The organism is Arthrobacter oryzae (assembly GCF_030812315.1).
In the GTDB taxonomy this organism is placed as follows: Bacteria; Actinomycetota; Actinomycetes; order Actinomycetales; family Micrococcaceae; genus Arthrobacter; species Arthrobacter oryzae_B.
On sequence record NZ_JAUSSM010000012.1, the window covers coordinates 57,672 to 109,914 of the forward strand.

57 protein-coding genes and 1 riboswitch (1 of these 58 running past the window's edge) are annotated in these 52,243 nt (G+C 66.0%); of the genes, 36 read left to right on the top strand and 21 right to left on the bottom strand.

All coding sequences use genetic code 11. The features are described from left to right. The 3 genes from J2S97_RS20085 to J2S97_RS20095 form a co-directional block, all read left to right on the top strand. On the top strand, positions 1-168 hold the final stretch of the coding sequence (locus J2S97_RS20085) for a glutamate--cysteine ligase 2 (RefSeq protein WP_307051702.1). It extends 1,095 nt beyond the left edge of the window; 168 of the gene's 1,263 nt are visible here — the last part of the coding sequence; the start codon falls outside the window, past its left edge; it ends in the stop codon at positions 166-168. 28 nt (positions 169-196) lie between these two features. Beyond that, positions 197-520, top strand: a complete 324-nt coding sequence (locus J2S97_RS20090; protein WP_307051703.1) for a hypothetical protein — start codon at positions 197-199, stop codon at positions 518-520. A gap of 99 nt (positions 521-619) precedes the next feature. Beyond that, on the top strand, positions 620-1,012 hold the full coding sequence (locus tag J2S97_RS20095) for a nuclear transport factor 2 family protein (protein ID WP_307051704.1): 393 nt from the start codon (positions 620-622) through the stop codon (positions 1,010-1,012). A gap of 102 nt (positions 1,013-1,114) precedes the next feature. Here the strand turns inward: J2S97_RS20095 and J2S97_RS20100 are convergent, their stop codons facing one another. Both J2S97_RS20100 and J2S97_RS20105 read right to left on the bottom strand, forming a co-directional pair. After that, positions 1,115-1,513 carry a hypothetical protein gene (locus J2S97_RS20100; protein WP_307051705.1) on the bottom strand — a complete coding sequence of 133 codons (399 nt, stop codon included), beginning with the start codon at positions 1,511-1,513 and terminating at the stop codon, positions 1,115-1,117. A gap of 5 nt (positions 1,514-1,518) precedes the next feature. Continuing rightward, positions 1,519-2,142 carry a hypothetical protein gene (locus J2S97_RS20105; protein WP_307051706.1) on the bottom strand — a complete coding sequence of 208 codons (624 nt, stop codon included), beginning with the start codon at positions 2,140-2,142 and terminating at the stop codon, positions 1,519-1,521. 393 nt (positions 2,143-2,535) lie between these two features. Here J2S97_RS20105 and J2S97_RS20110 point away from each other — a divergent pair, with 393 nt between their 5' ends. Continuing rightward, entirely contained in the window at positions 2,536-3,252 is a 717-nt protein-coding gene (locus J2S97_RS20110; protein ID WP_307051707.1) for a hypothetical protein, read from the top strand. Here J2S97_RS20110 and J2S97_RS24075 read toward each other — a convergent pair. Genes J2S97_RS24075 through J2S97_RS20125 form a run of 4 tightly spaced genes read right to left on the bottom strand, consistent with a single transcriptional unit; the run spans position 3,191 to position 5,608 of the window. Beyond that, complete coding sequence (locus J2S97_RS24075; RefSeq protein ID WP_373460602.1) at positions 3,191-3,763, bottom strand: methyltransferase family protein; 573 nt, start codon at positions 3,761-3,763, stop codon at positions 3,191-3,193. The genes J2S97_RS20110 and J2S97_RS24075 overlap by 62 nt on opposite strands. Beyond that, complete coding sequence (locus J2S97_RS20115; RefSeq protein ID WP_307051708.1) at positions 3,714-4,922, bottom strand: O-succinylhomoserine sulfhydrylase; 1,209 nt, start codon at positions 4,920-4,922, stop codon at positions 3,714-3,716. Before J2S97_RS20115 ends, J2S97_RS24075 begins: the two co-directional genes overlap by 50 nt. Continuing rightward, positions 4,923-5,333 carry a rhodanese-like domain-containing protein gene (locus tag J2S97_RS20120; protein ID WP_307051709.1) on the bottom strand — a complete coding sequence of 137 codons (411 nt, stop codon included), beginning with the start codon at positions 5,331-5,333 and terminating at the stop codon, positions 4,923-4,925. Beyond that, the gene (locus J2S97_RS20125) at positions 5,330-5,608 is read right to left on the bottom strand and encodes a DUF1737 domain-containing protein (protein ID WP_307051756.1); all 279 of its coding nucleotides are present in this window, start codon (positions 5,606-5,608) and stop codon (positions 5,330-5,332) included. Before J2S97_RS20125 ends, J2S97_RS20120 begins: the two co-directional genes overlap by 4 nt. Before the next feature lie 58 nt (positions 5,609-5,666). Beyond that, a riboswitch (SAM riboswitch) is annotated at positions 5,667-5,782 on the bottom strand. 243 nt (positions 5,783-6,025) lie between these two features. Here J2S97_RS20125 and J2S97_RS20130 point away from each other — a divergent pair. The 4 genes from J2S97_RS20130 (at position 6,026) to J2S97_RS20145 (ending at position 11,215) form a co-directional block, all read left to right on the top strand. Further along, entirely contained in the window at positions 6,026-7,321 is a 1,296-nt protein-coding gene (locus J2S97_RS20130; protein ID WP_373460603.1) for an NtaA/DmoA family FMN-dependent monooxygenase, read from the top strand. A 4-nt stretch (positions 7,322-7,325) separates the two neighbouring features. Further along, a complete protein-coding gene (locus J2S97_RS20135) occupies positions 7,326-8,876 on the top strand; it encodes an aromatic amino acid ammonia-lyase (RefSeq protein ID WP_307051711.1) in 1,551 nt (516 codons plus the stop codon). A gap of 11 nt (positions 8,877-8,887) precedes the next feature. Continuing rightward, entirely contained in the window at positions 8,888-9,913 is a 1,026-nt protein-coding gene (locus J2S97_RS20140) for a PLP-dependent cysteine synthase family protein (protein WP_373460605.1), read from the top strand. Positions 9,914-10,165: 252 nt separating this feature from the next. Then, positions 10,166-11,215 (top strand): EAL domain-containing protein, encoded by a 1,050-nt coding sequence (locus tag J2S97_RS20145; RefSeq protein WP_307051713.1) that lies wholly within the window; start codon positions 10,166-10,168, stop codon positions 11,213-11,215. A gap of 96 nt (positions 11,216-11,311) precedes the next feature. Here the strand turns inward: J2S97_RS20145 and J2S97_RS20150 are convergent, their stop codons facing one another. Continuing rightward, positions 11,312-11,827 carry a GNAT family N-acetyltransferase gene (locus tag J2S97_RS20150; protein ID WP_307051714.1) on the bottom strand — a complete coding sequence of 172 codons (516 nt, stop codon included), beginning with the start codon at positions 11,825-11,827 and terminating at the stop codon, positions 11,312-11,314. A gap of 61 nt (positions 11,828-11,888) precedes the next feature. Between J2S97_RS20150 and J2S97_RS20155 the strand changes: the two genes are divergently transcribed. Beyond that, positions 11,889-12,473 carry a DinB family protein gene (locus tag J2S97_RS20155; protein ID WP_307051715.1) on the top strand — a complete coding sequence of 195 codons (585 nt, stop codon included), beginning with the start codon at positions 11,889-11,891 and terminating at the stop codon, positions 12,471-12,473. Between the two features lie 87 nt (positions 12,474-12,560). On the opposite strand, the gene J2S97_RS20160 is transcribed toward J2S97_RS20155, so the two are convergent. Further along, positions 12,561-13,505, bottom strand: a complete 945-nt coding sequence (locus J2S97_RS20160) for an aminodeoxychorismate lyase (RefSeq protein WP_307051716.1) — start codon at positions 13,503-13,505, stop codon at positions 12,561-12,563. Between the two features lie 149 nt (positions 13,506-13,654). Between J2S97_RS20160 and cls the strand changes: the two genes are divergently transcribed. Continuing rightward, positions 13,655-15,130: a cardiolipin synthase gene (cls, locus tag J2S97_RS20165; protein ID WP_307051717.1), complete on the top strand. Its 1,476-nt coding sequence runs from the start codon at positions 13,655-13,657 to the stop codon at positions 15,128-15,130. Between the two features lie 7 nt (positions 15,131-15,137). Here cls and pabB read toward each other — a convergent pair whose 3' ends face one another. Both pabB and J2S97_RS20175 read right to left on the bottom strand, forming a co-directional pair. After that, on the bottom strand, positions 15,138-17,219 hold the full coding sequence (gene pabB, locus J2S97_RS20170; RefSeq protein ID WP_307051718.1) for an aminodeoxychorismate synthase component I: 2,082 nt from the start codon (positions 17,217-17,219) through the stop codon (positions 15,138-15,140). Beyond that, on the bottom strand, positions 17,216-17,764 hold the full coding sequence (locus J2S97_RS20175) for a low molecular weight protein-tyrosine-phosphatase (RefSeq protein ID WP_307051719.1): 549 nt from the start codon (positions 17,762-17,764) through the stop codon (positions 17,216-17,218). The genes pabB and J2S97_RS20175 overlap by 4 nt, the downstream gene beginning before the upstream one ends. Positions 17,765-18,019: 255 nt before the next feature. Here J2S97_RS20175 and J2S97_RS20180 point away from each other — a divergent pair, with 255 nt between their 5' ends. The 3 genes from J2S97_RS20180 to J2S97_RS20190 all read left to right on the top strand — a co-directional run bounded on the left by J2S97_RS20180 (position 18,020) and on the right by J2S97_RS20190 (position 19,599). Beyond that, positions 18,020-18,196 carry a hypothetical protein gene (locus J2S97_RS20180; protein ID WP_307051720.1) on the top strand — a complete coding sequence of 59 codons (177 nt, stop codon included), beginning with the start codon at positions 18,020-18,022 and terminating at the stop codon, positions 18,194-18,196. 241 nt (positions 18,197-18,437) lie between these two features. Further along, positions 18,438-19,139, top strand: a complete 702-nt coding sequence (locus J2S97_RS20185) for a GntR family transcriptional regulator (protein ID WP_307051721.1) — start codon at positions 18,438-18,440, stop codon at positions 19,137-19,139. A 109-nt stretch (positions 19,140-19,248) separates the two neighbouring features. Continuing rightward, on the top strand, positions 19,249-19,599 hold the full coding sequence (locus tag J2S97_RS20190) for a DUF3846 domain-containing protein (protein WP_307051722.1): 351 nt from the start codon (positions 19,249-19,251) through the stop codon (positions 19,597-19,599). 29 nt (positions 19,600-19,628) lie between these two features. On the opposite strand, the gene J2S97_RS20195 is transcribed toward J2S97_RS20190, so the two are convergent. Beyond that, positions 19,629-20,927 (bottom strand): Y-family DNA polymerase, encoded by a 1,299-nt coding sequence (locus tag J2S97_RS20195; RefSeq protein WP_307051723.1) that lies wholly within the window; start codon positions 20,925-20,927, stop codon positions 19,629-19,631. Further along, positions 20,920-21,351: a LexA family protein gene (locus J2S97_RS20200; RefSeq protein ID WP_307051724.1), complete on the bottom strand. Its 432-nt coding sequence runs from the start codon at positions 21,349-21,351 to the stop codon at positions 20,920-20,922. The genes J2S97_RS20195 and J2S97_RS20200 overlap by 8 nt, the downstream gene beginning before the upstream one ends. 175 nt (positions 21,352-21,526) lie before the next feature. On the opposite strand from J2S97_RS20200, the gene J2S97_RS20205 reads away from it, so the two are divergent. Together J2S97_RS20205 and J2S97_RS20210 are read left to right on the top strand one after the other, a co-directional pair. Then, on the top strand, positions 21,527-22,093 hold the full coding sequence (locus tag J2S97_RS20205; protein WP_307051725.1) for a dihydrofolate reductase family protein: 567 nt from the start codon (positions 21,527-21,529) through the stop codon (positions 22,091-22,093). 31 nt (positions 22,094-22,124) lie between these two features. Then, a complete protein-coding gene (locus J2S97_RS20210; RefSeq protein ID WP_307051726.1) occupies positions 22,125-22,628 on the top strand; it encodes a GNAT family N-acetyltransferase in 504 nt (167 codons plus the stop codon). 59 nt (positions 22,629-22,687) lie between these two features. On the opposite strand, the gene J2S97_RS20215 is transcribed toward J2S97_RS20210, so the two are convergent. Both J2S97_RS20215 and J2S97_RS20220 read right to left on the bottom strand, forming a co-directional pair. Next, complete coding sequence (locus J2S97_RS20215; RefSeq protein ID WP_307051727.1) at positions 22,688-23,206, bottom strand: putative immunity protein; 519 nt, start codon at positions 23,204-23,206, stop codon at positions 22,688-22,690. A gap of 56 nt (positions 23,207-23,262) precedes the next feature. Further along, complete coding sequence (locus J2S97_RS20220; protein ID WP_307051728.1) at positions 23,263-23,859, bottom strand: dihydrofolate reductase family protein; 597 nt, start codon at positions 23,857-23,859, stop codon at positions 23,263-23,265. 214 nt (positions 23,860-24,073) lie between these two features. Between J2S97_RS20220 and J2S97_RS20225 the strand changes: the two genes are divergently transcribed. Both J2S97_RS20225 and J2S97_RS20230 read left to right on the top strand, forming a co-directional pair. Beyond that, entirely contained in the window at positions 24,074-24,346 is a 273-nt protein-coding gene (locus tag J2S97_RS20225) for a hypothetical protein (protein WP_307051729.1), read from the top strand. Between the two features lie 379 nt (positions 24,347-24,725). Beyond that, positions 24,726-24,968: a hypothetical protein gene (locus J2S97_RS20230; protein ID WP_307051730.1), complete on the top strand. Its 243-nt coding sequence runs from the start codon at positions 24,726-24,728 to the stop codon at positions 24,966-24,968. 40 nt (positions 24,969-25,008) lie between these two features. Here J2S97_RS20230 and J2S97_RS20235 read toward each other — a convergent pair whose 3' ends face one another. Beyond that, the gene (locus J2S97_RS20235; protein WP_307051731.1) at positions 25,009-25,494 is read right to left on the bottom strand and encodes a MarR family winged helix-turn-helix transcriptional regulator; all 486 of its coding nucleotides are present in this window, start codon (positions 25,492-25,494) and stop codon (positions 25,009-25,011) included. A 125-nt stretch (positions 25,495-25,619) separates the two neighbouring features. Here J2S97_RS20235 and J2S97_RS20240 point away from each other — a divergent pair, with 125 nt between their 5' ends. The 6 genes from J2S97_RS20240 to J2S97_RS20265 all read left to right on the top strand — a co-directional run bounded on the left by J2S97_RS20240 (position 25,620) and on the right by J2S97_RS20265 (position 32,464). Beyond that, positions 25,620-26,576, top strand: a complete 957-nt coding sequence (locus J2S97_RS20240) for an SDR family NAD(P)-dependent oxidoreductase (protein WP_307051732.1) — start codon at positions 25,620-25,622, stop codon at positions 26,574-26,576. A 59-nt stretch (positions 26,577-26,635) separates the two neighbouring features. Further along, positions 26,636-27,472, top strand: a complete 837-nt coding sequence (locus J2S97_RS20245) for an amidohydrolase family protein (protein WP_307051757.1) — start codon at positions 26,636-26,638, stop codon at positions 27,470-27,472. A 1-nt stretch (position 27,473) separates the two neighbouring features. Continuing rightward, positions 27,474-28,706 (top strand): acyl-CoA dehydrogenase family protein, encoded by a 1,233-nt coding sequence (locus J2S97_RS20250; RefSeq protein ID WP_307051733.1) that lies wholly within the window; start codon positions 27,474-27,476, stop codon positions 28,704-28,706. A gap of 156 nt (positions 28,707-28,862) precedes the next feature. Then, on the top strand, positions 28,863-29,318 hold the full coding sequence (locus tag J2S97_RS20255; protein WP_028270914.1) for a MaoC family dehydratase: 456 nt from the start codon (positions 28,863-28,865) through the stop codon (positions 29,316-29,318). Between the two features lie 87 nt (positions 29,319-29,405). Continuing rightward, entirely contained in the window at positions 29,406-30,800 is a 1,395-nt protein-coding gene (locus tag J2S97_RS20260) for an MFS transporter (RefSeq protein ID WP_307051734.1), read from the top strand. 53 nt (positions 30,801-30,853) lie between these two features. Beyond that, positions 30,854-32,464: an acyl-CoA synthetase gene (locus J2S97_RS20265; RefSeq protein ID WP_307051735.1), complete on the top strand. Its 1,611-nt coding sequence runs from the start codon at positions 30,854-30,856 to the stop codon at positions 32,462-32,464. Positions 32,465-32,593: 129 nt separating this feature from the next. Here the strand turns inward: J2S97_RS20265 and J2S97_RS20270 are convergent, their stop codons facing one another. From J2S97_RS20270 to J2S97_RS20280, 3 genes are all read right to left on the bottom strand, one after another. Next, positions 32,594-33,217: a LysE family transporter gene (locus J2S97_RS20270; protein ID WP_307051736.1), complete on the bottom strand. Its 624-nt coding sequence runs from the start codon at positions 33,215-33,217 to the stop codon at positions 32,594-32,596. Positions 33,218-33,268: 51 nt separating this feature from the next. Then, the gene (locus J2S97_RS20275) at positions 33,269-33,820 is read right to left on the bottom strand and encodes a dihydrofolate reductase family protein (RefSeq protein WP_307051737.1); all 552 of its coding nucleotides are present in this window, start codon (positions 33,818-33,820) and stop codon (positions 33,269-33,271) included. A 78-nt stretch (positions 33,821-33,898) separates the two neighbouring features. Further along, positions 33,899-34,714 carry a class I SAM-dependent methyltransferase gene (locus J2S97_RS20280; RefSeq protein ID WP_307051738.1) on the bottom strand — a complete coding sequence of 272 codons (816 nt, stop codon included), beginning with the start codon at positions 34,712-34,714 and terminating at the stop codon, positions 33,899-33,901. 127 nt (positions 34,715-34,841) lie between these two features. On the opposite strand from J2S97_RS20280, the gene J2S97_RS20285 reads away from it, so the two are divergent. Then, positions 34,842-36,131: an APC family permease gene (locus J2S97_RS20285; RefSeq protein WP_307051739.1), complete on the top strand. Its 1,290-nt coding sequence runs from the start codon at positions 34,842-34,844 to the stop codon at positions 36,129-36,131. Here the strand turns inward: J2S97_RS20285 and J2S97_RS20290 are convergent. After that, on the bottom strand, positions 36,022-36,585 hold the full coding sequence (locus J2S97_RS20290; protein ID WP_307051740.1) for a MarR family winged helix-turn-helix transcriptional regulator: 564 nt from the start codon (positions 36,583-36,585) through the stop codon (positions 36,022-36,024). The genes J2S97_RS20285 and J2S97_RS20290 overlap by 110 nt on opposite strands. A gap of 171 nt (positions 36,586-36,756) precedes the next feature. Here J2S97_RS20290 and J2S97_RS20295 point away from each other — a divergent pair, with 171 nt between their 5' ends. Next, positions 36,757-38,973: an MMPL family transporter gene (locus J2S97_RS20295; RefSeq protein ID WP_307051741.1), complete on the top strand. Its 2,217-nt coding sequence runs from the start codon at positions 36,757-36,759 to the stop codon at positions 38,971-38,973. 22 nt (positions 38,974-38,995) lie between these two features. On the opposite strand, the gene J2S97_RS20300 is transcribed toward J2S97_RS20295, so the two are convergent. After that, positions 38,996-39,928, bottom strand: coding sequence for an NAD-dependent epimerase/dehydratase family protein (locus J2S97_RS20300; RefSeq protein ID WP_307051742.1), 933 nt, complete (start codon positions 39,926-39,928; stop codon positions 38,996-38,998). A 175-nt stretch (positions 39,929-40,103) separates the two neighbouring features. Here J2S97_RS20300 and J2S97_RS20305 point away from each other — a divergent pair, with 175 nt between their 5' ends. From J2S97_RS20305 to J2S97_RS20355, 11 genes are all read left to right on the top strand, one after another. Continuing rightward, positions 40,104-40,889, top strand: coding sequence for a TetR/AcrR family transcriptional regulator (locus tag J2S97_RS20305; RefSeq protein ID WP_307051743.1), 786 nt, complete (start codon positions 40,104-40,106; stop codon positions 40,887-40,889). 178 nt (positions 40,890-41,067) lie between these two features. Continuing rightward, positions 41,068-42,399: an extracellular solute-binding protein gene (locus J2S97_RS20310; protein ID WP_307051744.1), complete on the top strand. Its 1,332-nt coding sequence runs from the start codon at positions 41,068-41,070 to the stop codon at positions 42,397-42,399. 67 nt (positions 42,400-42,466) lie between these two features. Next, positions 42,467-43,420, top strand: coding sequence for a carbohydrate ABC transporter permease (locus J2S97_RS20315; protein ID WP_307051745.1), 954 nt, complete (start codon positions 42,467-42,469; stop codon positions 43,418-43,420). Between the two features lie 2 nt (positions 43,421-43,422). Then, a complete protein-coding gene (locus tag J2S97_RS20320; protein ID WP_307051746.1) occupies positions 43,423-44,322 on the top strand; it encodes a carbohydrate ABC transporter permease in 900 nt (299 codons plus the stop codon). 65 nt (positions 44,323-44,387) lie between these two features. Further along, positions 44,388-45,923, top strand: a complete 1,536-nt coding sequence (gene arfA / locus J2S97_RS20325) for an arabinosylfuranosidase ArfA (protein ID WP_307051747.1) — start codon at positions 44,388-44,390, stop codon at positions 45,921-45,923. Between the two features lie 128 nt (positions 45,924-46,051). Beyond that, positions 46,052-46,489: a hypothetical protein gene (locus J2S97_RS20330; RefSeq protein ID WP_307051748.1), complete on the top strand. Its 438-nt coding sequence runs from the start codon at positions 46,052-46,054 to the stop codon at positions 46,487-46,489. 351 nt (positions 46,490-46,840) lie between these two features. Next, positions 46,841-48,715 carry a molecular chaperone DnaK gene (gene dnaK, locus J2S97_RS20335; protein WP_307051749.1) on the top strand — a complete coding sequence of 625 codons (1,875 nt, stop codon included), beginning with the start codon at positions 46,841-46,843 and terminating at the stop codon, positions 48,713-48,715. A 2-nt stretch (positions 48,716-48,717) separates the two neighbouring features. Next, a complete protein-coding gene (locus J2S97_RS20340; protein ID WP_307051750.1) occupies positions 48,718-49,416 on the top strand; it encodes a nucleotide exchange factor GrpE in 699 nt (232 codons plus the stop codon). 96 nt (positions 49,417-49,512) lie between these two features. After that, positions 49,513-50,499, top strand: coding sequence for a DnaJ C-terminal domain-containing protein (locus J2S97_RS20345; protein WP_307051751.1), 987 nt, complete (start codon positions 49,513-49,515; stop codon positions 50,497-50,499). A 58-nt stretch (positions 50,500-50,557) separates the two neighbouring features. Beyond that, the gene (locus J2S97_RS20350) at positions 50,558-50,980 is read left to right on the top strand and encodes a heat shock protein transcriptional repressor HspR (RefSeq protein WP_307051752.1); all 423 of its coding nucleotides are present in this window, start codon (positions 50,558-50,560) and stop codon (positions 50,978-50,980) included. Between the two features lie 131 nt (positions 50,981-51,111). Beyond that, entirely contained in the window at positions 51,112-51,945 is an 834-nt protein-coding gene (locus J2S97_RS20355) for an alpha/beta fold hydrolase (RefSeq protein ID WP_307051753.1), read from the top strand. A 47-nt stretch (positions 51,946-51,992) separates the two neighbouring features. Here J2S97_RS20355 and J2S97_RS20360 read toward each other — a convergent pair. Then, a partial coding sequence (locus J2S97_RS20360) for an integrase core domain-containing protein (protein WP_307051754.1) occupies positions 51,993-52,243 on the bottom strand: 251 nt, incomplete at its 5' end.

Here is a 52,243-nt window from a genome sequence, read left to right on the forward strand (position 1 = left end):
TCGGAACAGCAGCGCCGTGCCATGCAGGAGGGACTCGTCGGCGCCCCTGATGCCGCCGCCGGGCTGGCCGCCGTCGTGGCGCACGCGGTGGAAGTCACCATGCGCCGGGCCGAAGACATCAACGCGCGCGAGCCGGCGCCGGTGCTGTTGCGCGTTCGGCAGTCCTGATCAGTTCCTACAACCCCCGGAGCGCGCCATGGAAACCGAATTCGCCCAAGTCACCGGCCATGATGTCACCACCATCACCTGCGTCTGCGGAAACACGGTGGGCGATGAGGGGCTGATCCAGGCCAACTCCGAAGGCATGCCTGTCCACCTCGGCGGGGCCACGCCCGTGCCTGCCGGTCTGGCCGCATGGCCGTCGGACGAGGACCTCTACACGCTCTGCCCCGCCTGCGGCCGTGTCTACCACGACACCGTTATCGAAGAGACAGGAACCGCGCCGGTGGCCTTCACAGTGGATGTCGCCGCCGCGCCCGTAGCCGACGCCATCCGCATCCACTGGGAGCTCGATACCTAGGCCCTGCTGTAACCGGGATCCATCGACAAGCAAATTGGCCGGGAATAGCCTTAACCCGTCCGAGAATTACCCGGCGACGATGACGGAAAGGTGCCCGAAATGGGAACCAAGGAGAATGCTGAACTGGTCCGGCGCGGATACGAGGCCTTCAGCGCGGGTGACATGGGAACCCTCGGCGAATTGTTCGCTGAGGATGCAATCTGGCACGCCTCCGGAGACGGTGTGCTCTCGGGAACGAAGGAGGGCCGCGATGCGATCCTGGCCTACTTCGGTGAACTGGGAACGCGTTCCGGAGGGAACCTGAAGGTGACCGTTGAGGAGATCATCGCGGGGGAAACAAACACCGTCGCGGTGCAGCACAATCATGCGGAGAACGGCGGCAGGGCCCTGGACCAGGACGGAGCACTCGCGTTCCGGGTCCGTGACGGCAAGATCGCCGAGGTGCGGGAGTTCTTCCAGGACACCGCCAAGGGCGACGCGTTCTGGGCGTAGCCGAGGGGACGGGCAAGGAGGGCGCCGGTTGGCGCCCTCCTTGGTAACCCTGGACTTCTGCTCTACAAATCCACTGGGAGCCCGATACCTGGCTGCGGCGATTCAGTCCGTCTGTCCGACCTGCCAGACATCCGTAGCACGGCAGGATTCCGGCATGGACACGCCCTGCAGTGAATTGCCCGTGCCGCCCCCCAGAGCGATCTCATCCCCCGAAACGTAGGTGGATCCCTGGTAGTTGAGCTTGCCGTCCCCCCACTCGACTTCGTCCACCGGAAATGCGGGAACCCAGTTGACACCGTCCGGCGCTTCCACATAGAGGCACCCAGCGTTGAGGACCAGTGTCCCTTTGAGCAGGGCAGTATCGCTTCCGCTCCCGTACGTCACATATGTCGCAAGCGGCGACGAAGGCGAGGACCCGGCCGCCGGGTCCGCAGTCGGTACCAACCCGCAACCGGATACCGCCAGGATGGCGGCAGCCAGCAGGATCAGGCGCCTTAGCACGGAAATCACCTCCCAGCCCAGTACTTTTGCACCTTTGGAGCCGCCGCGGTGAGTTGCTCTCCGCTGATCAGAACGGACACCTCGGCCATACCGAGGTCGTCCCATTGCGCCACCACCCGGGTGTCGCCGCCGAGGGGGAGCGGCCACAGCCAGAACCTGCTGGAGGCGAAGAGCTCATCGTCGTTGGCCGAGCCCCCGCCGCCGCCCGCCATCATCAGGACCGGCCCCGCCACGGTCCCTGACCCATCAAACATGCCCGGGTGCAGGTGGGAAGCGGTGGTCTTCCGCCCGTCAGGCAGGGCGACGCCGAAACGGAGGGCGCCCCCGCGTCCGCCCTCCGCATCCAGCCTGTAGCCGCCGCGGTTGAAGCACTGATCGGCAATAAGGCTCCATTCGCTGTCCTTCTCGCCGGACCGGCGGACTGCCCACACCACTTCGAACAGGCACCCGGTGGAAAAGACCTCGACGCTTTTCGCGGCCATGACCATCCCTTCAGACCGGTGAAGGAACTGCCCCACTGCAATGACCGCAGGAAGCTCGTCCGACGGCGGTCCGGCCCAAACCGGCGGCACGTGCCTGGGCGGGCGGGGTCGCTGCGGCGGTTCGGGAATGTCGTCAAAGAAGGACATGCCATCATCCTTGCACTGCCGTCCGGGCCGGCGTCAGGCCGGCCGTCAGGGCCGCCGTCAGGACAGCCGTCAGGGCCCTCCGTCAGGACGGCCGTCAGGGCCGGGGCGGATGCCGGCGGGCCGATGGAAACAGGTAGTGAACACTCTGTTTGCGCGGGGACTCGGTGCAGTAGTTTAGGCGCTATCGCGTCAGTCAGCGGTGCTCGAGGGGGATCGTGGCACCGGCGGACGACCCTAATCGGCCGTCGCCAGACCCGATCCCCTTCACCACTTTCGCGCGCAGCAGCACGCCGTATCCGCCTGACGCCCCATCACTGTGCCCGGCGGGTCCGGTTCCGGAACGCGCCCCCGAAAACCCCGGGGCGGACCGGTTCATTGAACGGGGATCAGTCCATGCAAAGGCGCATTACACCAGCAGCCATCCTCCTGACGGCGTTCCTGGCCCTCGCCGGGTGCGGAACAAATAGCGGAACCGGAACCGCAACCTCCTCGCCACCTTCCCCCAGCCCCACGCCAAGCCCGGCAAAGACGTACACCGATGCCGACCTGAGCGCCCTCCTCGCCACCCTGAAGGATGCCCAGGGGCGCCCGCTGACCGTGGTTCCCGCGGCGCAGATCGACCAGGGCATCATCAAGGCCAAAGAGGTGCTGAAAAGTGCGGTCTTCACGCCGCCGGAGTGCAATGTCTTTGCCGACAGCAACTCCCAGATCCCCGAGGACAGCACCTATGCGGCCGGAACCACAGTGTCGGCCGCTGAGAAGACGGCGATCGTGGTCACCGTCATCGCCCTCAAAGACGCCAAGGAGCTGACGGACCATCTGGAGGCTTCGCGGAATGCCTCAGCCGCGTGCAGCAATTTCACCGTAGAACTGGCCGGACAGAAGATCACTACCGAGGTCCAGCCGGTGGACGCCAAAACGAAGGGTGACCAGTCCTTCGCCGCGCTGGCTAAGCAGAGCCTATCCACCGGCGAAAAGCAGACAGCGCTGACCATGACAGGCATCAAGGGAAACCTGGCCGCGACTGCCGTGAAGGCAGGACCGGAAGTCACCCCGAACGATGCACCCGAGCTGGCCCAGCTGATTGACACCATCCTTGCCCACGGCTGAGTGCCGGAGGAACGTACCGCGGCACTGCGTGCCTGTAGTGCCTGAACTCGTCGCCGAATTTGTTCTCCAGCTGCGACTCCTCCCGGAGTACCTGCCGGTGGACGGACGCGGCCGAAAACGGGAGGGCGGCCGTAGTCCACGCGTCACCCTGCACCACGCCAATCCCCAGGTGCAGGAGCGACCAGCCGACGTACATCGGGTTGCGGCACAATGCATAGGGGCCGGAGGTGATCAGGACGCCGGGCTCCGCCAGGCGTGTGCCGCGGGCGGCCGCCCAAGCCCAGCCGATCAGGGTGCACCCCGCTACCATGGCCGCGAGGCCAATGCCCCGTTGCCAGGCAAAGCGCCGCCCGCCGCCCAGGGGCAACGGAAGCACGCGCTGCAGCAGGAGGCCGGCGCCTATGCCCAGCAGGTTCGGCTCCGGCAGCGGGAAATTCGAGGCCAGCGCCCGCCGGGGCGCGCTAGATCTGCTTGAGCGCCTGTTCCAGGTCCCGGATGAGGTCGTCAACATCCTCGAGTCCTACCGAAAGCCGCACCACACCGTCGCTCAGCCCGATGGCCGCACGGCCTTCCGGGCCCATGGCGCGGTGCGTGGTTGTGGCGGGGTGGGTGATAAGTGACTTCGCATCGCCAAGGTTGTTGGAGATGTCGATGACCCGCAGTGAGTCCAGCAGTGCAAACGCGGCCTCTTTAGCGGTGCGGCCCCCCGACGGCGAAAGCTCCAGCGTGAGCACGGTCCCGCCGGCTTTCATCTGCTTTGCGGCCAGCTCGTACTGGGGGTGGGACTTCAGCAGCGGGTACTTCACCCAGCTGACGGCGGGCTGCTCCTCAAGCCATTCGGCCAGGCGAAGCGCGGAGGCCGAGGAGTGGTTGACACGCAGCGCCATGGTTTCCAGGCCCTTGGTCAGGACCCAGGCGTTGAAGGCGGAAAGCGCCGGTCCGGTGTGGCGCATGAGCTGCTTGACCGGGCCGTCGATGAACTCCTTGGTGCCCAGGATGGCGCCGCCGAGGACCCGGCCCTGGCCGTCAATGTGTTTGGTGCCGGAGTATACGACCACGTCGGCGCCCAGGTCGCCGCAGCGCTGGAGCAGGGGAGTGGCAAACACGTTGTCGACCACCACCGTGGCTCCCGCCGCGTGCGCCAGTTCGCTGACCGCGGCAATGTCCACAATCTCCTGCATGGGGTTCGACGGCGACTCGAAGAATACGGCCGTCGTCGGCTCCGCCAAGGCGGTGCGCCACTGCTCCAGGTCCGGCCCGTCCACGAACACCGTTTCAACGCCCCAGCGCGGCAGGATCTCATTCAGGATGACGAAACACGAGCCGAACAGCGAGCGTGCAGCCACCACCCGGTCGCCGGCCGCGAGCAGCGCACCCAGTGCCGTGAACACGGCGGACATGCCGGACGCCGTCGCAAAGCACGCCTCGGTGCCCTCGAGCAGCCGGAGGCGCTCCTGGAAGGTGGCCACCGACGGATTGCCGTAGCGGGAGTACACGAACCGTTCGTCCTCGCCCGTGAAGGCGCGTTCGGCGGCTGCCGCGGATTCGTACACGAAGCCGGAGTTCAGGAAGATCGGCTCGGCGGTCTCCTGGAAATTGGTACGGTCAAGGCCGCCGCGGACAGCCTGCGTGTCGGGGCTCCAGCCGGCGGCGTCGGGATTGAAGGTCACTTAGTTCTTTCCGAGGTTGGTGGGCAGGCCGCGGTTCTTCCAGCCGTTGACGGTGCGCTCGCCCCAACGGTCCGGTTCGCCCTCGAAGCCTTCAAGGACGTTGTACGCGGTGAAGCCGGCCTGCGTGGCCGCGATTGCGGCGGCGACCGAGCGGACGCCGGAACGGCAAAGGAACACCAGTTCGATGCCGGTGTCCTCCGGGGCCTGCTGCTTCAGCTGGTCGATGAATTCCGGGTTGGGGATTCCGCCCGGGAAAGTCCACTGGATGAAGAGGGGATCGTTCTCCGTGGCCTTGGTGTCGGGGATGCCGATATGCGCCCACTCACCCTCGGTGCGGACATCCACCAGGACCGCGCCCTGTTCCAGCTTGGCCCAGGCATCCTGCGGGCTCAGGTCTCCGGCGTAGCTCACGCGTGCCCCTCGAAGGCCTCGCCGGGGAAGTCGACGTCGAAGTCCAGCTCGTCCACCGCGGTTGCCACGGCGGCGTCTGCGGTGGCGACTGCCGCGGGCAGGATCACGGCCTGCGCCACGATCACGCTGTTGCCGTTGAACGTGGCCGCCGGGCTCCCGTGCAGGACGTACCCTTCGGACAGTGCCGCGGAGATGCGCTCGCAGAAGGTTCGGTCATCGGGGCCGGTGATGAGCCGGTAGGCCAGCTTTTCCTGGGGCAGGTCCTGGCTGGCGATGGCCGGCTCGGCGGCCGGGGCCAGTGGGGCGGGTGCGTCAGACACGACGGATCTCCTTCTCTCACGCTTGCAGCTCGAATGGGTCGATATGCCGAGTATTCACCTGAGGCACCCCGCCGCGAAAGGGAGGGTTGCCGACCGGCCAGTCAGGGCTTGGCGCCGGTTCTCATTACTCCCCAAAAACGTAACACTTACGACGCCGGCCCGCACCGCCGCCGTCGTCATCTTCCGTAACGGGACCACGCGCAATGCGCAGTTAGCTGGGAGCCATTTGTGGGCCGCTTGGGGGCCGTACGTAACTCAGTGTTGCAGTTACAAATGCCGGTGCCGGGAGGATAATGACGGGAGATGAACCGCTGTAACGCCGGATGAAATCAGGCAGCCGTGAACGGATCCAACGGGAATACAGTCAGTCCCATGCTGCACTTCGGTTGGTTTGTGGGTCACGGATTTGGCGTCCAGGGCTGGGGCACTCCCGGCTACGGCATCGGTTACGACTGGAAAAAGCCGGCGCTCTACCAGCACGCCGTGCGGGAATTCGAGCGGGCGGGGCTGGACCTGTTCATCATCGAGGACTCCCTCACCGTGCCCGACACGTACGGCGGAAGTGCCCAGGTGTCGCTGGCGCAGGCGTCCTTCGCGCCCAAGCACGATCCGCTGGCCCTGGTTCCGTACCTGCTCTCCGCCACGGAACACCTCGGCATCGTTCCCACGGTGAGCGCGTCCTTTTATCCGCCGTTCACGGCTGCGCGGCTGCTGGCGACCCTGCAGCACTTCTCCAGCGGGCAGCTGGGCTGGAACGTGGTGACCTCCGGCAGCGACCTTGCGGCCCAGAACTACGGCCTGGACCAGCAGATCGAGCACGACCTCCGCTACGAGAAGGCGGAGGAATTCGTGGACGTGGTGCGCAAGCTCTGGCGCAGCTGGGAGCCGGACGCCATCGTGGAGGACGCGGCGGCGGGCATCTTTGCGGACCACACGAAGGTCCACCCCATCAACCACGACGGCGACTTCTTCAAGGTCCGCGGGCCGCTGAACACGGCGCCGCTGCCCGAGGAGCCGGTGCTGGTCCAGGCCGGTGCGTCTCCGCGGGGCAAGGCGTTCGCTGGCGGCAACGCGGACGTCGCCATTGCCCTGGCGAGAGGTGTGGACGGCATGAAGGCCTACCGCGATTCGATCCGCGCCGAGGCAACCGCGGCCGGGCGGAACGCCGACGACGTCAAGGTGCTGTACGTCTTCAAGCCCACCGTGGTGGGCTCGCGCGCTGAGGCTGATGAACTCCGGGAGCAGCGCCGGCAGCTCACCCAGCGCGACATCGACAGCCAGCTCAACTCCATCTCGTACCTTTCGGTGATCGACTTCAAGCAGTTCGACCTCGACGCCCCGCTCCCCGAACTCACCACCAACAGCAACCAGGGCACCCTGGACCATTTCGCCAAGGCCGGTCCGCCCGGGTCCACGCTGCGCCAGCTCCTGCAGGCACGCAGCGGCGGCGCCGGGGACAGCATCATCGGCACTGCCGAGGACATTGCGGACTACCTCGAGGAGACCGGGGCGGAGGTGGGCGGGGACGGCTTCCTGTTCTCCGGATTCGTGGACCCGGCCACGGTTCACGGGGTGCTGGACCGCCTGGCGCCGGTGCTGCGGCGCCGCGGGCTGCTCCGTACAAGCTATGGCGACGGCGGCTTCCGCCGGAACCTGCTGGACTTCTAGTCCCATGGGCAACGGCAGCGGCAACTTCCTGATCGGCACGGCACACCTGCGCGCCAAGGACGTCGCGGAAGCAGCGGCAGATCCGGCCGTGAAGTTCATCCTGAGCACGGATGCCCTGGAACTGATCGGGCTCTCGCGGGAGGTGGTGCAGCAGGCCATCGATTCGGGCCACCGCGTCTATGGCCTCAACACTTTGCTGGGCTCCGGACGTGACACCGCTGTCGAGGAGAAGTCGATCCTGGCCTACCAGGTGCAGGTGGTGCGCTACCACAACAGCGGAGTGGGCGAGCCCCTGGACCGGGACGAGGTCCGGGCCGTCATGCTGGCACGGCTCGTGGGCTTCAGCCGCGGCGGGTCCGGGGTCCGGCCGGAAACGGCCCGCTTCTATGCTGAAATGCTGAACCGGGGAGTGGTCCCCGCCATCCCGCGCGAAGGATCCGTGGGCTCGGCCGATCTGACCCATCTCGCCGCCGTGGCGGCCGTCGCCGTCGGGGAAGGCCAGGCGGTGGCAGCGGACGGGCAGCTGGTGCCCGGCGGACAGGCCCTCGCAGACGCCGGCCTGGAGCCGCTGGAACTGGCGCCCGGCGAAGCCCTGGCACTGGTCAGCTCCAATTCCTATTCGATTGGCGTCGGCGCACTGGTGCTGCACCGGATCCTGCGGCTCGCCGATCTCGCGGACACCGCGCTCGCGCTGTCGCTTGAGGCGACGGCAAGGCACGACGGCGGAGGCAACCTCAGCCCGTTTTCGCCGGCGGTGCAGGCGGCCAAAGCCGTGGCCGGGCAGGCAGTAACGGCAGGCAACGTCCGGCGGCTGCTCCAGGGCGGATGGCTGGAGGACCCAACGCGGGAAGTGTCAGTGCAGGACGCGCTGTCGTTCCGCGCCGCACCCCAGACCCACGGGGCTTTCCGGTGGCAGGTGACCGCATTGGAGGACGCCCTGGAGGTGGAACTCAACGGCCGCGGCGACAACCCGCTCACCGATCTCGACTCGGGGCGGATGGTCTCCGGCGGGAACTTCCAGCCCATGCAGCTTGCGCTGGCGTTCGAAGGCCTCCGCCTCGGGCTGGCCCATCTGGGAATCAGCAGCGAACGGCGGATCGCCAAGCTCTACCCGCCGCAGCGGCGAATCCGTCAGCGGCACCTCGACGCCGCCAGGAACGGAGCCCCGCTGGAAACGGAAGAGCTGCCCGGACTGCTCTGGTATTCGGCAGCCGGCCTGCTGTCCGAGCTCAAGTTCCTCGCGGCGCCGGCGACCCTTGGCGCGCCCACGCTGTCCGCGGATGTCGAAGACCACTCAACGCTTGCGCCGCTGGCCCTCCAACTCTTGGAGCGCTCCGTGGACGCGGCCGAAAAGCTTCTCGCCATCGAGGCGCTCACGGCCGCGTATCTGCTGGGCTGGGCGGAAGCGCGGGCGGTGCGGCCGCTCGGAAAGGGGACAGGCGCCGTCGTCGAGCGACTTTCCGGCGTGCTGGCCAGGCACCTGCCGGCAGCCGCGCTGGTGGAGGAAGCCCGCGTCGAACTGAACGGCGCCCACGACGGCGCGACGGAAAGGTAGCCATGGGCACAATGACAGGCAGGCACGCGGTTCAGGAAGGTGATGTAGCGGCGGACGCCGCCGCCGTCCTGGCGCAGGTGGGAAACACGCCGCTGGTGCCGCTGAACATCCTCAGCAGGGGCCTGGGCAGCACCGTCTACGTCAAACTCGAATCCGACAATCCGGGCGGCTCCATCAAGGACCGGACGGCCCTGAGCATGGTCCGCGCCGCTGAGCGCAGCGGCGAGCTCCGGCCGGGGGCAACCATCGTGGAGAGCACGTCGGGGAACACCGGGATCGGGCTGGCACTGATCGGCGCGCTGACCGGGCATCCCGTCGTCGTGGTCACGGGGGACACCATCTCATCCGAAAAGCTCGCGGCGCTGTACCGCTATGGCGCCAAAGTGGTGGTGACAGACTGGACCGCACCGTCAGAGTCACCCGAGAATGCGCGGGCGGTCGCGGCCCGGATCACGGCGGACCTTCCCGGGGCCTGGCGGCCGCAGCAGTTCGACAACCCCGCCAACCCCCTGGCCCACTACGAAGGGACGGCACCGGAGATCTGGCGGCAGACGTCCGGCAAAATAACGCATTTCGTGGCAGGAATCGGCACCGGCGGAACCATCAGCGGAAACGGCCGCTACCTGAAGGAGAAAACGGGAGGCCATGTTGAGGTGATCGCCGCCGATCCCGTTGGCTCCGTGTACAGCGGCGGGCACCCCGGCGAAATCCTGGTGGACGGTGTGGGAAATTCCTGGCCGGAAGCAGAGTGGCCCAAGATCTTCGACCGCAGCATCGTGGACCGCTTCCTGCGCGTTCCCAACAATGAGGTGTACACCATGGAGCACCGGCTGCTAAACGAGGAGGGACTGTCCCTCGGCCCCTCGTCCGGGCTTGCCGTTGCGGCCGCCCTCAGGGTTGCGCTCGCCGCACCGCACGGCTCGGTGGTGGTGGCTATCGCCCCCGACGCCGGCGGCAACTACCTGAGCAAGGCCTTCAACCCCGTGTGGCTGGCCGATAACAACATCCATCTGGCCGCGGAGTTCGCAGAGGAATAGCGCGCATGCTTGTATTACGAGTCGGATACAGCTAGAGACAGGCGGACCCGTCTCGTTGTACTCTTTTGAAACGTTCGCGGTTCCCGCATCCTTGAATAAGTATGCGGTGTGGTCATGGACGGGTCCCGGGCTCAGCCGGGACCAGCACTTATAAAGGAATAGCCAATGTCAATGGATGAGACTTCTTTTCCAGCATTGACCGATGGAGAAACGACTGCGTTCAGGGGACCGCAGCCGATCCCGCTCTCGGACGTGAGTGATCCGACGATCCGTGGACAGGCGTGGGACATCATCGAGTCCGTACTGGACGACGCCACACCGCAAAGCGAGTGGGCGCGCGAACAGTTGCGCAGCCAGATGGAATCACATCCGGGGAATCCCGAGCGGGCCCTGCTGGAGCACTTGATCGCCACCAGGAGCATCACCGGGGAGCAGTCGGACGCGTCCGGACTTCCCGAGGCTAACCTGCCCAGCCCCGACCTGCCGACGCCCGATGAGGACTACGGCACCACCGTGCTGTTCACCCGCAGGAGCAGGCGCCGCATTGAGGCAATCCTCGGCGACAGGATGCTCCTCACCGCGTTCCAGCCCATCCACGAGCTGTCCAGCCGGAACGTCATCGGCGTCGAGGCGCTGACCCGTTTTGTCAGCGACGACGGCGCCAGTGCCGATCACTGGTTCAATGAGGCCGCATCCGTTGGCCTCGGTCCGGACCTCGAATTCGCTGCCCTGCAGGCGGCGCTTGTTGCGGCGGAACAGTTGCCGGAGAACGTCTATGTGGCGCTGAACCTGTCACCGGCCACCTGCCTCGACCCCAGGCTCCGGGCGTTCGTTGAGCAGTCCCAGCTGGCCGTTGACCGGATCGTCATCGAGCTGACCGAGCGCCTTGCCGAGGACCAATACGGTCCCGTTGTGGCAGCGCTGGCACCGCTGCGGATGCGTGGGCTCCGTGTAGCTGTTGACGGCGCCGGCGCGGGTTTCGGCTCGATGAGCCAGGTCACGCACCTCAGCCCGGACATCATCAAACTCGACCGCAACCTCATCGCGGGGATCGACCAAGGAGCGGGCCAGAAGACCCTGGGCGCGGCCATGGTTGAGTTCGCCCGGCAGATCGGTGCGGACCTGGTGGCGGAAGGAATCGAGACCCAGGACGAGCTCACCGCGATCATGGAACTCGGGATGACCACCGGGCAGGGCTATCTGCTGGGCCGCCCCTCGGTCCAGCCGCTCGACTGGGCCGCCTGGCGGACCCCGGCCGAGCAGGAGGCATCCGTTTCCGGATCCGCCAGCCCTGCCACCTAACCCTTACCCGGACGCTCTCTCACTTCCCGTCGTCGAAAACCGGACGCTCTCTCTGTTCCTGCTGCCCAAAACGCGACGCTCTCTCACTTCCGCCGATCACGCGGCGGGGGAGAGCGGCCGTTTCATGACAATGCGGGGCCAGGCGTCCAAACCGTGGGCAGCTTCTTCGGCCACGATCTCACGCAGCCCGGGTGACCAGCTGTCCTCAGGAACCGGCTCAAAACCCAAGCGCGAGTAGTACGGCCCGTTCCAAGGCACATCCGCATAAGTGGTCAAGGTGAGTCCTTGGAGCCCCGCATCGGACGCCCAGCGGCCTGCTTCCTCGATGAGTGCCTGGCCGAGGCGTTGGCGGGCATGACGCGCGTGGACCGAGACCTGCTCGATGTGTGCCCAGCCGTCCACCTCACGCACCAGGATGTAGGCCGACGGGCAGTCGAGACCATCCGTAGCCACCCATGCCAGCCCCACATCCACGTATGCTGCCAGTGCTTCGGGACTCAGTGGCGGGTCGTCGGCGACGGCGTCCATTCCGATGCGGTGGAAGGCATTCCCAGCGCTGACTTCGATGGCTTGCATCCAGGCGAGGTCCCCGCGGTGTGCCCTTCGTATCATCACGTCATTCAATCAGGATTATTCGCCCAGGACGTGAGTGAGCGTCTGTATAGTGCCCGTTATGGATGACAAGGCAATTCTGCACCGTTACCTTCGTACCCGGCGCGCCGACCTCCTGGGGAAGCTCGAAGGGCTCGATGAGTACGACGCCCGGAGGCCGCTGACGCCCACCGGCACCAACCTGCTGGGCCTGGTCAAGCATGTGGCCAGCGTGGAGCTCGGGTACTTCGGCGAGGTTTTCGGCCGGCCCGCCCCTAGGGAACTGCCGTGGCTGGATGATGATGCAGAGCCTGATGCCGACATGTGGGCCACTCTGAAGGAGACCCGGGAACAGGTCGTGGAACTCCACCGGTTCTCCGCTGAGCACAGCGACGCCACGATTGAGGCGCTGCCCTTGGACGCGCCGGGGGCTGTGCCGTGGTGGCCGGAGGAGCGGCGGCACGTGACCCTGCATCAGATCCTGGTCCACATGTGCGTCGAAACCGCCCAGCACCTGGGCCACGCCGACATCCTCCGCGAACTTATCGACGGATCGGCGGGCCAGCGGCCCGGTGATCCCAACCTGACGACGCGCAGCCCGGAAGAGTGGGCCGCACACCGCGCCCGCATCGACGCGGCAGCCCGCGAGGCAGCGGACCAAAAGTGAGAGAGCGTCGGGGGTTGACCCGACGGGAAGTGAGAGAGCGTCGGGGGTTGACCCGACGGGAAGTGAGAGAGCGTCGGGGGTTGCGCCCTACCCGACCGTGGCGAAGAGTTCGTTGAGCTCAGCGGTCAGTTGCTTGCGCAGCGCGGGTGTACCGATTTCCTTGCCGTCGATGTGGTTCACGGGAGCCAGCAGACGGATGCTCGAAATCAGCCACACGGCGTCGGCATCGAAAAGGTCCCGGGGTTCCAGCGGGCCGTAGCCGAGTTCCCAGCCTGATGCCTTGGCGGCGGCGAAGAGTGCGCCCTGCGAGGTGCCCGGGAGGATGCCGCTGTCCAGCTGCGGGGTGATGAGGCGGCGCACCGTGCGGGTGCCGCCGGCGCCGTCGTCGGACGTGTCAAGGTGCGCGAGCAGGACCGTGGAGGTGGGGCCTTCCAAGACCCGGCCGTCGGACGATGTGAAGATGACGTCGTCCGCGCCCTGCTTGTGGGCGTGCCGCAAGGCGGCCATGTTCACGGCGTAGGAGAGCGTCTTGGCGCCGAGGAGCAGCCACGGGGCCCGTTCGCCCACTTCACTGTCGTAGCCGCGGTCCAGCAGGATGACGTCGATTCCGGTCTCCCGCTGGCGCCTTCCTGCCGCCGGAACGGGCGATGCCTGAACCCAGCACGTGGGCGAAGACGAGCCTTCGGCGCCGCGGGTGCAGATCAGCTTCACCACCACCTCGTCCTCTTCCGGAGTGTCGGCGGGGTGCTGCGAACGGTACTCATGGACCGCCGTCCCAATGGCCCGGCGCCAGGCGTCACCGGCGGGAATCTGCAGGTCCAGCGCCACGGCGGAACCTTCCAGGCGCTTCAGGTGGGCGTCGAGTTTCCGCGGGTTTCCGCCTACGGCAAGCATGGATTCAAAGACGCCGTCGCCGCGCGTGGCGCCCTGGTCGGTGGCCATCAGCTGCGGCTGCGAAGCATCGGCGATCCGGCCGTCGTCGAACCGGGGGTCAAGGAAAACCAGCACGGTGGCCGGGGCAGCAGGAGTCATGCATCCAGCTTAGCGTCGGCCCGGGACACAGGCCCTGGCGGCCGGCGGCCACAGAGCCCAACGATGTTCCGCGCCCGTGCGGGATAGGCTGGGCTGAACGCCCGTTCCGGAACCGGTCCTGCGGGTGAGGAACCGTGGGGGTCTAGCCTGTGTTGTGGCCGTTTCCGCTGGCGGGCACCGCGCCGTACTGGCTCGTGCTGGCGCTGAGCATTGTTGACCTGGTCATCAGGGTGCTGGCGCTGGGTATTATCCCCGGCAACCGGCGCCCCACCACCGCCATGGCGTGGCTGCTGGGGATCTTCTTCGTGCCTGCGCTGGGCCTGATCCTGTTCCTGCTGTTCGGAAACTTCAAGCTCTCACGCAAGCGCCGGGCACAGCAGGATGCCGTGAACAAGCGCGTCCGGGCCGGCACGTCGCAGCTGGCCGCCGTCGAAAGCCGCTACAGCGGCCCGGAGTGGGTGGCCTCCGCGGCGGAACTGAACAAGACCCTGGGCTCCCTGCCCATGGTGGACGGAAACAGCGTGGAGCTGCTGCCCGGGTACCCGGACTCCATCAAAGCCATGGCCGCCGCCGTCCGCGAGGCGAAGACTTTCGTCAACGCAGAGTTCTACATCATGAGCACGGACCACATCACCGATGATCTCTTCGGTGCGCTGGAGGAAGCCGCTGAGCGGGGAGTGCAGGTCCGGGTCCTGTTCGACCACCTCGGCACCCTCCGGATCAAGGGCTACCGGAAACTGATCCGGCGCCTCAAGGCGAGCAAAATCCAGTGGCGTCCCATGCTGCCGCTGCGCCCGGTGCACGGCCAGTGGCGCCGCCCGGACCTGCGCAACCACCGCAAGATCATGGTGATCGACGGCGAAATCGCCTTCACGGGCTCGCAGAACCTGATCGAGCCCTCCTACAACAACCCCCGCCACCGCAAGGTGGGGCGCGAATGGGTGGAGCTCATGGCGTGCCTGCGCGGGCCCATCGTCACCACGCTCAACGTCGTCTTCGCAACCGACTGGCTCAGCGAGACGGACGAGTCGCTGGAAGACCAGCTCGAGCACCGGCCCGGAACGGCGCCTGGCCGGGTGACGGCCCAGGCCGTGCCCAGCGGCCCCGGCTTCATCACCGAAAACAACCTGCGCCTGTTCAACACGCTCATCTACTCCGCCCAGCACAAGATCTCCATCTGCAGCCCGTACTTCGTCCCGGACGATTCGCTGCTCTATGCGGTGACGACCGCGGCACAGCGCGGCGTCGACGTCGAACTTTTCGTCTCGGAAAAGGGGGACCAGTTCCTTGTCCACCACGCGCAGCAGTCCTACTACGAGGCACTGCTGGAAGCAGGCGTACGGATCTACCTGTACAAGGCGCCGTTCGTGCTGCACGCGAAGCATTTCACCATCGACGACGAAGTGGCCGTCCTCGGATCCAGCAACATGGACATGAGGTCCTTCTCGCTCAACCTCGAGGTTTCGGTGATGCTCCTGGGCGCGGACATCGTGGCCAAGATGCGTGCCGTGGAGGACACCTACCGGGACATCTCCCACGAGCTGACGCTCGAGGACTGGATGCAGCGGCCCATGGCGGTCAAGTACGTGGACAACGTCGCCCGGCTCACGGCCACCCTGCAGTAGAAAGAAATCAGCTTTCCGGGAAGCCTGTGCCGAGCGCGGAGAGAACCCCGAAGGCCTTGGTCCGGATTTCGTCGTACTCCTCCTGGGGCGAGGAATCCGCCGTAATGGCGCCGCCGACGCCGAGGCTCAGTTCAGCCCTTCCCGCACCGTCTGCGCGGATCACCAGGGTCCGGATGGCCACCGCCGTGTCCATGGCCCCGCTCAGCGAAAAGTAGCCGATGGCCCCCGAATAGACCCCGCGCGGCGCCCCCTCCAGCCGGTCCAGGATGGCCATGGTGCTGATCTTCGGAGCCCCCGTCATGGACCCGGCGGGAAAGCACGCTGCAACGGCTTCAGCACGCGGCAGCCCGGGTTTCAGCTTCGCGTCGATGGTGCTGACCATCTGGTGGACCGTGGCATAGCTTTCAATGGCGCAGAGCCTGCTGACCGTCACGGATCCGGCCACGGCGAAGTGGCTCAGGTCGTTGCGGAGCAGGTCCACGATCATGATGTTCTCGGCCCGGTCCTTGGGGGAGGACTCCAGATCCCGCCGCAGCTGCTCGTCGCGGCCAGGTTCTGAAGCCCGCGGGCGGGTGCCCTTGATCGGCTCGGCGCGCATGGCGCCGTCGGCCGCTATCTTTAGGAACCGCTCCGGTGACGTGCTGGCCACGGTCAGCTCGCCGAACCGCAGGTAGCTGGCAAACGGAGCCGGATTCTTCCGCCGCAGGGCCAGGTACACCCGCCAGGGGTCCAGCCCGTCCGGTCTGCCCGCAACTTCGGCGCTGACGGCCGTGGTGAGGCAGACTTCGTACGTGTTCCCCTCGGCGATCTCATGCTGGGCGTCGGCGATCTTGGCTTTGTAAGCGCTTTCGGTGTCCCGGCCAGTGAAGGCGGGGGCGGCACCGTTACCGATTCCGACGGCGGTGCCTGCGACGGCGGTGCTTGCCGCACCTCCGGTGCTTGCCGCCGGTTCGGCAGGCGCCGCTGCCGCCGCAACTGCCGAGCGGGCGACTGCCAGCCATTCCGGGGCGTCCGGTGCTTCCAAAGCGAGGAGCCAGGCACTGCCTTCGAGGTGGTCCAGGACTACGGCGCGGCCGGCGAAGATCATGGCGGCGTCGGGGGTGCCGGAGGGGATGTCGCTGCCGCCGGTTTCACGCTTGAGTTCGTAGCCGAGATAGCCCAGCCAGCCCAGCGTGAATTCGCAGTCGAACCCTTCGGGCGCGCGGAGGGCTCGGCGGCCCCACACGCCGTCGAGCCAGCGGAAGAACGGACCGGCCGTCTCAACGGTGGCGGTACCGGTGGTCAGCCGGGTCACGCCCGAACGGTGCCGGACGTCCTGGCCGAAGCTGCCGCCGTCGTCCGCCAATATGCTGAAGCGGCTGCGCTCGGCGGCCGTACCCTCGGTCCGGAGTGAGGAATCCAGCCACACGGCGTTCGGCGACCGGCCGTAGAGGGAGTCGAAGAGCCGGGCAGCATCAGGGATGCAGTCCAGCCGCTCGGCATGAAGCTGGAGACCCCGGCGCGCGGAGAGCTCGGGCAGCAGCACAGGTGCGAGCGCTGGAAGGTACTGGAGTGCCTGGAGGAGGTCGTCCGGGGCAGTGCCATCGGCCCTGTTGAGCACGCGGATGTCGGCGTTTTCGTGCACCGCGTCCGCTGCAAGCCACACCTCCTCCTGCTCTGCCCACTGGTCCCAGAACGGTTCGTAAGTGCTGCCGTCACGTGCCAGGGCACGGGTGCGGCGGTCGTCGTCGGACGACTCCGCCCAGATGACGGCGTCCAGCATCGGGCGAGCGGAATCTGCCGCGGCGCCCACACCCTCGACGATCACGATCTCCGCCGGCAGTGTTGTGCGCGTGGGGCCGTCGTAGTGCATCTCCCAGTCCCAGCTGACCCATTCGGCTGCCTCCCCGCGGCTCAGCGGAGCCAGCACGGTGGTGACGTACCGCTCGATGCCTGCCGCCAGCCCGTTCCAGCCGGGGTAAACGTCCTCCAGATGGAACAGCGATACCTTGTGGTGCTCCCGCAGCCGGGCGGCAAGTTCGATTGCGAGGGTGGTTTTTCCTGCGCCGGATCGGCCGTCGACGGCAATGATCACGGGTGCAGGGGTCATGAAATAGAGCGTACCTGCTGCCCGGACTGGTTTTGTTGCAGCACTTCCCGGCGGACATGTTCCACGATGCCGGGAACAGCCGCCTTGATGAGGTCCCAGGTGATGTCAAAGTCCGCATGGCCGCCGTACCAGGGATCCTCGATGCCCTGGTCAAGGAGGTCCCGGCCGGCCACTGCCGGATCGAAGCTGCGCAGCATCCGGATCCGCGCCAGCGCTTCGCCGTCAGGGGCGGTGGCCCGGAGCCAGCCGTAATGGTCCACGTCGAGGGCGAGAATCAGGTGCCGGTCACGGAACCACTCCGGCCTCCACTCCCGCGCAATATGCCTGTTGGAGGCGAGTTGGTGGGCGGCCAGCTTGCGGGCAGCCCGGGGGTCGATGGGGCGGCCGGCCTCATAGGCGGTTGTGCCGGCGGAATCCACGGCGACGGCGCCGGCGAGCCCCGCTGCTGCGAAGGCCTCGGCCAGCATCAGCTCGGCCATCGGGGACCGGCAGATATTTCCGGTGCAGACCGCGATGATCCGGTATGGGCTCGACATTGAGGACATGGAGCAAGCATGGGGGATGGTGCACCCTCTTGGCTAGTCACGCCCCCTCTGCTTTTAGTCGGGCGTAAACAATGTTTCGGATCGAGTCATATCCGATGCTGGGGAGAGCTTCCGGCTGGAACCCCGCCTCGAGCTGATGGTATTCCATCAAGACGGGGCGCTAGGCGTTGTCCACCAAATGGCGGGGAGTTTTGCTTCGCGCATTCGCGTCGGACTCTTACTTGGTATATCAAAATGATTCCGAGGAGGTAATCAGTGGATGCAGCACGTCCGCCGAAGAGCGCTAACAAAACCAACGACGGGTCCGTCGCCGTCTGGGTGCTGGTTGCCCTCGTCCTTGTCTCGATCAATCTGCGGCCAGCCGTCACGCCTTTTCGCTCGCTGATTTCCGCGACGGCGTCAGGGATGACCCGCTGCGAACACTCCTGCTGAACGGAACGGCCCGTCAGGCCGTGCTGTCCGTGGTTGCCGGGAGGACCCTGATGGCGGACGGTGAGATTGCCGGCATCGACCTCGGATACTGGCGCCGCAGGGGGCAGGAACTTCGACAAAATGAAGGTTGCTTACACGCTGCGGGATGCGTCCCGCAGGACCGCGGCGGAGCTGTTTCCGCCCGTGTATGCTCGGGTGGAACACTGAGCCGGGCCGTGCCTCCGGCTCCTGAGGCGACTGTATGGAGGGGAATGCGAACGTGGCCAAGCCTGTGCCCGAGACCCTGAACGGCCGCGACGACGAAGCCCGTGCTGAGCATGTCTACCAGCTGGTCCTCGAAGGCATTGTGGCCGGAAAATATGAGCAGGGCATGCGGCTGCGCGAACGCGAGCTCTCCGAGCTCTATGACGTTTCACGGATTCCGGTCCGGGAGGCCATCCAGCGACTGGAGCAGGACGGCTTTGTGGAGACGTTCCCGCGCCGCGGCGCCGTGGTGCGCCGGCTGACCCTCACTGACGTCAACGAGCTGTTCGACGTCAGGCTCTGCCTGGAGACTTTTGCTGCGCGGATGGCAGCCATGCGGGTGTCCGGGGGCGAATCCGGCCGCCTGCTTCAGGAGCTGCTGGACGAAACCCGCGACGCGATCGACAACGGGCGGACGGACGACGTTGTGCGGCTCAGCGCCGGGTTCCATGCCGAAATCGTCCGGCTTTCCGGCAGCCGCCTCCTTATCGAATCGGTAAAACCGCTGTTTGGACGGATGCGCTGGATCTTTGGCCTCGCGCACAACCGCAGCAACGAAGTCCAGCGGGACGAACACATGGAACTGTGCAATGCCATCCTTGCCGGCAAGGCGGATCTGGCGTATTCGCTCGCGTACTCGCACATCGAGCTTGGCCGCGAACCCGTCCTGGCCGGGCTGGCCCAGACGCTGGAACCCTGACGCCAGGCTCCTTGCCGGGCTTGTAAAGCAACATTACGGATTCCGTCAAACGTACGGTTTGCGGGAACAGATTGAGCGGCCTCTCAGTTATCAGTACTGAGGACAAAAAATGAGCACCACTTGTACGGCACTTGTCATTCCGGTCCGGTTGAACGAAGCCCTGCGAACCGTGGCCCTCGACGCTACTCCGGATGTCTTGCAGGAGCTGGTTGGGGGACATCTGGAGTCCGTAAGCCGCGGCGACTGGCACGTTTACCTCAACGCCGAAGGCCACATGATGAACCTGCCTCCGAACATCCGCGCCGCCCAACTCATCCATGAGGCGGGGCTCGATCTGTCCGACGCGGCCCGCGGAACGGCTGTGTTCCTTGGCCGGACCGGGCGCGGCGGCGAAGCGGACGTCCCGGAGCACCTGCTGCGGCGGGCGGCCGAAATGTTCGGTTCCCCGCTGGCGGTATAGGCGGGAGATTGCCGGGCAGCCCCTCCGCTTCAGGCTGCCCTGACGAGTGGGAGCTCGTCCCAGTTGGTGGTGTACCGGGGCGATAGCATGGTGCGCTGCATGGACCAGTCCGGTCCGCCCCGGATGCCGGCATGTCCCAGCCCCACGGAGCCGCGACCGTAGCGGCGGCTGATGTCCTCCAGCAGTGTTCCGATGCCGCGTTCCTCGTGCGGCTTCGCAAATACCGGCAGCGGCGATTGCCGTCCGGTTGGGCGCAGGTCGGTGACCATGATGCCCGCACGCACGTATTTGATCCCTTCCTGGATCCGGGGCAGCAGGGCGTGCGATGCCCGGGTCAGCAGCACGGGATCCGCGGTGGGCATGGGCAGCGTGACGCAGACCGAGGGGTACGACGGATCCAAGGGGTTGTAGTGCGACGTGCCGGCGAAGGCAGTAAGGACCGTGGCCTGCAAACCGTGTTTGGCCAGGCGGGCGCTGGCCTGCTGCGCATAAACGCTCATAACCTGGCGCAGGTCCGCCGCGGTGGTGATGGGCGTGGAGAACGAGCGGCTGACGATGAGCTGGTCACGTCCAACGCGCTCTTCCTCCATGGGGATGCAGGGAGTGCCCCGTAGTTCCATGACCGTGCGCATCAGCACCACGGAGAAGCGGTCCCTGATCCGCACGGGGTCAGCGTTGGCAAGGTCGAGGATGGAATGGATGCCCAGGCCGTTCAGGCGCTTGGTGAGCCGGCCGGCCACGCCCCAGAGTTCGATGACGGAGAGCCGGCCCATCAGCGCTTCGCGGGCCTGGGCGGGCATGGCGTCCCAGTGGCACACACCGTTAAGACCGGGGTTGTTCTTCGCCCATTTGTTGGCCAGCTTCGCGAGGGTCTTGGTAGTGGCGATCCCCACGCAGACCGGCACCCCGATGTTGCGGCGGACGGCCCCCTTGATGGTTTGGCCGAGCAGCAGGAGCTCGTCCGGGGTGCCTTTGACTCCCAGGAAGGCTTCGTCGATGCTGTAGACCTCCAGCCAGGCCGAGTACCGGCCCAGAAGCTCCATGACACGCGAGCTGATGTCGCCGTAGAGCTCATAGTTGCTGGACCTGGCCACCAGCCCCCATTCCTTGGCGCGGGGCGCGATCTTGAACCACGGCTCGCCGACGGGGATGCCGAGGGCCTTGGCCTCGGGGGACCTGGTGACCGCGCAGCCGTCGTTGTTGGACAGGACAACCAGGGGGCGGCCTTCCAGCGACGGATCGAAAGCACGCTCCGCCGACGCGTAGAAACAGTTGACGTCCACCAGGGCAATTCGCCGGCCCGTGTCCGGTGCGCGCGCATCAGACATGGTGCAGGCACCTCGTGGCCACTCCCCAGATGACAAGATCCGACAACGCCGGAACGCGGATGTCCGGGTACCGGGGGTTGTCCGCCTGGAGCACTACTCCGGATGGTGTGATCCTCAGCCGCTTGATGGTCAGCTCGCCGTCCAGGACGGCGATGACCACCGATCCGTCTTTCGGGTCCAGTGCGCGGTTGACGATCAGTTCGTCGCCATCGCTGATCCCTGCCCCCTCCATCGAGTCCCCGGACACCCGCACGACATAGGTGCTGGTGATGTCCTTGATGAGGTGTTCGTTGAGGTCGATCCTGCCGTCAAAATAGTCCTGCGCCGGCGAAGGGTAGCCCGCCGCGACCCGTACCGGGGAGATCAGTACCGACAACAGGGAAGTGCCCGCATCTATCACGCGGGGACCGATAACTATGCCCACAACACACCTTTATTCGAATATATGTTCGATAACTTCAGTGTAGACCCTGGCCCCGACATTGCAGATTCTCTGCCATGTTGCATCTGATGCATGATCCGCTGTACTTGAGGGAGTGCTTCACTGGAAGATACGACGGCGGCCACAGCGGCTTTTCGCCGCAGCTGGAGGTACTCGAATGCGCAAAATCGTCCTCATGATGTCGGTCTCCTTGGACGGATTCTTCGAGACGCGTGACCGGGACATCAGCTGGCACCGGGTGGATGACGAACTCCTCCGTCACTTGAACGAGCAGTTCCGGACGATGGGCGCCTTCATGTTCGGGCGCGTCACCCATGAACTGATGACCGCTTACTGGCCCACTGCCGACCAGGATCCGGACATCTCGGCGGAAGCCGTTGAGTTCGCCGGGATCTGGCGCGAGATGCCCAAGTTCGTCTTTTCAAGGACCCTCACCTGGGCAGGCCGGGATACCGCGGTGATTCACGACGTCGTGCCTGCACAAATCGCGGAACTGAAGGCGCAGCCCGGCGGCGACATCGCCCTCAGCGGCGCCAATTTGGCCGCCACCTTCATGCGGCACGGCCTGATCGACGAATTCCGGATTCTCGTCCATCCCGTGGTCCTGGGCCAAGGCCGGCCGCTGTTCGAGGCCCCTGATGTCCGGATGGACCTCAGGCTCAAGGGGGCCCGGACGTTCGGCAACGGCGTGGTTCTGCTCCACTACTCGAGCGACGGCGTCTGAGGGGCCCGCGGGTTCGCCTATGAGTACGCCGGTGAGGGTTCGACACGCGCGCGTCGAGGACGCTGCCGAGATGGCGCGCGTGAATGTGCGGTCGTGGCGTGAGACGTACCGCGGGGTGATGGCTGACGACGTCCTCGACGACCCGGCGTTGCCCGCTGCCCGGGAACGGTTCTGGACTGCCATGCTCAGCGATGAGCGCTACCGCGCGAACCGCGTCGCCGTGGCCGAGCGTGATGGCGAAATCATCGGGATCGCGATGGCAGGGCCCTCGCAGAGCTCCGCATCGCAGTGGGGCACGCAGCTCTACGTGCTGTACGTCGTTGCGGCTGAGCATGGGACCGGTACCGGGGCCGCCCTCCTGGACGCCGTCATCGGCCCGCACGATTCGGCAGCGCTCTGGGTGGCGGATCCGAATCCCCGGGCGCAGGCGTTCTATCGCAAGCACGGGTTCGCGGCGGACGGGACCGTGAACGTGGAGGACGGCGTGCGAGTAATCCGGATGGTGCGGGTCCCCTCCTGGCGTGGCTCGGACTAGGCCTCTCGCTCCTGGTCGCGCAGCTCACGGCCACCGGCTGATGAGTGGCAGGCTTCAGATCAGTCGTCGAAGGCGTGCCAGCAGATGGGGCTCCGGCGTTCCTGATCGTCGAGAACGAGTTCACGGACACCGGCAGGCAGGTGCATGCGCTGCCACTCCCGTTCCTTGGTCCTGGCCTGCGCTGCCTCGCCGGCTGGGACACATGCGCCGGCCGCCCTGATGCCGTACGCAGCAGCGCCCAGATCATGGGCGGCGACGTGAGCGACTGCAACCGCCTGGCCTGCTGACAGTGCAGCGAACTTCGCCGGATCGGGCATCCCGCGTGCCGCGGCGTTCGCCTGGAAAGCCGCCCGGTGTGCGTCTCCCATACGCACCTCACCGCGGATCCAGGCTCGACCGACATTGATAGCGTCCCGGGGCCGGCTGTCTCCTGGTTGATGATCCTCGTACAGATGCAGCACGTGCTCGGCGCACAGGATGGCCCAGCCAGCCAGAAGCCGGTGGTGTTCGTCCGTCAGGGTGCCCCCGCGGCGGATGGTGATCAGCCGAGGGTCACGCTCTTCCGGGAGGATCGGCACAATTCCATCCTAAGTTGCAACCGCCCAACAGAACGGGAGCCTTGAGCGTCAGCTTTTCAGCGGACTGCCCGATAGCGCACATGGGTGACGAGGCTGGTACCGCTTACTTCGGTGGGCTCAAGCTTGACGTTCGCGACGCCGTCCAGCAGCCGTTCACCCGCTCCCAGAATCATGGGCGAGATGTGGAGCCGCAGCTCGTCGATGAGCCCCGCCGAAAGGTACTGCTGGACGGTTTTTGCTCCTCCGGCAATGGCCACGTCCTTGCTGCCAGCAGCCTTCCGCGCCTGGGCCAGCGCCGAGTCGATCCCATCGGTCACAAAGTTGAAGGTGGTGCCGCCCTGCATCTCCAGAGGCTGGCGTGGATGATTCGTGAGAACGAACACGGGCGCGTGATAGGGCGGTTCTTCACCCCACCAGCCCCGCCATTCCTCATCCCAGACCCCTGGCCCTGGTCCTGCGAACATGTTCCGTCCCATGATGTAGGCGCCGGCCGCGAGGATGCCTTCGCGCGCGGCTGCGTTGGCTTCGGGCTCTTCAAACTGCCACCTGTGCAGGAGCTCTCCGCCCTCGCCCAGTGGCTCCTCCAGGCTTTGGTTCGGGCCGGCGACGAATCCGTCGAGGGATATGGTCAGATCACAGGTGACTCGGCTCATGCGCCCATCATGCCACCACTCTGCGGTTCTGGTCATGGCTGAGCATCCAGCAGTCTTCACGGGGCGGTAACCGGCCCGGAAAGGTCGAACCGGGGTTATTTTCGTCACGCTTTCTGCGTCCTGCCGGGTTCCGGGTTTCGCTGCCCCCATACTGAGATTGACACGGCGAATTCCGGCGCCAAACCAGTCAGGAGGCAGAGCATTGAACACTGTTATGACAGTAGTGACGAACGAGTATTTCCCTGCTGCGGCGGTGCTCTTCGGCGTTGTGCTTTTTTGGACGGTGGCCCTCTTCGGCGGCCTGTCACTCCTGAGTACCAACCAGCCGCCCATCGCTACGCTCACATGGCTGCTCTTCGTTTATGCCGCGGCCGTTCTCTCGCCGCTGGCAGGCCTGCTGGCCATGGTTGACCTCCTCCGCCGCTGGCTCCGGAACCGCCGTTCAGCCCGCGCCGAGGGGCGCGCGGCCGGAACCAAGTCCGCCTAAGCGAACCGGAGAAAACGGGTAGCGTCCACTCGCCCGCGGCGGGGTGGAATCTCCTAAAATTGTTATGGGGCCGGCGGCGAAAAAGCCCGCTGAGACCCGGGCTGTCCCCAGTCGCCGTCGGCCCTTCCGACTGGCGCGCTTTTGTCCAGGGCGGGACTCCCGGTGGAGCTACTGCACGCCATGGAATGCCATGCGTCACAGGACGCGTCTGCGGTATTCTGGTTTCGGGTTATGCAGGCAGCCTCCGGATACTTCGCTGAGGACATCCCATGGGCCCAACAGTCTTCGCCACCGCTTCATCCGCGGGATTTTTGATGGTTCCTGCCGCTTTCGCCGTGCGGGTAATTGCCGCGGCTGCGAGACCCCGCTCGAGGGCCACGTGAATTCCGGCCGAGGCCGCCTCGCGGGCATCGAAGAGCGGCGCATCTTCAGGTCCTATGCCTCGTTGTCGTGCGTTCCCACCGATGAGCTCGAAGCCCTGGCTGACCTCCTGAAGAATCACTCCGGCGTGCCCGGTCCGAACCATGCCGGTGTGGTGGGGCCCGTCGTCATGGCCGAACTAACGCGCCGGAACGGCGCTGAATGCCACAGGCGTCCGCACCCGGACGGTTCGGGACGCTAGCGGACACGTCCGGGCGCAACGGGTCACCGGGGCAGCGCCTTCATCCGGGCAGGCCGGCGCCCCACAGGGCCTTACGCAGCAGGGTTTTGAGCTGGGCCGATTCCTCGGCCGGCAGGCCGTCAAGCACTTCCGCTTCAGCGCGTTGCGCGGCTTCGCTCGCCTGCTCCAGCACCTTCCCTCCTTTGGCGGTGGCCGTCACTGTCTTCGCGCGGCGGTCCTGCTTTCCAGGCGCCCTCACCACGAGCCCCCGCTTCTCCAGCTCATCCACCAGGGCAACGATCTGACTGGGGTCCAGGCTCAGGAAGTCCGCCATTTCACGCTGCGTCGGCTCCAGCCCGCTGTTCGCCAGGATCAGGATCGAGTAGGAACGTTCCTTGAGATCGAACTCGGCCAGCGCCCTGTTGTTCAGCACGGACCCCGCGGCGTGCAGTTTGGCCAGCAGGAACCCCAAATCCTGGCTGATGGACGCGGCGACAAGCTTATGGACCGGCTCGGTCCGCTGGCTGCCCTGTGTCTCGATCGTCATGGCCAACTCCAATAATCCTCAAAACAAATCGTTGACATTTTCAACTATCCATATTTTCATGGATACAGAACAGCATCCCACGCCAACGGCCGGGATGTACAAGGTCAGCTAGCAAAGGAGCAGCCATGAGCCTGTCAGGCAAAGTAGCAATCGTCACCGGAAGCGGGCGTGGCTTGGGCCTGGCCTATGCCCGGGAGCTGGCCCGGCAGGGTGCCGCCGTCGTCATCAATGACGTCGACGCCGACGTGGCTGCGGAAGCGGTCCGCACCATCGAGGCCGACGGCGGGAAGGCCGCCGCCGTCGTCGCTCCCGTCGGTAGCACGGAGGTTGCCAAGCAGCTGGTGCAGGCAGCCGTCGCGGAGTACGGCCGCCTGGACGTCCTGGTCACCAACGCCGGCATCCTGCGGGACAAGTCCCTGCTGAAAATGACCGACGAGGACTTCGACGCCGTCATCAACGTCCACCTCCGCGGCACCTTCACGTGCGTCCGGGAAGCGTTCGCCTACTTCAAGGAGAACGGCATCGCCGGCCGGATCATCACCATCGGCTCGCCCACTGGCCAGCGCGGCAACTTCGGCCAGAGCAACTACGCCGCAGCCAAAGCCGGCATCGTGGGCATGGTCCGCACCTGGGCGCTGGAAATGAAAAAGGCCGGCGTGACCGCCAATGCCGTCATCCCGGTGGCCGCAACGGCCATGACCAAGACCGTCCCCTATTTCCAAAAAGCAGTGGAGGCCGACGAGCGCGGCGAGGCCATGCCGGCTTTCTTCCGCCACGGGCTCGGTTTCGGAACGGCCGACGACGTCTCCGGACTGGTCGCGTTCCTCGCCTCTGATGAGGCGGCCGGCATCACCGGCCAGGCCATCGGCGCCGGCGGCGACCGGCTGCAGCTCTGGACCCACCCCGAGGCCGCAGCCACCGAATACCGCGAGGGCGGCTGGCGCTACGAGGATCTCGTCGAGAAGTTCGGTCCGCTCTTCGGCGGCAAGCTGCAGTCCGTGGGCGAGGAATTCCTGCCGTTGCCCGAGGAACTGCAGCCGGAAGAGCAGCCTGCCACAACAGCGCCTGCGAAGGTTGGCTAGCCGTGGCTGCCACGCGCTACGAGCTCGGCATCGACGCCTCGAAGCTCGACGCGATCGACATGCACGTCCACCTCGAAGTGGACGGCCACGGCCATGAATCACTGCCGTCCGCCCTGACCGAGGCCTCGGCCAAGTACTTCAAGTCCGAGGACCGCACGCCGTCGCTGGACCGCATTGCCGAGGTATACCGCGAACTGAACATGGCCGCCGTCGTGTTCACCGTGGACGCCCGCACCCAGCTCAAGCACGAGCCAAACAGCATCGCGGACCTGATCGCCGGCGCGGCCCGGAACAACGACGTGCTGATCCCGTTCGGCAGCGTTGATCCGCGCACCGGTGCCGAAGCCATCCAGGGCGCCAAGCGCCAGGCCATCGACCTGGGCGCCCGCGGCTTCAAGTTCCATCCGAGCCTGCAGGGTTTCGACCCCTCCGATGAGCAGTTCTATCCGCTGTGGGAGGCCCTTCAGGAACTGGGCCTGCCGGCCATCTTCCACACCGGGCAGAACGGCATGGGTGCCGGGCTTCCCGGCGGGTACGGCATCAAGCTGGCCTACTCCAACCCGCTCCTGCTGGACGCCGTTGCCGCGGATTTCCCCGGTTTGCAGATCATCATGGCCCACCCGTCGGTTCCCTGGCAGGACGAGGCCAACTCCATCGCCACGCACAAAGCCAACGTGTTCATCGACCTCTCCGGCTGGTCGCCCAAGTACTTCCCGGAGTCGCTGGTGCGGATGTCCAACTCCGTGCTGCAGGACAAGGTGATGTTCGGCACCGACTTCCCGCTCATCACGCCGCAGAAATGGCTTGCCGCGTTCGCGGACCTTCCCCTCAAGGACGAGGTCCGGCCGAAAATCCTCAAGCACAACGCCGTGCGCCTGCTCGGACTGGACGGCTGAGATGAGTGCCGCCACAGCTGAGCAGACCCCTACTGCCGAAAAGACCCGGCTCTACGGCCTCTGCGACTATTACGACGCCGAGTCCCTCCTCACAGAGGAAGAGCGCCGCGTACTGGGACGGCTGCGAAGCTTCCTGGACCGGGAAGCGCAGCCGCTGCTGGCCGAGTACTGGGAGCGCGGCGAGTTTCCGCAGCAGCTCGCCCAGCCGCTGATCGACCTGGACCTGATGGAACCCGGCGAGCTGACCGGTGCCGCGGGTGCGGATGGCAGTCTGGCCCGGGGCATCTACCAAGGCTTCCGGATTTTCGAACTGGCCCGCACGGATGCGTCGCTGGCCACCTGGTACACCGCCCAGGCCGGGCTGTTCCGTACGGCCATCCGCGTTGGCGCTTCGGCGGAGCAGCAGGCTGAGTGGATGCCGAAGGTCACCGACTTCTCGCTCAAGGGTGTCTTCTCACTCACCGAACCCGACTCCGGTTCGGACATCGCCGGCGGGCTCTCCACCACCGCCCGCCGGGAGGGGGACTCCTGGGTCCTGGACGGCGCCAAGCGCTGGATCGGGGGAGCCGCCACGGCCGACGTGCTCGCGGTGTTCGCCCGCGACGTGGCCGACGGGCAGGTCAAGGCCTTCCTGGCGGACCGGGATGCGGACGGCGTGACGCTGGAGAAGATCCACGGCAAGACAGCACTGCGGATGATGCAGAACGCGCACATCACCCTCGACGGCGTACGCGTTCCCGAGTCCATGCGGCTGCACAATGTGAACTCCTTCAGGGATGTGGCCGCAATGCTCCGTGCCATGCGTTCGGACGTTGCCTGGATTGCCACGGGCGTCCAGGCCGGGGCCTTCGAAGCAGCCCTCCGCTACGTGACGGAACGACGGCAGTTCGGCCGCCCGCTGGGATCCTTCCAGCTGGTCCAGGAGAAACTCGCCCGGATGCTCGGCAACGTCACGGCCTCACTGTCCCTGGTGGTCCGGCTGACGGAACAGCAGTCCCGGGGCTTCTACCGCGACCAGGACTCGGCCCTGGCCAAGATGCAGACGTCCCTGCTGATGCGCGAAACCGTGGCCCTTGCACGGGAAGTGGCGGGCGGCAACGGCATCACGCTCGAATCGGACGTCGCGCGGTTCCACGCCGACGCCGAGGCCGTCTACTCCTACGAAGGCACCCACGAAATCAACGCGCTCATTGTGGGCCGGGCCCTCACCGGCGAAAGCGCCTTCACCCGCTGAGCCACCCGACCTGAACCGCGCAACCGAACCGCCCTAACTGAACCGCCCTGACTGAACCGCCCTGACTGAACCCGGACAACAACTGAAACCCGACGCCGGCAGCACCGCACCGCCGTCGTACTTCCGCAACTCCAAAAACCCACCCAGGAGGCAAAGATGCCCAATCTCGTCGTCGACTTCGACAAACTGCTCACGCTCGCCGGAACCGACCTCGGCGTGACCGAATACCGCGAAATCACCCAGGAGCAGATCAACAAATTCGCCGACGCAACCGGCGATGACCAGTGGATCCACGTTGACCCGGAACGCGCCAAGGACGGCCCGTTCGGCGCCCCGATCGCCCACGGCTTCCTCACGCTCTCGCTCATCATCCCCTTCTGGGGCGAGCTGTTCGACGTCGACGGCGTCACCACCAAAGTGAACTACGGGCTGGACAAGGTCCGTTTCACCTCGCCGGTGAAGGTGGGCTCGCGGATCCGCATGCAGGCCACCATCGCCGAAGTCACCGAGGTCAAGGGCGGCGCCCAGATCAAGGTGTCCAACACCATCGAGATCGAAGGCCAGGAGCGCCCCGCCGTCGTGGCCGAATTCCTGGCCCGCTTCTACAAGTAACCCGCTTCAAAAGGTCCACCGCTTTTACAGGTCCACTGCTTCTACACGTAACCACCCCCTTTTGTCCCTCTGTCCTAAGGAACAGCCATGTCCGGACTCACTCAGCTCCAAGCCATGGGTACGGCCGAACGCCGCAAGGAAGCGCGCACGGTCATCGCCTCCAGCTATCTGGGCAGCACCATCGAGTACTACGACTTTCTCCTCTACGCCACGGCTGCCGCGGTGGTCTTCCCCAAGGTCTTCTTCTCCGGAATGGACGACTGGGTGGGCGTGGTGGCCGCCTACGGCACCTTCGCCGCCGGCTACGTGGCACGCCCGCTCGGCGGCATCATCTTCGGCCACTTCGGTGACAAGCTGGGCCGCAAGGGAATGCTCATTGTTTCCATGCTGGTCATGGGTGTGGCCTCCACCCTGATCGGCCTCGTCCCGGACGCCTCCGTGGCTGGCCCGTGGGGCGCCGTGATGCTGGTGATCCTCCGCGTCTTCCAGGGCATCGCCGTCGGCGGCGAGTGGGGCGGCGCCGCCCTGATGGCGCTGGAACACTCGGAGTCCGGACGGCGGGGCTTTGCGGCGTCGTTCGTGAACGCCGGCGCCCCGACGGGCGCCGTGCTTGGCACATTCATCATGGGGGCGTTCTCTTCCCTGCCGAATGACCAGTTCCTCGCCTGGGGCTGGCGCGTGCCGTTCCTGCTCTCCTTCGTGCTGCTGGGCGTGGGCATGTTTGTCCGCCTGAAGGTCTCCGAGAGCCCCATCTTCAAGGCGGCCCTGGAGCAGGAGAAACGGGAACAGGAGAAGCGTGAGCAGGCCGAAGGGGCGCAGGCCGCAGTGGCAACGGGGACAGGCGGAACCGCACCGGCCCGGCGCGAGATTCCCCTTCTCCAGGTTCTCCGCCGCCCCAAGACGCTGATCTTCACCATGCTGGCCGGAGCCGCGGGGTTCGCCCTGCAGGTGGTGCTCGCAACGTTCGCGGTGACCTTCGCCGTCTCGAAGGGCGCCGACCGCCAGGGCGTGCTTTACGCCTACGCCGCGGCCTCCCTGGTCTCCATCGTCTTTGTGGTCCTGGGCGGCAGGCTCTCGGACAAGCTGGGCCGGCGTCCGGTGATGGTGGGCGGACTCGTAGTGTTCATCGCGTACCTCGTGCCGATGTTCCAGCTGCTTTCCTCCAACAACATCATGCTGATCTTCGTGGCGTTCGCGGTGGGCCTGATGATCCACTCGATGCTGTTCGGCCCGCTGGCGGCCTTCGTCTCCGAACAGTTCGGCACCACGTCCCGCTACACGGGCGCCTCGCTGGGCTACCAGCTGGCGACGCTGCTCGGTGCAGGCTTCACGCCCGGCATCGTGGCACAGATCTTCAAGGATTCCGGCCAGAACACCGGTTCCGTGGTCTGGTACCTGGCCATCATGTCGGTGGTCTCGATCGTCTTCATCCTGCTGACCAGGGAACCCAAGAACAACGATCTCGAGACCGTCCAGGCCTGACCCTTCATCGGGTCCCGTCCAACGGGCTAACCTCACAGTAGAAAGGATTTGCCGTGGAAAATTTTGGCATCGGCTCGTGGCTGCAACGGCGCCGCCCGAAGTCGGGCACCAAAGCCGCAATCATCGCCGGAGACCGTGAGGTCAGCTACGAGCAGCTGGCCGAACGTTCCAGCCGGCTCGCCAACGCCTTCCGGGACCGGGGTGTGGTCCGCGGGGACCGGGTGGCGTACCTGGGGGAGAACGATCCGTCCTTCCTGGAGACACTGTTCGCCTGCGGCCTGGCGGGGGCCATCTTCGTCCCCCTCAACACGCGCCTGGCTCCGCCCGAAATCCAGTTCCAGCTCCTGGACTGCGGCGCAGTCCTGTTGGTGCACGCCGACAGCCTGTCGGACCTCGCGGTCCGCGGCGGTGCGGGGACCGCGGTAGGCCGGCGGATCGTCGTCGAGGACCACCACACAACAGGCGCTTACGACGGCGGTGCCAACGCCCACGGCGGCGCGTCTCCTGCCGAGGCGGAATTGCCGGCGGCCGAGGACTATGAGGACGCCGTGGCGTCCGGCTCGGACGTGGCCCCGGACGAGCCGGTGGGCCTGGACGACGGCGCCATGATCCTCTACACCTCGGGAACCACAGGGCATCCCAAAGGCGCCCTGCTGACCCACGGAAACATCACCTGGAACTGCATCAACGTCATTGTCGATTTCGACTTCGCCTCCACGGACGTTGCCCTGATGATCTCCCCGATGTTCCATGTCGCATCCCTCGACATGGGCGTCCTGCCCACGTTGCTGAAGGGCGGCACCGTGGTCCTGGAACCCAAATTCGATCCCCTCCGGACCCTGCAGCTCATCGAACGGCACCGGGCCACCACCATCAGCGGTGTGCCCACCACCTACCAGATGCTCTGCGAACATCCCGCCTGGGAGGCCACGGATCTCAGCTCCCTGAACAAGCTGACCTGCGGCGGGTCCGCCGTGCCCCTGCGCGTGCTGGACGCCTACGAGAAGCGCGGGCTGCGGTTCTCCAACGGCTACGGGATGACCGAGACGGCGCCGGGCGCGACAACACTGCCGGCGGCACGGTCCCGGGACAAGGCAGGATCGTCCGGCCTGCCGCACTTTTTCACGGAGGTCCGGATAGCCGACCTCGCTGATCCTGCTGCAGGATCTGCAGCGCCGGGCACGGTGGGTGAGATCCAGATCAAGGGCCCCAACGTCATCCACGAATACTGGAACCGTGCCGACTCGACGGCCGACTCCTACACCGAGGACGGCTGGTTCAAATCCGGCGACATGGGCTACAAGGATGACGGCGGCTTCGTGTTCATCTCGGACCGGCTCAAGGACATGATCATCTCCGGCGGCGAGAACATCTATCCTGCCGAAGTGGAGCAGGCCATCACCGAGCTCGACGCCGTCGGCAGTGTGGCCGTGATCGGTGTACCTGACGAAAAATGGGGCGAAGTGCCGCGGGCCGTGGTGCTCCTGAGGGAGGGCGCCCAGCTGAGCGAAGAGCAGCTGCGGGCTCACCTGGACGGCCGCCTGGCCCGCTACAAGATCCCCAAGTCGGTGGTGTTCGTGGACGAGATGCCCCGGACCGCAAGCGGCAAGATCCGGAAAGCGGACCTGAGGAACCTCACCCCCGCGAACGGACAGCTCCAATAGCTCGAACGGACACTTGCGGCCCTGAACAAAACTGCCCGGACCCGGGACCTGGCATGGGCCGGGTTCGGGCAGTCTGGTCTATTGAGCGCGAACGGACACTTGCGGCCCCCGGTTCTCGTGGGCCTGCCGCTAGTGGATCAGCGCAAGCATGATGCCCACGGCCACGAACAGCACGCCGAACGTCCGGTTCAGGATCTGCTGGCCCCGCGCGTTGTGTGTGAAGCGCTGGAATGACTTGGCCGCGGCGGCGAAGAAGAACCACATGACCAGGATGTCGATGACCACCACGGTGGCCGTCAGGACCAAATACTGCGGCAGCAGCGGCTGTTCCGGCCTGATGAACTGGGGCATGAAAGCCAGGAAAAAGATGATGGCTTTGGGGTTCAGCAGATTGACCCACAGGCCGCGACGGAACATGGAGGGGCCGGGTTCGTTGCGGAGTTCGGCGGCTTTCTCCTGGTCCAGGTCGGGCTTGTGCAGGAACTGCCGGATGCCCAGATAGACCAGATAGGCAGCCCCGGCGTACCGGATCACGTTGAAGGCCACCGGGGAGCTGGCTACCAGGACGCCCACGCCCAGTGCCACGATCAGCACGTGCACCACGAGTGCGGCCTGCTGGCCCAGGATTCCCCAGATGGATCGTCGGAATCCCGAATTCAGCGAGTTGCTCATGGTGTTGATGGCACCGGCCCCGGGAGTGAAGCTGATCAGGACGCCGGCGCCGGCCAGGGCCAGCCAAAGGGAGGGTTGCACCCATCCAGTTTAGGGGCGGGAGCGCTGCCGCAAGGTCGCCGTGTTTCCTCCCTATGCGGAGCGGGCACCGTAGCTGAGGATCATGTTCCCCTTGCTGGTTCGCTGCGAATCCTGCAGCTCCAGCCGCGTCACGGGGTCGCTGTCTTCGAACAGCCGCCGGCCGCTCCCTGCAATCACCGGGTGGACCATCAGCATCAGCGAGTCGAGCAGGCCCGCGAAGAGGAGCTGCCGGGTAAGCGAGATGCTGGCGAACACGGCAATCTCGCCGCCGTCGCCGTCCTTGAGGCCGGCCACGAACTCCTCAAGCGGTGCATCCATGAGGCGGGAGTTCTGCCATCCGAGCTCACCCGAAAGTGTCCTCGATGCCACGAACTTTGGCAGCTTGTTGATGAACTCTCCGAAATCGGCGTCGTCGGCCGCGCTGGGCCAGTAACTGGCCCACTGCTCGTAGCCGATCCGTCCGAGGAGCCCGGTTTCCACCCGGGCCATCATCTGATTCATCCCGGCGCCGAGTTCCTCGTCGAAACTGTCGAACTGCCAGAGGTTGGGGGACTCAACCACGCCGTCCACGGAATAGAAAAGGCCTGCGGTCAATGTGCGCATTGGGGGTTCTCCTCGCTGGTGGTTTCCTTCGCATCCTAGGGACAGAACGGTGTCCCGGGGAATGGGCTGCAGGAAGTACTAGGCCCGCGCGATGACTTCGCCGTTGGGGATCAGGAACCAGCCGTCGTCCGTGGAGCCCCAGCGGTGCCATCCCGCCGAGATCCGGGCCAGGTCCGCCGCGTTGGCGAAGCCGTATTCCAGGGCCTGGTCCGCGAAGGCCGAGTGAAGCACACGCTCGCCCCACACCCGGGCCTGCCAGCGGCGCTGCTGGCCTGTGGCATACAGCCAGTTGCTGCTGGTGGGCGACACGTCGGTGAACCCTGCGGCCTGCGCCCAAGAGACCAGCCGGCGTCCGGCGTCGGGCTCCGCGCCGTTGCGCCGGGCTATGCGCTGGTAAAGCTCCATCCACTCGTCCAGTTCAGGGATGGCGGGGTACCAGCTCATGCCGTGGAAATCGGCGTCCCGCACTGCCACAATGCCGCCCGGCTTGGCCACCCGGCGCATCTCGCGCAGGGCCTCCACGGGATCGGTCAGGTGCTGGAGCACCTGGTGCGCGTGGACGACGTCGAACGTTTCGTCCTCGAAGTCGAGGTCATAGATGTTGCCGGCCAGGAACTCAACGTTCTCCACCCCGCGTTCGGCGGCAAGCGCCGTGGCGTGGGCGATCACGTCCGGGGAACGGTCCAGCCCGGTTACACGGCCTGGCGCCACCAACGCGGCGAAGTCGCAGGTGATGCTGCCCGGCCCGCAGCCGACGTCCAGCACGGACGTCCCGGACGTGAGGTACGGGATCACGAACGCGGCCGAATTCTCAGCGGTCCGCGAGGCATGGGCACGGACCACTGACTCGTGGTGTCCGTGCGTGTACACATCTTCAGGCTGCTGCGCACTCATAAGGAAACGCTACAGCGCCGCCGGGGAAAATGCGCGGCAGATTGGCGGGCGAAAACAGGCAGTTTATTGTGCTTCGCCGTCAGTTTCCCCGCTTCTGCGGCCCGCAGGTCTGCGGATGATTGGAGGAGTGGGAAACAACAAATCCAGCAGTCCAACAGGGCTCGGGCTGTTCCGGGCTACAGGCATCTACGTGGGGGCCATCCTTGGATCGGGCATCCTGGTGCTCCCGGCCATCGCCGCCCGGGAAGCGGGCCCTGCCTCGCTGCTCGCGTGGGCCGCGCTGCTGGTGTTCTGCACGCCCGTCGCCTTCAGTTTCGCTGAGATGAGCCGGCAGGAGCCCGACGCCGGCGGGATCGCCCACTTTGTCACGAGGGCTTTCGGGCGCCGCGCCTCGGTGGTGGCCGGCTACCTGTTCTACTTCGCCATCCCGTTCGGCGCGCCCGCCACCGCGGTGATCGGCGGCAACTACATCGCCAACGCACTGGGCGGCGGACACGGCACCGCACTGGTGGCCGCGGCTTTGCTGCTGGCGGCAGGATTCGCGAGCAACGCCGTCGGTATCAAACTGTCCAGCCGCCTCCAGTTGGTGCTGATGGTCCTGCTGGTGGCACTGCTGGCGCTCGCCGTTGCTGTGGCCGCTCCGTTTGCCAAAGCTGAGAACTTCGAACCGTTCGCGCCGCACGGCTACTGGGCCGTGGGCGGAGTGGCGAGCCTGTTGTTCTTCTGCTTCGCGGGATGGGAAGCCGTGACGCATCTGGCGGCCGAGTTCCGCGATCCCGGTCGCGACCTCAAGCGCGCCACGTGGCTGACGCTGGTCGTCGTCGGGGTGGTGTACATCGGCGTCGTGGCGGCCTCGGTGGCCGTGCTGGGGCCGGCTCTGCCGGGAAGCCCGGTGCCGGTCGCCGACCTGCTCGAAAAGGGGCTGGGGCCGCTGGCAGCCCCGCTGACCGCGGTCGCTGCGGCTGTGCTGACGTTCGGCCCGCTTAACACATTCATCGCCGGTGCCAGCCGGCTCGGTGCCAGCCTGGCGGCCGACGGCGTGCTGCCGCTTGCGATGGCGCGCGGCGGCGGGCCGGGCGAGGTGCCCTCCGTGAGCTTGGCCGTGCTGGCCGCGATGGCATTCCTGTCATTCGGGGCTGCAGTGGCCGGGCTGGCCAGCATGCAGTTCCAGATCGGCGCGGCGTCGGCATGCTTCACGGCGGTGACGGCCTTCGGTCTCGCTGCGGGCACCCGCCTGCTCCGGCCGGGAACGCCGGCGTGGTACGGCGTTATCGTCGCGGCGGCGGTGATGGTGCTGATCCTGCTGTTCAGCGGTTGGGCGCTGGCGGTTCCGGCGCTGCTGGCCGCGGCCGCGGTGTGGACGGGGGCGCGTTTCCTGCCGATTCCTGCGCGGCCGCTTCCTGCGCTGCACGGATAGTCGCACCGATCATGGACCCCATGAACCGGGCAGCAACCTCCAGTTCCGCCTCGGTGAATTCCGCCATGGCGGCGCCCATGTGGCGGGCCAGAGGCAGGAACATGGCGCCGCCGTCGCGGTAGGCCTTCGGCGTCATGCGGAGCTGGACTTGCCTCCGGTCGGTTCCCTGGCGTTCCCGCACCACATGTCCGGAGCCGTGCAGCCGGTCGATCAGCGCAGTGGTGGCGGGGGAACTGAGGTTCAGTTCCTTCCGGAGCACGCCGGGGGTGACGATCTGGTCCTTGGCAGTGTGCCGCATGATCACGGCGAGGGCATTGAGGTCGGTGCGGTGCATGTCATTGCGTGCGCCGGCCGAGTCCACATATCGGTTGGCCTCGAGGGTGAATTCCTGCAGCAGCCGGACTAGGCCCTGGGGTGCAGCCGGTTCGGGCCGTTCGGATGACTCTTCTGACACGGCGGCGCGACCCTCCTTCTGCTGTGGCTTCGCAAATGCTCCGGCCTAGCGAAAATTCTCTCATTCAAAGTGAGGCCGGAACGATTCGCGCACTCCGCTTATCTCTATGATGGAGATAGTCTATTGTGGAGTTGATTCCAATCCGCCGCGCCAAACAAAACAGAAGGAAACATGAAACAGAAACATCCCGGCACGCGCGTCCCGTTCTGGCTCCGCTGGCTGGTCCCCGTACTGCTCGTGGTCACTTGGCTGGCCATCGCCGGCGTAGGCGGACCCACCTTCGGCCGGCTGGAAGAAGTGTCGTCCAACGACCAGGCCTCATTCCTGCCCTCCGGCGCGGAAGCCACGGAAGCCCGGGACTGGCGGGAAAAGTTCAGGGACTCGGACGAGATCCCCGCCGTCGTTATCGTCGAAAGCGATTCCGCCTTCACTCCTGCGCAGCTGGGCGAGGCCGCCGTCCTCAAGGGCACGCTTGAGGAACTGCAGGCAGGAAGCGCAGTCATCGGCCCCATCCCGTCGGAGGACGGCATGGCGGTCCAGTTTGTGGTGCCCATTGCCACCTCGGGCGAGGTCAAAGGGATCGTGCAGGAGCTGCGCGACGAGGTGCAGGCTGCGGCTCCGGAGGGGATGCAGACGTTTGTTACCGGCCCCGCAGGACTGTCGGCGGACCTGGTGAGTGCCTTTGCCGGCATAGACGGAATCCTGCTGCTGGTGGCCCTCGCAGCCGTGTTCATCATCCTGCTGATCGTCTACCGGTCGTTGCTGCTGCCCATCGCGGTGCTCTTCACCTCGGTGTTCGCGCTCTGTGCCGCCATCCTGCTGGTATTCGGCATGGCGAAGCTGGGCTGGATCCAGCTCAGCGGCCAAAGCCAGGGCATTCTGTCCATTTTGGTGATCGGTGCGGCCACGGATTACGCCCTGCTGTATGTGGCCAGGTTCCGTGAAGCGCTGACCCGCACCACCAACCGCACCGAAGCCGTCCTCACGGCCTGGAAGGCATCCTTCGAACCCATCCTCGCCTCCGGCGCCACGGTGATCATCGCCCTGCTGTGCCTGCTGTTCTCCGACCTCAACTCCAACAGGGCGCTGGGTCCGGTGGCGGCCGCCGGCATCCTGTGTTCGCTGTTCGCTGCACTCACGCTGCTTCCGGCCCTGATGGCATTGCTGGGCCGTGCCGCCTTCTGGCCCTTCCGGCCCAAGCTGCTGCCCGAAACCGAGCGTGAACCGCAGCTGGTTACCGGACTCGAAGGCCAGAAGGGCCTGTGGCGTGCCACCGGTTCGCTGGTCTCCCGCCGGCCGCGGACCGTCTGGGTCGCCTCCGTGCTGCTTCTCCTGGTGGCTTCCGCCGGCATCCTGCAGCTCAAAGCCAACGGTGTGCCGCAGACGGATGTCATCCTGACAGCTTCCAATGCGGTGGACGGCCAGGACGCCCTGGCGCGCCATTTTGACGCCGGCTCCGGCAGCCCCGTGGTGATCGTCGCCGACGAGGCGAAGGCGCAGGACGTGCTGGTGGAAACCAAGGCGACGGACGGCGTCGGCGACGCCTACCTGCTGGCGGATGGCAGCGTACCCATCACCAGCGGTGCAGCGGCCGCGCCCGGCGCACCCACGGCGCCGGGAGTCCGGGACGGCAAAGTACTGATCAATGCGACCCTGAACTATGCGGCAGACTCCAATGACGCTGAAACCGTTGTGGTGAAGCTGCGCGAGAACGTCAAAGCGGTCGACGACGGCGCCCTGGTGGGCGGCGTGACGGCCACGGCGCTGGACACCAACACCACGGCCCGGCGGGACCTGGTGACCATCATCCCCGTGGTCCTCGCCGTCATCCTCGTCATCCTGATGCTGCTGCTGCGCTCCGTGCTGGCCCCGGTCCTGCTCGTGGCCTCCGTAGTGCTCTCCTACGCCGCGGCGATGGGCGTGTCCGCCCTCGTGTTCAACCACATCTTCGGGTTCCCGGGAGCCGACGCCACGGTGCCCCTCTTCGGCTTTGTGTTCCTTGTGGCGCTGGGCGTGGACTACAACATCTTCCTGATGAGCCGCGTCCGCGAGGAGTCCCTCAAGCACGGCACCAGGCCCGGGATCCTACGGGGCCTTGGTGTGACGGGCGGCGTCATAACCTCCGCCGGGGTAGTCCTCGCCGCAACCTTCGCTGCGCTGGGCGTCATCCCCATCATGTTCCTGGTGCAACTCGCCTTCATCGTCGCGTTCGGGGTTCTGCTGGACACCGTGCTGGTGCGCTCGCTGCTGGTCCCGGCGCTGTCCTACGATCTGGGCCGGCGGATCTGGTGGCCCGGCAAGCCCGGTAAGCCGGAGCCGGATCTGGCGGTACCGCGGGACGCCGCCGGAAGCCCGGAACCCGAACCGGAGGGCGCCGTCCGCCGCTAGGCCGGGCCGGCGGGCCGGAACATCAATTCTTCTGCGCCCGCCACCAGGCCACCGTGGCTGCAGCGGCATCCGGCAGCGGCGTCGGACGCAGTCCCAGGGCAGCCTCGCTGGCTCCCGAGTCCATCACGAACGGCCGCTCGAACTGGTAGAGCATTTCCGCCACTTCCCGGGTGCCGGCCGAGAACAGGCCCATGGCCCGGAGGAGCCAGCCGGGTGCTGCGCCCATTCTGGGGGCAGCCGCACCGCCGGCTTCCGCGAAGGCGGCGGCGAGCTGGAGCTGCGTGAGGGCCGGGCCGGTGGGTGCGTGCCACACCCGGTTCCAGAGTGTCGGCGTCTCCGCAGCCCGGATCATGGCTGCAGCAAGGTCCGGCACGTAGGTAAAAGCGTGGGGCCGGTCTGCGCTGCCGATCACCAGGGTCCGCTTTCCGGCCAGCACTGCCGGCACGATGCGTTCGCCGGCGTGTGAGGTCCGCACCCGCGGACCGAAGAAGTCGCCCGCCACGACGCTCACGGTGTTGGTGGGCGAGGCCGCACGTGCCTTCAGCAGCTCAGTGCGCACACCGCGCTTGCCGCCAACCGACTCCCGGGGGCTGCCTTCCACCATGACGGCGTCCGGCTGGCTGTAGGAGTACAGGCTTTCAGGAAATACGACGACGGCGCCCGCTTCGCCCGCCGCCGCCAGCACGGCTTCCTCGGCCCGCGGGAGTTCCTGCATCCACGCTTCTGCCGTGTAGGCGGAGCCGTGGATGCAATGGAAGACAGCCGCTGATCCGCGGAACGCCTCGCCGAGCGGTACGGGGTCAGAGACATCCATGGACATCCTGTCGATAAGGGGGTGCTCGGGACCGCTGCCGGAGCGGGTGAGGATCCGCACCCGCTTGCCTTGGCCGGCAAGTTGTTCCGCGACGGTCCAACCAACGGGTCCGGCGCCGGTGACCACGTACACTTCGGGCATCTGATTCTCTTTCCTCTGGACGTTCCGTCTGCTCCTGTACGGCCAGCCAGCGGCTGGCGGGGCAGAAGTAATGGAGAGCAGTGCTCTCGAAACAAGGATGCTCGCCGCCGGCAAGGATGTCAAGAGCACTGCTCTCAATTGTTGACGGTGCTCCGACACGTGGAATGCTGGTGTCATGTCAGTTCCAAACACCGCTGCGGCGAGCACTCCCGCAGCACTCCGCACGCCCCGCGAGCGTGCCAGGGCGCAGACCGTTGCCGATATTGTCCGGCTTGGCCGGGAGCACTTGGCCGTCCACGGCGCCGCGGCACTGTCGCTCCGGGCCGTGGCCCGGGACCTGGGGGTGGTCTCGTCTGCGGTGTACCGCTACGTTGAAAACCGCGACGAGTTGCTGACCCTCTTGCTGATCGACGCCTACGGCGAACTGGGCGACGAAGTGGATGCCGCCGTCGGCCGCGTGGCGGAAGCGGACTTCGCGGGGCGCTTCCGGGCGCTGGGGCGCGCCGTCCGCGGCTGGGCCATCCGCGAGCCTGCCCGCTATGCCCTGCTCTTCGGCAGTCCGGTGCCCGGATACCGGGCCCCTGCGGACCGTACCACCGGACCGGGGACCCGAGTGATCTACAGCCTGATGACCATCTTCGACGCCGCCTGGCGGGCAGGTGCGCTCGGCGCCGCACCGGCGCCTGCGGCTGCGGGGTCCGCGGGAGGGGTGCCCGCGGCGGCCGCTCCTGCACTTGAGGTGCCCCGCCCCCTCGCCTCGGACCTGCAAGCCATCCGGGAGGAGCTGGGCCTGGCCGTGCCGGATGACCTGCTGGCCCGCGGCGCGCTGGTATGGACGTCGCTCTTCGGAGCCGTCAGCTTCGAGGTATTCGGCCAGTATGGGGCGGATACCTTCTCGGCCCCGGACGCGCTGTTCGAGCATCATCTGAGTGTCCTGGGCGGACTGGCCGGGCTGAATTAGGGGCCGGTGGGTCTGGCGTGACGGGTGTTTGCGTAGCAATTGTGAACGCTAACAAAAAAGCCTTGTCTGCCCATATACAACGATGTAAAGTGTGGTGCAGCCCACGGTCGCGCAGACCGGCTTCCGGTCATCCGAAGGCGGCTACAAGTTTTGTCTGGCTACGTCCAAAGGAGTGACGGTGAAGCATCAGGATTCCGGCAGTACCCATCTGAACCGCAGGCAATTGCTGCTGAGCGGAGGTGCCCTGCTCGGCGGGCTTGCCCTCGCCGGGGGGCTTGCCGGCTCCGGTGGCGCAGCCCAGGCCGCCACGGACGACATCCGCTTCTGGCACCTCCTCTCCGGCGGTGACGGCATCAAGATGATGGCCATGATCGACAAAGCCAACGCGGACCACACTGACTACAGGGTCAAGCCCACCGTTCTCGCGTGGGGTGCCCCGTACTACACCAAACTGGCCATGGCCTCTGCGGGCGGGCGGCCGCCCGAGGTGGCCATCATGCACGCGGCCAGGGTGCCCGGCTATGCTCCCGGCGGACTGCTGGATGCCTGGGACCTGGACCTGCTGGCGGAGTTCGGCGTGCGGCCGGAGGACTTCGGCCCGAGAATCTGGGAGAAGAGCCAGTTCAACGGCCAGGTGTTTTCGCTGGCGCTGGACTCGCACCCGTTCGTAATGCTTTACAACACCGAGCTGGCGGGCAAAGCCGGCGTGCTGGGGAACGACGGGCGGCTGGCCGGGATATCCTCGCCGTCGCAATTCCTTGAAGTGAGCCGGGAACTGCAGCGCGTCACCGGCAAGCACGGGCTTTCCTACGGATACCTGGGCGACGGCGCGCAGATGTGGCGCCTGTTCTACACCCTCTACCGCCAGCATGGCGCGGAATTCGTCCTGGATCCCGGCAAACCCGCCCAGGTGGACCGCGATGTGGCCATCGACTGCCTGGAGTTCATCAAGTCGCTGCTGGACAACACGATTTCCACAAAAAGCGGCGACGGCGGCACGGCCATCGCCGAATTCGCCAGCCAGGGGTCGGGGCTGCTTTTCACCGGCGTTTGGGAGCTGCCCACCATGAAGACGGCGGGTGTTCCGCTCGGAGCAAGCACCATCCCCACCCTGTTCGGAACGCCTGGGGCCTTCGCCGACTCGCACTCGTTCGTGCTGCCGCACCAGGCCAAGCTCGACGAATCCAAGCGCCGCGGCGTGTACCAGTTCGTCGCGTCCATGCTCAAGGGATCCCTGAGCTGGGCGGAGGCCGGCCACATTCCGGCCTACCAGCCGGTGGTGAAGTCCAAGGAGTACGCGGCGCTGGATCCGCAGGCGGATTATGCGAACGCAGCGGACATCATCAACTACGATCCCGAGGCCTGGTTCACAGGCTCCGGATCCGACTTCCAGAGCTATTTCGCCGAGAACGTCCAGAACGTGTTCCTCGGACGGGACAAGGCCACCGACGGTTGGGACGCCTTCATGAAGCGCATCAACGCGGTCCTCGCCATGCCTAACCCGGTGTGAGCATCGAACCCAGCATGGCCGCCGAATCCCGATTGAGTACCGCCCCGTTCGTGACAAAGGAGTCCTCATGAGCACCGCCCCCACAACAGCGCCCGCCGGGAAATCAACACGCAGCCGGCGCGACGACATCCCAGCGCCCGCGGCGAAATCGTCCCGCTCCAGGCGCGACAACATCCATGGCTGGGCCTTCTCCGCCCCGTTCCTGGTCTTCTTCCTGACGTTCCTGGTCTGGCCCATGATTTCCGGGGCCGTCATGAGCCTCACCGGAAAATCGCTCACCGGCGCCAACAGCGGGTTCATCGGACTGGCTAACTACACCGAGGCGTTCGCCGACCAGGACATGTGGCGGTCGCTGGGGAACACCCTCTATTTCACACTGATCAGCACCGTGCCGCTGGTAGTCATCGCCCTGGCCCTGGCAGCACTGGTCAACATGGGCCTTCCCGCGCAGTGGCTGTGGCGGCTCTCCTTCTTCTCCCCGTTCCTGCTCGCCTCCACCGTGGTCTCGCTCTTCTTTGCCTGGATGTACAACCCGGAGCTTGGGCTGTTCAACGATTTGCTCGCCAACCTGGGCATTCCGCCGGTGGCCTGGCTGAATGACCCGTCCGTGGCGATGTGGGCCGTCGTGATTGCGACGGTGTGGTGGACCGTGGGCTTCAACTTCCTGCTGTACCTGGCCGCGCTGCAGAACATCCCGCAGCAGCACTATGAAGCGGCATCGCTCGACGGCGCGGGCGGCTGGCGGCAGTTCTTCTCCATCAGTCTTCCCCAGCTGGGCCCCACCACGGTGATGATCGTTATCCTGCAGATCCTCGCGTCCCTGAAGGTCTTTGACCAGATCTACCAGATGACCGAAGGCGGACCGGGCGGAGCGACCCGCTCCATCGTGCAGTACATCTTCGAGGCCGGATTCACGGGCTACCGGCTGGGCTACTCCGCAGCCATTTCCTACATCTTCTTCGGCTTGATCCTGCTCATCGCACTGGCCCAGGTCTTCACCGCACGGAAAAGGAGCGCCTAGCCATGGCCACCACCACACTTTCCAAGCCTGCACTTCGGCCCAAGGGCTCCACTGAAACCGTGCCAAACCGCCGACCGAAGACGCCGCTTTCGCGCATCCTGGCCACCGTCGTTGTGTCCGTCCTCGCTGTGGCGTGGCTGGTGCCCTTCGCCTGGGCAACGGCTACCGCACTGAAGAGCGAAACGGATGCCGCGTCCACCCCCATCAGCTGGATACCGGCGTCGGGCTTCACCCTCGATGCCTTCGCCAAAGTCCTGCAGAGCGGCAACATCCCCACCTGGACCCTCAACTCGCTGTTCACGTCCGCGGCGATCACGGCCATTACGCTGGTGATTTCCGCGTCCGTGGCCTACGCCATTTCGCGGATCGATTTCCGCGGCAAGAGGATGCTGATGGGCGTGATCGTGGCCTCCATCATCATTCCGCCTCCGGTCCTCATCATCCCGCTGTTCCAGCAGATGCAGTCGCTGAACCTGATCGACACGTACTGGGCGCTGATCCTGCCGCAGGTGATCCACTCGCCGATGGTGTTCGTGCTCAAGAAGTTCTTCGACCAGATTCCGCGCGAACTCGAGGAAGCTGCCCTGATGGACGGTGCGGGCCGGCTGCGGATCTTCACCACGATTGTGCTCCCGCTGTCCCGGCCCATCCTGGCCGCCGTGGCCATCTTCGTGTTCATCGGGGCGTGGAACAACTTCCTGTGGCCCTTCATTGCCACCAACGAGAGTTCCCTGCTCACCCTGCCCGTGGGCCTGCAGACCATCAAGAGCGCCTACGGCATCCAGTACGCCCAGAACATGGCCTCGGCCCTGCTGGCCGCGCTGCCCCTGATCGTGGTGTTCCTGTTCTTCCAGCGGCAGATCATCAGGGGTGTGGCCACCACCGGCCTCGCCGGCACCTAGGCCATCCCCAGGCCCGAACACCTTGGGCCATCCACAACAAGCCAAACACCAGGACAGGAGCAAAAATGTCCCGCGCACGAATTACCATTGACCGCGACTTCACCGTAGGTGAAGTTCCCCGCCGGATCTTCGGATCCTTTGTTGAGCACATGGGCCGTTGCGTCTACACCGGCATCTACGAGCCGGGCCACCCACGGGCGGATGACCGCGGTTTCCGCCGCGACGTCATGGACCTCGTCAAGGAACTCGGCGCCACCGTCGTCAGGTACCCCGGCGGAAACTTCGTCTCCGGCTACAACTGGGAGGACGGCATCGGACCGGTCGCGGACCGGCCGCGCCGGCTGGACGGCGCCTGGCACACGCTGGAAACCAACGCCTTCGGCCTGCACGAATTCGTGGACTGGTCCCGCGAAGCCGGGGTGGAGGTCATGGAAGCCGTCAACCTCGGCACCCGCGGCGTGGATGCCGCCCGCGAGCTGGTGGAGTACGCCAACATTCCGTCCGGCACCCGGCTGTCCGACCTGCGCAGGAAGAACGGCCATGAGGACCCCTTCAACATCAAGCTGTGGTGCCTGGGCAACGAGATGGACGGGCCGTGGCAGATCGGACACAAGACTGCCGAGGAGTACGGCCGGCTGGCGCAGGAAGCGGCGAAGGCCATGCGCTTCGTGGATCCGGACATTGAGCTCGTGGCCTGCGGCAGCTCGAACTCGGGCATGCCCACCTTCGGCGCGTGGGAGCAGACCGTTCTGACCCACACCTACGAGCAGGTGGACTATGTCTCGCTGCACGCCTACTACCAGGAACAGGACGGCGACGCCGGCAGCTTCCTGGCCAGCGCCGTCGACATGGACTACTTCATCGAATCCGTGATCGCCACGGCGGACGCCGTCCGCGCCAAGGGCAAGCACAAGAAGCACATCAACCTCTCCTTCGACGAATGGAACGTCTGGTACACCCGCCCCGGAGACGCCGACAGCCCCGCGGAAGTGGGCAAGCACGGCTGGCGCGAGCACCCCCGCGTCATCGAGGACCAGTACAACGTGACGGACGCCGTCGTCGTCGGTACGTTCCTCAACTCCCTGCTCCGGCACGGTGACCGCGTCAAGATCGCCAACCAGGCGCAGCTGGTCAACGTGATCGCCCCCATCCTCAGCGAGGAAAACGGGCCGGCGTGGAAGCAGACCATCTTCCATCCGTTCGCGCGCATGGCCGAGCTGGCACACGGCCAGATCCTCCGGCTGGCGGTCGATTCGGACAAGTACAGCAACGCGAAGTTCGGCGACGCCGACCTCGTGGACGTCAGCGCCACGTGGAATGAGGAAACGGGGCGCATCGCGCTGTTCCTCGCCAACCGCGGGCTGGAAGAAGCGGCGGACATCGAGGTGGTCCTTCGCGGCTTCGATGCCCGGCAGGTGATCCGGGCCGAAGTGCTTCGGATTCCTGACGGCGCCGACCGTTTCATCACCAACACGCTGGAGAACCCCGGGGCCGTCGGCCTCATCCCTCTGGAAGGGGTCAAGGCTGCCGGCGGCGAAGTCCGCGCGAGCCTGCCGGCCCTTTCATGGGCGGCCATCGAACTGGAGGTCGAGCGCAACTGAGGTGACCCGCTGACACCGTGACCGGCCCCGGGAACGGGGCCCGTTCGGCACTGTTGGACGGCCGGGCGGATGGATAGACTGCCCATGCGCCCGTCCGGGCGTCCGATGCTTCCAGGAGGGATCCGTCAGTGTCAGAGAACAGTGAATTTGAAGCACAAAAGCAGCCCAGCACAGAGCCCGCGCCGGCAGTTGAAGGCGACAGCGGCCAGTATGTCGACGGCGACTACGGCGAGGCGGGCATTGCGCGCGAGGACGGAACGACGGCCGCCGGCGAAGGCGAGTATCCCGAGGGTGATTTCGGGGCGGCCGGAGCCGTTGAGGAACCGGCACGCACCGTCGAAGGAGAGTACGAGGCTGGCGACTACGGCAAGGCCGGCACCGCGGGGGAGAACCTGGCGACCGTTGAGGAAGCCGAGTACCCGGACGGCGACTACGGTAGCGCGGGCACTGCCGGCGCCGCCGGCGCAGAAGAGGTGCCCGCGGAGCACCGGCTCGTCGAGGATGAAGTGCCCCTGGAAGACGAGGCTGAGGAAGAAGATGAGGATCAGCCGCGCGACCCTGCCTGAGGAAGCCGGCCTCAAACGGCCGGCCTGAAGGCACCTGTCTGAAATGCCTGCCTGAAGGCTTTCGTCGCACTGACCTGCCTCGGCGCCGGGTTCACGCACAGCGAAACCGGCCCCGGGGCATCGCCATGTCCGGGAGAAAACGGCGGATTGGCGGCTTTTTGGAACGGCCCATACCAACTGCTGGTGCCACTCATTCGCAAACTTGAGCGTGGTTGACTCAACTTTGGATTGACTTAAATCCGGCCATCGGTAAAGTTGAGTGTAGATCGCTCAATCAGTGGGCGTGCCTGAATTTCGACCAGCCCGGACACCGGGCCCGGGATCGTTTCCAAGGAAAGAAGGAAGCAACACATGTCACGTGCAGTAGGTATCGACCTCGGAACCACCAACTCCGTCGTCTCCGTTCTCGAAGGTGGCGAGCCCACCGTTATTGCCAACGCCGAGGGTGGCCGCACCACGCCGTCCGTCGTTGCGTTCTCCAAGTCCGGCGAAGTCCTGGTCGGCGAGATCGCGAAGCGCCAGGCCGTCAACAACATCGACCGCACTATCGCCTCCGTCAAGCGCCACATGGGCACTGACTGGTCCGTAGCGATCGACGACAAGAAGTACACCGCGCAGGAAATCTCCGCCCGTGTCCTCATGAAGCTGAAGAACGACGCCGAGTCCTACCTCGGCGAGAAGGTCACCGACGCCGTGATCACCGTTCCGGCCTACTTCAACGACGCCGAGCGCCAGGCCACCAAGGAAGCCGGCGAGATCGCGGGCCTGAACGTCCTGCGCATCGTCAACGAGCCCACCGCTGCTGCGCTCGCCTACGGCCTGGACAAGGGCAAGGAAGACGAACTCATCCTGGTCTTCGACCTCGGCGGCGGAACCTTCGACGTCTCCCTGCTGGAAGTCGGCAAGGACGAAGACGACTTCTCCACCATCCAGGTGCGCTCCACCGCCGGTGACAACCGCCTCGGCGGCGACGACTGGGACCAGCGCGTCGTCAACTACCTGCTGAACCAGCTCAAGGTCAAGGGCATCGATCTCTCCAAGGACAAGATCGCCCTGCAGCGCCTCCGTGAAGCCGCTGAGCAGGCCAAGAAGGAACTCTCTTCCTCCACCAGCACCAACGTCTCGCTCCAGTACCTTTCCGTCACCCCCGACGGCCCGGTCCACCTGGACGAGCAGCTGACCCGCGCCAAGTTCCAGGACCTCACCAAGGACCTGCTCGAGCGCACCAAGAAGCCGTTCCACGACGTCATCAAGGAAGCCGGTATCAAGCTCTCCGAGATCGACCACATCGTCCTGGTGGGCGGTTCCACCCGTATGCCTGCCGTCTACGAACTGGTCAAGGAACTCGCCGGCGGCAAGGAGCCCAACAAGGGCGTCAACCCGGACGAGGTCGTCGCCGTCGGCGCCGCACTGCAGGCAGGTGTCCTGAAGGGCGAGCGCAAGGACGTGCTGCTGATCGACGTCACCCCGCTGTCCCTCGGTATTGAAACCAAGGGCGGTGTCATGACGCACCTGATCGAGCGCAACACGGCCATCCCCACCAAGCGGTCCGAGACCTTCACCACGGCTGACGACAACCAGCCGTCCGTGGCCATCCAGGTCTTCCAGGGCGAGCGCGAGTTCACCCGCGACAACAAGCCGCTGGGCACGTTCGAGCTGACCGGCATCGCTCCGGCTCCGCGCGGCGTCCCGCAGGTCGAGGTCACCTTCGACATCGACGCCAACGGCATCGTGCACGTCTCCGCCAAGGACAAGGGCACCGGCAAGGAACAGTCCATGACCATCACCGGCGGCACTGCGCTCTCCAAGGAAGACATTGACCGCATGGTCAAGGACGCCGAGGAGCACGCAGCCGAGGACAAGGCCCGCCGCGAGGCAACCGACACCCGCAACACCGCCGAGCAGCTTGCCTACTCCGTGGACAAGCTCATCATCGACAACGCCGACAAGCTGCCTGAAGAGGTCAAGACCGAGGTCCAGGCCGACGTCGACGCCCTTAAGAAGGCCCTCGAAGGCACCGACGACGCCGCCGTCAAGACGGCGTTCGAGAAGCTGCAGGCTTCCCAGACCAAGCTCGGCGAAGCCATCTACGCACAGGCCGGTTCGCCGGACGGTGCCACGGGTGCAGCAGGTGCTGAGGGTGCTGCCGCCGGCGGCGACAAGACGGGTTCTTCGGATGAAGACATCGTCGACGCCGAGATCGTTGACGAAGAAGAGAAGAAGTAACCATGCCGCATCACGGTAACGAGGAAGAGCACACCCCTTCCAAGGACCAGCAGCATCACCGCGACAGCCGCGACAACGGGGAGAACGAGCCGCAGAAGCCGATCATCCGGGACAACCGCAAGGTTGACCCGGAGACCGGGGCGGCCCGCCACCCCGAGCGTGACGGCCACACCGACAAAGCCGGCAAAGCGGCCGAAACCGAGGGCGACGCGCTTTCCCAGGCCGAGGACATCCTCAACAGCGTTGAGGTTCCTGCCGAGGAATCGGTGGCGCAGGGAGTCGGCGCAGCGGAGGCGGAGGAACTCAAGAACGACCTCCGCCGCCTGCAGGCCGAGTACGTCAACTACCGCAAGCGCGTCGAACGCGACCGCGCCGTGGCAGGGGAGATGGCCGTTATCGGCGTCCTGAACTCGCTGCTTCCGGTGCTGGACGACGTCGACGCCGCCCGCCAGCACGGCGACCTGACCGACGGCCCGTTCGCCGCGATCGCCGCCAAGCTGGAAAACGCGCTGAAGACCTACGGCCTGGTGCGCATCGATGAGACCGGAGTGGAGTTCGACCCCACCATCCACGAGGCACTCATCCAGCAGCCCGGCGAGGACGTCGAAATCGACACCGTCAGCCAGGTCCTGCGCTCCGGTTACAAGTCCGGCGAGCGGGTCCTCCGGGCGGCTCAGGTTATTGTTGCAGTCCCTGCATAAGTAGCCCAAACATAGCGCGAAGCAGGTGGTGGGCCCCGGGGGCGGGGGCCCATCACCTGCGCAGCGCATTTTGTAAGAACTTGAAAGGAAACGCCATTGGCTAGCCAGGACTGGGCCGACAAGGATTTCTATAAGATCCTTGGAATCGCCAAGGACGCTTCCGACGCCGATATCAAGAAGGCTTACCGGAAGCTTGCTCGCCAGCACCACCCGGACACTAACGCGGGTGATGTGGCTTCGGAGAAGAAGTTCAAGGACATCTCCGAGGCCTATTCGGTGCTTTCGGATCCCGATGAGCGGCAGCAGTATGACGCGATCCGTGCCATGGGCGGCGGCGCGCGGTTTGCTCCCGGCGGCGGAGGCGGGGCGCCTGGCGGTGCCGGCTTTGAAGATCTCTTCGGCGGCCTCTTCACCGGCGGCGGCGGCCGTCACTCCGGCGGCTACAGCACTTCGGGCGGCATCCCGCCGGAGTTCGCGGACCTGTTCGGTGGAGGTTTCGGCGGCGCAGGCGGCCCCGCAGGCTACCAGCGCGCGCCGCAGAAGGGCGCCGACCGCACGGCAACCACCACTATTTCCTTCGCGGGTTCCATCCGCGGCACCACCATCGGTCTGCGCGAACCGGACGGAGACGTCATTGATGTCCGTGTTCCGGCGGGAATCAAGGACGGACAGAAGGTCCGCGTCCGCGGCAAGGGCCAGTACGGCCCCGCCGGCAACGGCGACCTGATGGTCACCGTAAACGTCAAGGGCCACGACTTCTACACCCGCGACGGCGACAACCTCCGCATCCATGTTCCGGTCACCTTCCCGGAGGCGGCCTTGGGCGCTGACATCGAGGTGCCGACGATCGACGGCGAGACGGTCAAGGTCCGCGTTCCCGCGGGAACGCCGTCCGGCCGCACGCTGCGCGTCAAGGGCCGCGGGGTCAAGCACTCCAAGGCCACCGGTGACCTGCTGGTGACTATCGACGTCGTGGTTCCGCAGAAGCTGACCAAGGAAGCGGAGGAAGCCGTCAAGACCTTCGCCGCAGCCACTGCCGGCGAGGACGTCCGCGCCGGACTGGCAGCCAAGGCACGCCTCTAGGAACACCACGCCTCTAGGAACACGGGGGACAGGACAGCGGATTAGGGAGAGGGCCGGCATGGACATTGACTTCGATCAGCCGATCTTCGTCATCTCGGTGGCGGCTGAGCTGGCTGACATGCACCCGCAGACGCTCCGGCAGTATGACCGCCTGGGCATCGTCTCGCCCAGCCGTGCGCCCGGAAAATCCAGGCGGTACTCCCAGCGTGACGTCAACATGCTGCGCGAGGTGCAGCGGCTCTCCCACGAAGGGGTGTCGCTGGAGGGAATCAAAAGGATCCTGCAGCTGGAAAACCAAGTGGCTGCCCTGCAGCGGCGGGTGATTGAACTGACCGAGGAACTCGGCCGCCGTCGCACGCCGCTGGACTCGCGCATTTTCGCCGCCGGGACTGCTGGCGATGTGGTCAGCCTGGCGCGCGGCCAGCGGCCCCGGGCCCGCTCCCAAGCCGTGGTGGTGTGGCGTCCCCGCCCCACGGAATGAGCGGATTAGCCTCAAACTGACCAGGCAGGCGGGCCTGGCGCCTCTGCCTTGACAGCCGAAGCCTGCCGGAACAGAGTGAATGGTCACGCCTGTGCACTGCCAGTCTTCACTGCCCCGGAAGGAACGCCCTCATGGCCTTTGTCTCTGTCGGAAAAGAAAACAGCACCACCGTTGAGCTGTACTACGAGGACCACGGACAGGGACAGCCGGTGGTCCTCATCCATGGTTATCCGCTCGACGGCGCGTCCTGGGAACGGCAGACAGCTGCATTGTTGGAGGCCGGCTACCGCGTGATCACCTACGACCGCCGCGGTTTCGGAAAATCCAGCCAGCCCACCGAGGGCTACGACTACGACACCTTTGCCGCGGACCTCGATTCCCTGCTCACCGACCTCGACCTGGCAGATGCCGTGCTGGTGGGCTTCTCGATGGGCACCGGCGAAGTGGCCCGCTACCTCAGCACCTACGGATCGGCCCGCGTGGCCAAGGCCGTGTTCCTGGGGTCCCTGGAACCCTTCCTGCTCAAGACAGGGGACAACCCCGACGGCGTCCCCCAGGAAGTCTTCGACGGCCTGCTCGCCGCCGTGAAGGATGACCGCTACGCGTTCTTCACCGAGTTCTTCAAGAACTTCTACAACACCGACGACACGCTTGGCAGCCGCCTCAGTGACGAGGCGCTGCGGGCCAGCTGGGCCACGGCGAGCAAGGCCTCCGCGCACGCCTCCGTGGTTGCCCAGCCCACGTGGCTGACGGACTTCCGCTCAGACATCCCGAAGATCGACGTGCCCGCGCTGATCGTGCACGGAACGGCGGACAACATCCTGCCCATCGACGCCACCGGCCGCCGCTTCAAGGAAGCGCTGCCCGCCGCTGACTACATGGAAATCGAAGGCGCCCCGCACGGAATGCTCTGGACCCACGCGCAGGAAATCAACGAGGCACTCCTGGCGTTCCTCAAGAAGTAGCCGCGCGCCGCTGCTGCCGCCCGGCAGCTGCATTGCCGGGCGGCGCGCTAGCTGTATTGACCTGGGAGGTTGGTGACGCGGCTGGCTGGTGTCTGACCTTTGAGTGAGGTGTGGGCTCGGTGGTGATTGTAGCTGTGCAGCCAGGCGGGGAAAGCGGCGACGCGCTCGGCCTCTGAGCTGTAGGGGCGGATATAGGCCCATTCCTCGAGCATGGTGCGGTTGAACCGTTCGACCTTGCCGTTGGTTTGCGGACGGTAGGGGCGTGTGCGCTTGTGCTTGATGTCCGGGCCCAGGGCTT

Coding starts and splice junctions, on each gene's coding strand:
- J2S97_RS20260 (WP_307051734.1), top strand. CDS start 29,406: ATGTCCGGACTCACTCAGCTCCAAGCCATGGGTACGGCCGAACGCCGC.
- J2S97_RS20275 (WP_307051737.1), bottom strand. CDS start 33,820: ATGCGCACATTGACCGCAGGCCTTTTCTATTCCGTGGACGGCGTGGTT.
- J2S97_RS20105 (WP_307051706.1), bottom strand. CDS start 2,142: ATGTCCTTCTTTGACGACATTCCCGAACCGCCGCAGCGACCCCGCCCG.
- J2S97_RS20295 (WP_307051741.1), top strand. CDS start 36,757: ATGAAACAGAAACATCCCGGCACGCGCGTCCCGTTCTGGCTCCGCTGG.
- J2S97_RS20150 (WP_307051714.1), bottom strand. CDS start 11,827: ATGATACGAAGGGCACACCGCGGGGACCTCGCCTGGATGCAAGCCATC.
- J2S97_RS20205 (WP_307051725.1), top strand. CDS start 21,527: ATGCGCAAAATCGTCCTCATGATGTCGGTCTCCTTGGACGGATTCTTC.
- J2S97_RS24075 (WP_373460602.1), bottom strand. CDS start 3,763: ATGTTGACGACCTCATCCGGGACCTGGAACAGGCGCTCAAGCAGATCT.
- J2S97_RS20095 (WP_307051704.1), top strand. CDS start 620: ATGGGAACCAAGGAGAATGCTGAACTGGTCCGGCGCGGATACGAGGCC.
- J2S97_RS20240 (WP_307051732.1), top strand. CDS start 25,620: ATGAGCCTGTCAGGCAAAGTAGCAATCGTCACCGGAAGCGGGCGTGGC.
- J2S97_RS20140 (WP_373460605.1), top strand. CDS start 8,888: ATGACAGGCAGGCACGCGGTTCAGGAAGGTGATGTAGCGGCGGACGCC.
- J2S97_RS20315 (WP_307051745.1), top strand. CDS start 42,467: ATGAGCACCGCCCCCACAACAGCGCCCGCCGGGAAATCAACACGCAGC.
- J2S97_RS20350 (WP_307051752.1), top strand. CDS start 50,558: ATGGACATTGACTTCGATCAGCCGATCTTCGTCATCTCGGTGGCGGCT.
- dnaK (WP_307051749.1), top strand. CDS start 46,841: ATGTCACGTGCAGTAGGTATCGACCTCGGAACCACCAACTCCGTCGTC.
- J2S97_RS20220 (WP_307051728.1), bottom strand. CDS start 23,859: ATGAGCCGAGTCACCTGTGATCTGACCATATCCCTCGACGGATTCGTC.
- J2S97_RS20155 (WP_307051715.1), top strand. CDS start 11,889: ATGGATGACAAGGCAATTCTGCACCGTTACCTTCGTACCCGGCGCGCC.
- pabB (WP_307051718.1), bottom strand. CDS start 17,219: ATGACCCCTGCACCCGTGATCATTGCCGTCGACGGCCGATCCGGCGCA.
- J2S97_RS20225 (WP_307051729.1), top strand. CDS start 24,074: ATGACAGTAGTGACGAACGAGTATTTCCCTGCTGCGGCGGTGCTCTTC.
- J2S97_RS20090 (WP_307051703.1), top strand. CDS start 197: ATGGAAACCGAATTCGCCCAAGTCACCGGCCATGATGTCACCACCATC.
- J2S97_RS20340 (WP_307051750.1), top strand. CDS start 48,718: ATGCCGCATCACGGTAACGAGGAAGAGCACACCCCTTCCAAGGACCAG.
- J2S97_RS20320 (WP_307051746.1), top strand. CDS start 43,423: ATGGCCACCACCACACTTTCCAAGCCTGCACTTCGGCCCAAGGGCTCC.
- J2S97_RS20235 (WP_307051731.1), bottom strand. CDS start 25,494: ATGACGATCGAGACACAGGGCAGCCAGCGGACCGAGCCGGTCCATAAG.
- J2S97_RS20195 (WP_307051723.1), bottom strand. CDS start 20,927: ATGTCTGATGCGCGCGCACCGGACACGGGCCGGCGAATTGCCCTGGTG.
- J2S97_RS20305 (WP_307051743.1), top strand. CDS start 40,104: ATGTCAGTTCCAAACACCGCTGCGGCGAGCACTCCCGCAGCACTCCGC.
- J2S97_RS20280 (WP_307051738.1), bottom strand. CDS start 34,714: ATGAGTGCGCAGCAGCCTGAAGATGTGTACACGCACGGACACCACGAG.
- J2S97_RS20190 (WP_307051722.1), top strand. CDS start 19,249: ATGAGCACCACTTGTACGGCACTTGTCATTCCGGTCCGGTTGAACGAA.
- J2S97_RS20185 (WP_307051721.1), top strand. CDS start 18,438: ATGGAGGGGAATGCGAACGTGGCCAAGCCTGTGCCCGAGACCCTGAAC.
- J2S97_RS20135 (WP_307051711.1), top strand. CDS start 7,326: ATGGGCAACGGCAGCGGCAACTTCCTGATCGGCACGGCACACCTGCGC.
- J2S97_RS20130 (WP_373460603.1), top strand. CDS start 6,026: ATGCTGCACTTCGGTTGGTTTGTGGGTCACGGATTTGGCGTCCAGGGC.
- arfA (WP_307051747.1), top strand. CDS start 44,388: ATGTCCCGCGCACGAATTACCATTGACCGCGACTTCACCGTAGGTGAA.
- J2S97_RS20245 (WP_307051757.1), top strand. CDS start 26,636: ATGCACGTCCACCTCGAAGTGGACGGCCACGGCCATGAATCACTGCCG.
- J2S97_RS20110 (WP_307051707.1), top strand. CDS start 2,536: ATGCAAAGGCGCATTACACCAGCAGCCATCCTCCTGACGGCGTTCCTG.
- J2S97_RS20175 (WP_307051719.1), bottom strand. CDS start 17,764: ATGTCCTCAATGTCGAGCCCATACCGGATCATCGCGGTCTGCACCGGA.
- J2S97_RS20250 (WP_307051733.1), top strand. CDS start 27,474: ATGAGTGCCGCCACAGCTGAGCAGACCCCTACTGCCGAAAAGACCCGG.
- J2S97_RS20160 (WP_307051716.1), bottom strand. CDS start 13,505: ATGACTCCTGCTGCCCCGGCCACCGTGCTGGTTTTCCTTGACCCCCGG.
- J2S97_RS20255 (WP_028270914.1), top strand. CDS start 28,863: ATGCCCAATCTCGTCGTCGACTTCGACAAACTGCTCACGCTCGCCGGA.
- J2S97_RS20355 (WP_307051753.1), top strand. CDS start 51,112: ATGGCCTTTGTCTCTGTCGGAAAAGAAAACAGCACCACCGTTGAGCTG.
- J2S97_RS20300 (WP_307051742.1), bottom strand. CDS start 39,928: ATGCCCGAAGTGTACGTGGTCACCGGCGCCGGACCCGTTGGTTGGACC.